We start from the raw sequence: 56,344 nt of genomic DNA, 5'->3' as shown, positions 1-56,344 counted from the left end.
CTAGATAGACTGGAACCGAAAGAATCGAACGAAGCAGAGCATCATGATCCCCTTTTCCATTCTCGACCTCTCGCCCATCGCGGAAGGGCTGCAGGTTTCCGAGGCGCTCCAGCAATCCCGGCAGCTTGCTCAAAAGGCGGAAGCGCTGGGCTATAACCGCATCTGGCTGGCGGAACATCATGGGATGCCCGGCATTGCCAGCGCCGCAACCGCTGTTGTCATCGGTCATGTTGGTGCTGGAACCGAGCGCATCCGCATTGGCTCCGGCGGCATCATGCTGCCCAATCATTCCCCGCTTGTGGTGGCAGAACAGTTCGGCACACTTGCCGCGCTCTTTCCCGGTCGTGTCGACCTCGGCCTTGGCCGCGCACCGGGAACGGATATGCGCACCGCAAGGGCGCTGCGCCGCAACCTGGAAGCGGGAGCTGAAAATTTCCCGCATGACATTATCGAGTTGCAGCAGTATCTGGGAACGCCTCGGGAGGATCAGGCCATCCTCGCCGTTCCCGGCATGGGTTCCAATGTCCCCATCTGGCTGCTCGGCTCCAGCGTTTACAGCGCACATCTGGCAGCGGCGCTTGGCCTTCCCTATGCCTTTGCATCCCACTTCGCCCCAGACATGCTGATGGATGCCCTTCAGATCTATCGCGAGCGGTTCCAGCCATCGGAAACACTGGATAAACCCTATGCCATGGTTGGCGTCATGGGGGTCGCCGCGCAAACCGACGAAGAAGCGCAGTACCACTTCACATCCGCCCAGCAGCAATTCGTCAATCTGCGCCGCAACATCCGCTCGCAATTTCCGCGCCCGGTGGCCAGCATGGATGGGATCTGGAACGACATGGAACGGATCAGTGTGGAGCACACCTTGCGCTTCGCCGCCGTTGGCTCAGAAGAGACTGTCACGAGCAAGCTGAGCGCTTTCCTGGAAGAAACTGGGGCGGACGAGCTGATTATCTCCATGCCCGTGCATGATTTTGCTGCCCGTCTGCGCTCGGCGGAAATCTTTGCCAGCCTGCCACTGATGCAGAAGATGTAAATCTCGCCATAGCGACAGAAACGAGCGACAAACGAAAACGCCGGCCCCAATGTGGAGCCGGCGTTTTTATTTGTCATGCTTTGATGCGATCAGGCGGAAAGCTTTGCCATGACTTCATCGGATACTTCAAAGTTGGAATAGACGTTCTGCACATCGTCATCGTCTTCCAGGCTGTCGATCAGCTTCATCAGCGACTGAGCCTTTTCTTCATCCACCGGCACGGTGTTCTGCGGCTTCCAGATCGCCTTGACTGTTTCTGCTTCGCCAAGCGTTGCTTCCAGGGCCTTGGACACTTCGCCAATGCTCTCGAATGCGCAGATAATGGTGTGGCTCTCCTCATCGGAGGTCACGTCATCGGCACCGGCTTCGATAGCCGCCTCCATCACCGCATCCGCACTTCCGGCAGATGCCTTGTAGACGATTTCGCCGACGTGATCGAAGGAGAAGGAAACTGATCCGGTTTCGCCCAGCGCGCCGCCAGCCTTGGTGAAGATGGAGCGAACATTCGAGGCAGTCCGGTTGCGGTTGTCGCTCAGCGCCTCAACAATGACGGCAACGCCGCCGGGGCCGTAGCCCTCGTAGCGAACTTCGTCATAGTTCTCCGCATCGCCGCCCGACGCCTTCTTGATGGCGCGGTCGATATTGTCCTTCGGCATGGACTGCGCCTTGGCGTTCTGGATGGCCAGACGCAGGCGCGGGTTCATTGCCGGGTCGGGCATGCCGGTTTTCGCGGCAACAGTAATTTCGCGTGCGAGTTTGGAGAACATCTTGGAGCGAACCGCATCCTGACGGCCCTTGCGGTGCATGATGTTCTTGAACTGTGAATGGCCAGCCATGGCACCCCTTAATCGCGTAAAATGTCTGGAATGGCGGGCTTATAGGCACGAAACGGCGCGCATTCAAGAAAAAAGCGGCAGCAAGCGCCTGCAGGCCGTCTGGCTGGAGATGCCAGCCGCAACCTCACACGAAAACGGAACAAAGCACAACTGCCTGCGTTCTTCGCCCGAACTCTCATGAAGGAAGGAATGGTAATGGCAAGTCTTACCGAAGCCCGCGACGCTCCCGCAAAGCAGCTGTGGGAAGAAATCAACTCCATTCATGCGGGCATGCTCGGCATTGAAGGTTCGCACATGCATTTCCAGCCCATGGCGCCCCATGCCGATCCCAAGACAAATACTGTGTGGTTCTTCACCAAGACTGAGACCGATCTGGTGAAAGCCATCCGCCCGGGCACGCGCGCGCATTTTTGTGTGGTTGGCAAGAACCACGATTACCACGCCTGCCTTGCCGGCGTCATCGAAGTCCGCAAGGATCAGGCCAAGATCGATGAATACTGGAGCGCCGTGACAGCCGCCTGGTACGAACACGGCAAGGACGATCCGCAACTGACCCTGCTGGCGCTGCATCTCGACGACGCGGAGATCTGGGCTTCCACCGATAGCTCGCTGAAATTCGGCTGGGAAATTGCCAAGGCCAATATGAAGGACGAGAAGATGCCGGACGTCGGCGTCAAGCAGCACATCTCCTTCGCGTAAGGTCAAAGTCCCTGCGGAACCAGGATCTGCGGCTTTCGCGGAAGGTTTCGCAGGGATACCACAATCTCCGGCTCTCGCGCATAAGCGATATCGTATTTGCCGTCGAACATGGCGAGGAAACGCTCCAGCGGCGGACCGCTGCGGTGCATCGGCAAAATGAGCGAAGATCGCAGGCGTTGCACGACACGGCTCATACTGTCGGGCCCCATGGTCAAGCCGCCATCCGTCGGCACCATCAGCACATCAAGGCGACCGATTTCCGTATAGTGGCCGTCACTGAGTTCATGATGCAAATGGCCAAGATGGCCGATGCAAAGACCGGCAACCTCGAAAATGAAGATTGAATTGCCGTTTTCCTCGAAACCGCCATAGGCGCGAATATCCGTGGAGACGTTGCGAATATAGGCGTCTCCCAAAACAACGTGATGCTCCGCCTTCCGGCCGGGCTGATCGCTCCACCCATGCAGCACATGCTTGATCCCAGCCTCCGGCGACAGGGTGTAGTGGGTGGAATGCGCCTTGTTCATCGTCACCACATCCGGAATACGTTGCGGCCTGTGATACCCGCTGTAATCGGTCGCGATGAGAACGCCTTCCGGGGTCTCTATGGAATAAGTCGAGTGGCCGATCCAGCGGATGCGCACCTCTTCCAGACTTCGTCTGGCCTCGATCGGCGTCGGGGGCTGGAAGCTTGCGAACTGCACCCTGGGAAGGGCGTTCGCAATGGCCTGGCACTGGCTGGCAGGCCGCGCCTGATCCTGTGCCAATGCAGAGGAGAAACTGAGACCTGCCGACAAACATGCGAATGCGAAAGTGCGCAGCATGATGCCACCCCCTCGTCAACCATGAGACGCAGGATGCGGCAGCCATCGCGCAGCGTCCAGCGCGATGAAGGCACTCACGCCTCACATTCGCGTCATTGACCGTGCATCGTCACCTTTATCGGCTGTCGGTATCCGTCGAAGCGCGCGGATCGAGCATCAGGCTTTCGGGTGTGGAAAGCTGGGCGGCAGCGCCCGGAACGGTCGTATAATTGTCCTTTGCCTCAGTCGGCAGCGCGGCGCGGCGTCTGCTGCGGAAGATGGCATAGAGAACCACGATGAGATGCGCCGCAGCCGTTACCGCAAACAGGGCATGGGGGCCGAAATGCGTCATCACCGGGCCGCCCAGCGTTGGACCAATGATCGTTCCCACCCCGAAAAGCAGCAGGAGACCGCCGGAAACTTTGACGAAATCCTCCGGCGCGGCATAGTCGTTCGCATGGGCAACGGCGATCGGATAAAGCGCATTGGCCGCCGCGCCATAGACGGCAACCAGAATCATGATGACGTAGACATTCATCGGTTCGAGCACCACCACCAGCAATCCCGCAACGGCTGCGAGGCCGGAGAGCGCGGACAGCACGTAGCGGCGATCCATGCGATCGGAAAGCCTGCCTGCGGGGAACTGCATGATGGCACCTGCGAAGATGGTGATACTCACCATCACGGCGATAGTGCCCTGGTGCAGACCGGTCTTGGCGCCGAAGACGGCGACCAGTGTGCCGTAGGCACCGTTGGCAATGCCGACCATCAGAATGCCGACGAAGGAAACGGGCGAATTGCGATAGAGCCCCGGAAGATCGAGGCTGACCCGTTTGAGCGGTTGCGGTGAGGCAGCGGTGGACATGGTCGTGGGCAGGATGGAAATGCAATAGAGAATACCGCAGATCATGAACAGGAGGGGCGTGGTAACATCCGCCAGCCCCACCAGGAGCTGCCCACCGACCACACCGAGCAGGGTAATCGCGATGTAAAGCGAGAAGATCGCGCCTCGGCTCTCATTCGTTGCCCGCTCATTCAGCCAGCTTTCGATGATCATCGAGGTGCCAGCGGTGCAGAAGCCGGTCACGGCGCGCAAAAGCAGCCATGCCCCGTCATGCACGATAATGCCCGTCACCAGCACGTTGAGGCAGATGATCGCACCAAATCCGGAGAAGGCGCGCACATGGCCGATACGGCGCACCAGCAGAGGGGCCGCGAAGCACCCGGCCACGAAGCCCGCCGCCCAGGTGGTGCCCAGGAGACCGAGGATCTCGTTGGAGTAACCTTCATGGGTTCCGCGTACAGGCAGAAGAAGCCCCTGCAGCCCGTTGCCGAGAAAGAGAAAAAGCGTGCCGAGAAGCAGGCTGAAGACGGGTAGGATATTGCGAGGCATCAGCGAAACCGCATGCATTCGAATTTCTGAAAACTGTTATGGCACAGAACCACAAGATTAGTTAATCGAGTAGGCCAGATTTCGCCGCCGAGATAAAAAATCACGACCCTGGATTGGCAATTCAAACCCAACCTCCCGTCACCTGAAAAACAGGTTCCCTATCTGATGCCCTTCAGCCTATCTGTGTTGCAGGCTAAAAATGTCCAGCCTGTGGCCTTTTATGCGAAGTTCGGGAAATTCATGACAAAGCTGATCGGACTTCTTCTGCTTGCCGCCATGGCCGTGCACATCATCAAGCCGTTGGGCCTGCCGGGATTGCGCCGTCGCTCGGACTTCTGGAAAATTGCCGTGATTGCCTTTGCCAGTTGGGCAATGACAATGCTGATCCGTGATCTCACCTGAAATGGCGGATGCATTGAAACAACAAAGGCCGCATCGCTTTGGACGCGGCCTTTGTTGTGAAGCATTCCAGTCGAAACGAGATCACCGGAAATGCTCTATCTGTTTGCTTTGGCGCAGACCGGACGCAAAAACGCTAACGCATTTTCACTGAACCCGTCAGGGGCCTGAAAACCTGCTGCCACGCACCGCTCCGGGCTTTCCGTGCAGCAGGCCCCTCGCCGCGTGTCAGGCGGCCTTGTTCACGCTTGCGTCGTGGATCTGATGGATCTTGTCCGCAATGCTTGCATGGAATTCCGAGTCGCTCATCGACACGTGCAGGCCTTCCGTCAGGCCGCGCGAGAAGCTGGCAATCATGCCATTGTTGCGCTTCAGCTTGTCACAGGCATCCGCCGTGCTGTAGCCACCCGAGAGGGCGACAACGCGGATGACCGACTTATGCGCAACGAGCGGTGCGTAGAAATCAGGCACAGTCGGGATCGTCAGCTTCAGCATGACCGTTTCACCGGCTGGGAGCTTGTCCAGCTGCGCAGCGATTTCATCGCGAAGAATGGCTTCCGCTTCCTGCTTGGTCGGGCTCTTGATAGAAACTTCCGGCTCGATGATCGGCATCAGACCCTGCGCAATGATCTGGCGGCCCACTTCGAACTGCTGTTTGACCACTTCGGCAATACCGGCCTTATCGGCATTGGCGATGACAGAGCGCATCTTCGTGCCAAAAATGCCCTTCTCACGGCCACGGATCAGAAGCGCATCCAGATCCGGCATGGGCTTCATGGTCTGAACGCCGTTCTCTTCCGCGTTCAGGCCCTTGTCGACCTTCAGGAACGGCACGACGCCGCGCTTTTCCCACAGATAGGAGGGAACAGCCTGACCGTCCACATCTCCATCCATGGTGCGCTCAAACAGGATGGCACCGATAACCTTGTCCCCCGTAAAGGCGGGCGCGGTCATGATGCGGACGCGCATGGCATGCATCAGGCGAAACATTTCCTCTTCGCCCTGATAGTCGGACTCCATCACGCCATACTGGCGCAAAGCACCCGGTGTTGAACCACCGCTCTGGTCCAGCGCGGCAATAAATCCGGGCGCAGAACTGATCTTGTCCAACATCTTGGGGTCTCCCATACTCACACTCCTGTTATTGAAGCCGGGCGCATTCGGCGGTCTTTCCGCTCGCTACCCAAGGCCGATAACAGAAGTTTTTTTGAAGGGAAATGCTGGCCTAAGCCATTGAAACGATTGAAATCGTTTCAATCGTTTAAAATATCTAAATATTTTTAAAACGGTGGAAAGTGAGATGCGAAGCCCTTGGTTTCAGCTCCGCATCCCCTAATTCAGTGGCTCTTGCTCAAGCGCGGGTCAGAACGGATACGCCCGGCAGTTCCTTGCCTTCCATCCATTCCAGGAAGGCGCCGCCAGCGGTCGAGACATAGGTGAATTCGTCGGCAACGCCAGCATGGTTCAGTGCTGCCACCGTATCGCCACCACCGGCGACAGAGACGAGCTTGCCAGCCTCCGTCTGCTCTGCCGCGAACTTGGCTGCAGCAACCGTTGCCGCATCGAAGGGCGCGATTTCGAAAGCACCGAGCGGGCCGTTCCAGACCAGCGTATGGGCGCGGCCAATCCATTCATTGACGGCTTCGACAGACTTTGGCCCGACATCCAGCATCATGGCATCGGCCGGGATTGCCTCGATGTCGACAACCTCATTTTCGGCATTGGCCTTGAACTCACGTGCCACCACGCCATCCACGGGCAGAACGATGGCGCACTGGGCGCTGGCGGCTTCGATCATGATCTGCTTGGCGGTTTCCGCCAGATCATGTTCGCACAGCGATTTGCCGACAGAGGTGCCGCGGGCCGCGATGAAGGTGTTGGCCATGCCGCCGCCAATGACGAGCGCATCGACCTTCTTCACGAGGTTCATCAAGAGATCGATCTTGGTGGAAACCTTCGCGCCACCGACAATCGCGACAACCGGACGTGCCGGGTTGCCGAGGCCCTTCTCCAGAGCTTCCAGTTCCGCCTGCATGGTGCGGCCTGCATAGGCTGGCATGTGATGGGCAAGACCTTCGGTGGAGGCGTGTGCGCGGTGAGCCGCCGAGAATGCATCGTTGACATAGAGATCGCCATTGGCGGCCAATGCCTTGGTGAACTCCGGATCGTTCTTTTCCTCACCTTTGTGGAAGCGGGTGTTTTCCAGGAGCAGGATATCGCCGTTCTGCATGTCGGCCACGGCGGAAGCGGCAGCTTCGCCAATGCAATCAGAGGCAAAGAGGACGGCGTGATCAAGCACTTCCTCAACCGCAGGCGCAATCAGCTTCAGCGACATATCTGCCACCGGCGCACCCTTCGGGCGGCCAAAATGCGCCAGCAAAATGACCTTTGCGCCTTTGCCCGACAATTCCATGATGGTTGGCGCGACGCGCTCGATGCGCGTGGTGTCCGTCACCTTCCCGTCGGAAACCGGGACGTTGAGATCAACGCGCACGAGAACGCGCTTTCCCGCAATATCGGTGAGGTCGTCAAGGGTCTTGAAGGCCGGCATGGTATCAATCCGTTCGTGGTTGAAATTCGCAGCGGACCATAACCAACCTGCCGCGTGGCGCAAGCGCTGCCACCGGAAAAAAGCCGGGTCACAGACTTCCGATGAGGATCCGGCCTTTGCGGCATGGAGCCAGAGAGGCGCTAGCGCGCTTCACGCTCCGGCACTGGCTTGCCGCGATAACGGCGGATGAGATCGCGGATGCGATGGGCAATTTCGCGCATATTGATGAAGATCGGCAGGCGCGTTGCAGGCTCGACCGGCTCAAGCGAAATGCCGACAGAACTGATATGCTCATGCTCATCCAGATCCCGCACGATCAGAATGATGGAGCCAAGACGCACGCGATCGGCATAATCGGCCTTGCCGCCCAGTCGATAGGTCATGAGATCGCCGACCGTCATTGCCTGCTCTGCGGTCGAGAGAATTCCCGGACCATAGGCGGCATCCAGTTCCTTTGCCGGACGCGTCGGCGAAATCGCAAAAGCACCGAAGAAATCGGCATCGTCTTCGTCAACCGGGGCCCGGCTGGCGAAAAGCCTGTCCAGAAGGCGCGAATAACCGGGCGCAATGAAGAGATAGACGTGATCGTTTTCCCGCAGCCGTCCGGCATATTGATAGCGCATGCTGCGCCCATCGCGGATCACGAGCGAGGGTGTGGCCCAACGCGGAATGCGTTCGCCACGCAGAACCGGACTATCCTTGATGACGCGGTAGGAAATCAGCTCGTGATTGGCACGTCCGGGCAGGTCCAGCTCCACCTTATCCACCTCACCCATGCGTGGCGGAATGATGAGACCCAGCCGCTCGGCAACCGGGCGAATGGTCCAGCCCTGCACGAGAAGCGAGACAAGAACGATGATGAACGCCGTGTTGAAGAAGATGTGGCCTTCATCAATGCCGCCCAGAATCGGCATGATGCCAAGCAGGATGGAAACCGCGCCGCGCAACCCGACCCAGGCCACGAAACCAATTTCCTGCTGGGTGAAATCGAAGGGAAGCAGGCTGAGCCAGGCAGCAATGGGACGCGCAACGAAGATGAGGAACAGCGCCAGCAGAATGGCAGGCAGAAGAATGCTTGGAAATTGCGACGGCGTGGCAAGAAGCCCCAGCACCAGGAACATGATGATCTGCGCCAGCCAGGTCAGTCCGTCCTGAAAGCGCTTGATTGCCTCCTTCGCATAAAGGCGCTTGTTTCCGGCATAGATGCCCGAAACATAGACCGCGAGGAAGCCGCTGCCGCCCACAGCACCGGTGAAGGAAAAGATCAGCATGGCAAGCGCCAGAACGAAAATCGGCGCAAGCCCACGATCGACCGGAAGCCGGTTCAGAACCGTGACGATCATCATGCCGCCCAGCGCGCCCATAGCGCCGCCCAGCCCCATTTGCTTGAGGAACATGGCAAAAAGATCGAGATTGAAGCCCGCAGCGCCATGGCCGGAGCTGACCAGTTCCACCAGCGCAATGGTCAGAAACACGGCCATCGGATCGTTGGTGCCGGATTCCACTTCCAGCGTGGAGCGCACCTTGTCTCTGATGTGAACACCACCGACACGCAGCAGGAAGAACACGGCTGCCGCATCGGTCGAGGCCACGATAGAGCCCAGCAGAAGCCCCTCCAGCCAGCTCAGGTTCAACAGCAGCGAGGCGGCAAAGGCAAAGATGGAGGCCGTCAGAACCACGCCGATGGAGGCCATGGTAAGGGCGGGAGCCGCCGCTATTCGGAAGGCATGAAGCGATGTGCCGAAGCCGGAATCGAACAGGATGACAGCCAGCGCCAGCGAGCCAAGCACATAAGCGAGATTATAATTGCTGAAGCTGATGCCGAGGCCATCGACCCCCGCCAGCAGGCCGATCATCAGGAAGACAAGAAGAAGAGGCGCACCGAAGCGGAAGGCAAGGAGACTGGAAAATGCGGCGGCAAGAACCAGAATCGTGCCCACCAGCACAATGAGATAGAATGCCTCCAACGTCCCTGTCCCTTCTCGCCACCGTCAGCCCAATCGAGCAAGGCAATTCCCTGAACGGGCAATACTCGGCGCTCCGTTGCCGGCACGCCGCAATCGCTCCGTTCCAAACCATGTCGATCTCATGCTGGCCCAGCATGCGCCGGAAAGAATCACCTGTGAAGCCATTAGGCAGCATGAAATCCGGCAAGAGAAGGGCAAAGAGGCAAACTATCCACTCACAACCCGGGATATGCACCGGGGGTGAGGAAATAAGTAAAGGAAGCCTGACTCTTCCGCGCGATTTCAGGCCAGCAAAAAGGCGGCCCGAGGGCCGCCTGATGCTTTGTCCTGCGATCGGATGATCGTGCCCGACTGCTCAGATGAGCTTTGCCATGGCAACAGCGGTATCGGACATGCGGTTGGAGAAGCCCCACTCGTTGTCGTACCAGCTGAGAATGCGCACGAAATTGCCTTCCAGAACCTTCGTCTGATCGAGAGCGAAGATGGAGGAATGGCTGTCATGGTTGAAGTCGCGAGAAACCAGCGGCTCGTCCGTGTAACCCAGGATACCCTTCAGGGCGCCGTTGGAGGCCGCGATGATGGCCTCGTTGATTTCCTGAGCCGTCGTGTTCTTCTTGGCAACGAACTTGAAGTCGACCACAGAGACGTTCGGCGTCGGAACGCGGATGGACGTGCCGTCGAGCTTGCCCTTCAGTTCCGGCAGCACGAGGCCAACGGCCTTGGCAGCGCCGGTCGAGGTCGGGATCATGGAAAGGGCTGCAGCGCGGGCGCGGTACAGATCCTTGTGCATGGTGTCGAGCGTCGGCTGGTCGCCGGTATAGGAGTGGATCGTAGTCATGAAACCATGATCGATGCCGATAGCGTCATTCAGAACCTTGACGACCGGAACCAGGCAGTTGGTCGTGCAGGAGGCGTTGGAGATGACCAGGTGATCCTTGGTCAGCTGGTCATGGTTGACACCATATACAACCGTCAGGTCAGCGCCGTCAGCCGGAGCCGAAACGATGACGCGCTTTGCGCCAGCCGTCAGGTGCGCAGCAGCCTTGTCACGCGCGGTGAAAATGCCCGTGCATTCCATGGCGATATCGACACCCAGTTCCTTGTGCGGCAGGGCTGCCGGATCCTTGACTGCGGTCACCTTGATCGGCTTGCCGCCGCCAACGGTGATGCTGTCGCCATCGACCTTCACCTCAGCCGGGAACTTGCCGTGGATCGAGTCGTAGCGCAAAAGATGCGCATTGGTCTCGACCGGGCCGAGATCGTTGATCGCTACCACTTCGATGTCGGTACGGCCCGACTCGACGATGGCACGCAGAACGTTGCGGCCAATACGACCGAACCCGTTGATGGCAACCTTGACAGTCATGTGCATTCACTCCCTGAACATGGGCTTATGATGAAATAATGCGGGCGCCACGAAGGCGCCCGGAAGGTTTCAAAGCTTGGCTTCGGCGGCTGCGACGACAGCTTCGACCGTGATGCCGAAGTGCTTGTAGAGGTCCTTTGCAGGACCGGATGCGCCGAAAGACTTCATGCCGACGAATGCGCCATCGCTGCCGATGATCGCATCCCAGCCTTCGCGAACCGCCGCTTCCACGGCAATCTTGACCGGAGCCTGACCAATGACCTCGGCGCGGTATTCGTCCGACTGCTCGAAGAACAGCTCGACGCAGGGCACTGACACCACGCGGGTTGCAACGCCCTTGGCATTCAAGGCCTCGGCTGCCTTCACGGCGATCTCCACTTCCGAACCGGATGCAAAGATGCTGACCTTTGCCCCATCAGCCTTGCGAAGCTCGTAGGCGCCGGCAGCGGAAAGGTTCTTCTGTGCATAGTCCAGGCGAACCGGCATCAGGTTCTGACGGGTCAGCGCCAGACCGGACGGACGGTGCTTCTCATGCAGCGCCAGCTGCCAGCACTCGGCCGTTTCCGTTTCGTCCGCCGGACGGAACAAGAGCAGGCCGGGGATGGCGCGCAGTGCAGCCAGATGCTCCACCGGCTGGTGGGTCGGGCCATCTTCGCCAACGCCGATGGAATCATGCGTCCAGACATGAACGACGCGAATACCCATCAGGGCAGCCAGACGAACGGACGGACGGCAGTAATCCGAGAAAATCAGGAAGCCGCCGGAATAGGGAATAAGACCGCCGTGCAGCGCAATGCCGTTCATGGCAGCAGCCGTTGCATGCTCACGAATACCATAATGCATGTAGCGGCCGGAGAAATCGTCAGGCGTGATCGACTTCATCTGGCTGGTCTTGGTGTTGTTGGAAGGCGTCAGGTCGGCGGAGCCGCCAAAGGTTTCCGGCAACAGGCCGTTGATGACTTCCAGAACGTCTTCCGAAGCCTTGCGGGTGGCAACGGTCGGGTTGTTCTCGGCAACCTTTTTCTTGAAAGCGTCAATGGCAGCATCGAAGCCTTCCGGCAGATCGCCGGCAAAGCGACGCACGAACTCGCCACGCTTGGCCGAGGCCGCCAGACGCTCTTCCCAGGCCTTGCGTGCGCCATCCGAACGCTGGCCAGCCTTGCGCCATGCATCCAGCACATCCGCCGGAACGCTGAAGGCTTCCGCTTCCCAGTTCAGCGCCTTGCGCGCTGCGGCAATTTCTTCCGCGCCGAGCGGCGAACCGTGAACCTTGTGGGAGCCCTGCTTGTTGGGCGCGCCGAAACCGATGATGGTTTTGCAGGCGATGAAGGTCGGGCGGTCGGATTTCTGTGCCGCCTCGATGGCAGCGGAAATCGCAGCCTGATCGTGGCCGTCGACTTCGATCGTATTCCAGTTCACCGATTTGAAGCGGGCAATCTGGTCGGTCGAATCGGAGAGCGATACGGCGCCGTCGATGGTGATCTTGTTGTCGTCCCAGAAGACGATGAGCTTGTTCAGCTTCAGGTGGCCCGCCATCGCAATGGCTTCCTGGCTGATGCCTTCCATGAGGCAGCCATCGCCCACCAGAGCATAGGTGAAGTGATCCTGCAGCTCGGAGCCGAATTCCTCGGCCAGCTTGCGTTCAGCAATGGCCATGCCAACCGCGTTTGCAATGCCCTGGCCGAGCGGACCTGTGGTCGTCTCAATGCCGGAGGCATGACCGTATTCCGGGTGGCCAGCCGTCTTGGAACCCAGCTGACGGAACTGCTTGATGTCCTCCATCGTCATATCCTCATATCCGGTGAGGAAGAGGAGAGAATAGAGAAGCATCGAGCCGTGACCGGCAGACAGCACGAAACGGTCACGATCCGGCCAGAGCGGGTTCTTGGGGTCGAACTTCAGATATTTACCGAAAAGGACGGTCGCCACATCGGCCGCGCCCATTGGCAGGCCGGGGTGACCGGAATTGGCCTTCTCGATCGCATCCATGGCGAGAAAACGGATCGCATTCGCCATCCGGTTATGTTGTTCGACAGAGGTCATGGCTAATCCGCTGGTTTGCAGTGTCAATCACAGCCCAAGTGTAGGACCAAATGAAGCGCGGGTGTTCAATATCAGGTGCAACGGCCAAGTCAATAAATGCCACCCGCCAGACAGGGCCTGGAATGAATTTGATCGCCCTCTCAATTAGGGGCAAAGAGTCCCGGTTAAAGGGGCGGCGGCAAGTTAAATCGGATGTCGTGCCATGCAGGGCGCCCCAGCCCCGGACTTGACCTTAACCGATCGATCCACAGGTAAGGCGGGCGTGGAACAGTGTCCCTTTATTGACCACTATTGCCCCGAAGCATAGTGTGCAGTGCTTATGAAACATGAAAACAGGTTCGATTCGAGGGCCTGTCCTGACGATGCGTCGCAACCTGCGGGATGCCGGTGAGTAAAACCTTGGAAGCAGCCATTTCCGAACTCTGGGCCGCGGTGAACCGCCTGGAGAACGCCGTGGACATGCGGATCGAACGACAGCGCGAAGCTGCCGATGTCGATCAGGAAGTCCGCCGCGTCCATGCGGATCGGGCAAAGCTGGCACAGGAGCTGGACCAATCCGAATTGCGCGCCAATCGGCTGGAAGAGGTCAATCGGGAGGTTTCGCGCCGTCTTGTCACGGCGATGGAAACCATCCGGGCCGTGCTTGACCGCTAAGAGAACAGGGAAAAGCACATGGCTCAGGTTACGATTACCATTGACGGCAAGACCTACCGAATGGCCTGTGAGGAAGGGCAGGAAAGTCACCTCGAAATGCTGGCCACGCGCTTTGATCGCTATGTCGGCCATCTGAAAAGCCAGTTCGGGGAAATCGGCGATCTGCGGCTCACGGTGATGGCGGGCATCATGGTCATGGACGAGCTGGCGGAAACCAATCGTCAGGTGACGGCACTCGAAAAAGAACTGGATACCCTTCGCGCTCAGGGCGACGGCACGGCGCAAGCACAGGCCCGCAGCGAGCAGGCCATGATCGGCACGCTCAGCGAGCTGGCGGGTCGCCTCGAAGGCATTGCCTCGAAACTGAATGCCCGCCCCAGCCAGCAACCGGCGCAGTAAAACTCGAGAATCTTCACAAACGCCATCGCCTCCCCTCTGGCGGCAAGGCCGAACCTGCCCTATATTGAAGTTGCGGTCTGCGCTTCCCGACAGGAACCACAATCCCTGGGGCCATACTCGATCCAAAGGGAGCTGTCCCTGACCAGGCCCGTGGGCTTGGACATATGGCGCCCACCTACTTTTGTAGGCACCCAGGATCGTAACTCTCCATCGGTCGCCGTGGATCGCACCTTTTCTCGTCAGCCCTCCTCGTCATCCCTTCATTAGCGCGTCGCCGATCTGCTTTCCGAGCAGAAGCGTGCAGTGCGGCGCTTGACTTTGCAGCCGCGTGCTCCATTTACCCCCGGCCGGGGTAGGGTTTTCAAATATAATGCCATTCTCAAATACAAAATTCGCGCGGTCGTCCTTGCTCATGCTGATGATCGGCGCTGCGGTTCTGGCCGCCATCGTCACCTCTTCATTTTATCTGGCGCGTTCGACCCAGAGCTATTTTGGCGATGTGGTGCGCCTTCGCGATCTACGCAGCGCCTCGGCAGACATGCTCTTGTTTTTGCGGGGCGCGGAAGCAGGACAGCGGGGCTATCTGCTGAGCCGGGACCGGGAGTTTCTCGATCCCTATATCGCTGCAACGGACCGCATGGCGAAACAGCGAGACCAGTTGATGAAAGCCTATGATGGCCAGGATGCCATCGTTTTCCCCATCGATCAGTTCAACAGGCTGCTTGATGCGAAACTCATGGAGATGAAGCAGACGGTTGACCTTGCGCAGTCCGGCCATTTCGAGGACGCCGTCGCCTTGGTCCGTGCAGCGACAGGCCGCGAATTGATGGACGACATCAGCGCTTTGCTTGTCGCACTGATCCGCGATCTCGATGAAAAACTGGGTTCCGGCATCGATCAATTGAACTCCCGGGCATCGACACTGCAATGGGTGACGCTGGGCGGCGGCCTGATCATCATGATCGTAGTGAGCGGCGCAATCCTCATCGTCATCCAGCATGTGCGCGAGCTTTCGCTCGCCCATCGTGAAGTGGAAACGCTCAATGCCGGGCTTGAGGAACGAGTGAACGAACGCACCAACGACCTTATTCAGGCCAATCGCGAAATCCAGCGCTATGCCTATATCGTCTCGCACGATCTGCGCGCGCCATTGGTCAATATCATGGGTTTTACCAGCGAACTGGACCAGACATTGAAATCCATTCGCGCCTATGTTCTGGCCGACGAGGCAAAACCGACAGAAGAGCAGATCCGCGCGGCGCGGATGGCCGTCGAGGAAGACCTGCCGGAAGCCATCTCCTTCATTCGCTCCTCGACCAAGAAAATGGACGGCCTTATCAATGCCATCCTGAAAATTTCGCGGGACGGCCGGCGCGAATTGAAGCCGGAGCGCGTGAATCTGCAGAATTTGCTGGAGGCCACCGCCGACAGCATCAATCACCAGGTCACCGATGCCGGCGGCAAGGTTTCCATCTCCGTGGCCGCAGCGCGCAACCTGGTGACGGACAAGTTTTCATTGGAGCAGATCTTCGGCAATCTCTTCGATAATGCCGTCAAATACAAAAGCCCGGACAGACCCCTCACCCTGGACGTGACGGCGCAAGCGCTTGGAAGAAGCATGGTGCGCATTGAGGTGAAGGATAACGGTCGCGGCATCGCGCCGGAGGATCATGAGCGCGTGTTTGAACTTTTCCGTCGTTCCGGCCGCCAGGATAGTCCCGGCGAAGGGATTGGACTCGCCCATGTTAGATCGTTAGTTAGAAATTTAGGAGGTGAAATTACGGTCACCTCCACGCTCGGTGGCGGATCGACCTTCATCATTCGCCTGCCGATCGATCTTTCCCAACATGTCAGGAGTCCCGGGATATGAAAGCTGCCGGTCGCGAAGTCACCATTGTGATGGTGGAAGATGACGAAGGTCACGCACGCCTCATCGAAAAGAATGTGCGTCGTGCGGGCGTGAACAATGAGATTGTTCCCTTTACTAACGGAAATGCCGCGCTGGACTTCATCCTTGGAGCCGATCGCACAGGCGACAACATCCAGGGTCGCTACATGCTGATCCTGCTCGATCTGAACCTGCCCGACATGTCCGGAATCGATATTCTGGAGAAGGTGAAATCCAACGCGCATGCCAAGCGGCTGCCTGTTGTCATTCTCACCACGACGGACGATGAGCGCGAAATCCAGCGCTGCTACGATCTGGGCGCCAACGTGTACATTACAAAGCCAGTGGACTATGACAGCTTTGCCAATGCCATCCGGCAGTTGGGCCTGTTCTTCTCTGTTATGCAGATTCCCTGAAACGCGTAGAAGCCATGCAGCAGACCGTTTTATATGTAGACGACGACGTTGCGCTCGGTCGCCTGGCCCAGCGCGCGCTCGGTCGTTCGGGTTACACGGTCGTGCATGTGACGGATGGCGAGGCCTGCCTCGCCGCCCTGGAAGACGCGACCTTCGACGCCATCGTGCTGGATCATTATCTGCGTGCCGAAACGGGCCTGGATATTCTGCGCAGCCTGAAGGATCGAGGACTTTCGATCCCCACCATCTATGTCACGGGTTCCAGCGAGGCGACCATTGCGGTCGATGCCCTGAAAAGCGGCGCCTCCGACTATGTCATCAAGACCGTTGGCGAAGAATTCTGGTCGCTGATGGAAAACGCGCTTCGCCAGGCCATTGCAACAGCGGAGCTGCATCGCGCCAAGGAGCTGGCGGAACAGGAAATCCGGCTTGGCAAGGAACGGGCGGAAGTGCTGCTGGCGGAGGTCAACCACCGGGTGGCCAATTCGCTCGCGCTTGTTGCCGCTCTCATTCGCCTTCAGGTGAATGCCAGCAAGGATGAGGCCGTGCGGGAGGCGCTGACAGAAACCCAGGCCCGGATCACGGCCATTGCCGGCATGCATCGCAGCCTCTACACGTCAGACGATGTGCGCCATGTGGAGATGGACAAATATCTCCAAACACTCGTTCAGGAAGTGCAGCGCTCGGTCAATCTCGGCAATGCCGGCCCCTCGATTTCGCTTGAGGCCGATCCGGTTTCGCTGACCTCCGACCGCGCCGTCTCCGTCGGCATGATCGTGACGGAACTGCTGACCAATGCGCTGAAATATGCCTATCCCTCCGGCACCAGCGGCGAGGTGCGTGTTCACCTGAAACGCGGCGAAGATGGTTTTGCCCTGCTGGCCGTGGAAGACGACGGCGTTGGGCTCGTCGAGGGATCCAGCCCGAAAGGAACGGGGCTAGGCAGCCGCATTATCCGCTCCATGGCCGCCACTCTGGGCTCCTCCATAGAATATGTTGCGGCCGTACGCGGGACACGCGCCGAACTTGCCCTCGAACTGGCGAAAAATGCGTGAGCGCATTGCATTGCCGGGGGGCGCTCTGTAAGATCGCCCTCATAACGTCAGCCGGCATCACGAAAGGGAACTTATTGGTTCATTTTGTGTTGGCGCGGCAGGGTTGGCCGGCTTTTCGAGCTGATCCGGGATAGCCGTGCTTTTTTTGAGGCGGTCGAGGTCCCTGGCGAAACACATGAGCGTCTCTTGTTAACTGAAATATCGATTGTCATTCTTCTAACCATTCTGAACGGCGTTCTCGCCATGTCGGAACTGGCTGTCGTGTCGGCTCGCCCCATGCGCCTGAAGGTCATGTCTGATCAGGGGAATCGCGGCGCTGGCCTGGCGATGAAACTGGCGGATGATCCCGGCCGCTTCCTCTCCACAGTCCAGATCGGCATCACGCTCGTCGGCGTCCTTTCCGGTGCCTTTTCCGGCGCGACACTTGGTGCGCGCCTTTCCGCATGGCTTCTTGAGCAAGGACTTCCGCAAGGCTGGGCCGATGGCCTGGGCGTTGGCTCGGTGGTCGTTGCCATCACCTACCTGTCGCTGATCGTAGGCGAACTGGTTCCGAAGCAGATCGCTCTTCGTGCGCCGGAAGCGGTCGCCGCTCGCGTGGCGCCCATGATGGTGCTTTTGTCAAAACTGGCGCTTCCGCTGGTCTGGCTTCTGGATGCATCCGGCCAGGCGGTGCTGGCACTGCTGGGCCAGAAGGGCGATGCAGAAGAAAAGATGACGGATGAAGAGATCCGCACCGTTCTCGCCGAAGCGCAAATTGCCGGTGTGATCGAGACCGAAGAGTCGGCGATGATTTCGGGCGTCATGCGTCTTGCCGACCGTACGGCACGCGGCCTGATGACGCCGCGTCGCGATGTCGAAGTCATCGATATCGAGGATGACCTTGAGGAAATTCGCACGCAGTTGCGCACAACCCAGCGCTCCCGCCTGCCGGTTCGCAATGGCTCTTCCGATGAAATTCTGGGCGTTCTGTTCGTGAAGGACGTCTATGAGACGATGATGGAGGGCAAGGATCCCGACATTCGCGCCAGAATGCGCGAGGCCCCGGTGGTATCCGACCTGACCGGCGCGCTGGATGTTATCCAGGCCCTGCGCAAGACCAATGCCCACATGGTTCTTGTCTATGACGAGTACGGCCACTTCGAGGGCATCATCACCTCGGGCGATATTCTGGAAGCCATTACCGGCGTTTTCCAGGAGGACGAGGTGGAAGAACCGGCCATCGTTCAGCGCGAGGATGGATCCTTCCTTGTTGCAGGCTGGATGCCGGTGGATGAGTTCGCACACCAGATGGGCTTCTCGATGAAGGAAGACCCGGACTACGAAACCGTGGCGGGCTTTGTGCTGGACGAGTTGAAACATCTGCCCGAACTGGGCGAGCAGTTCCATTGGAATGGCTGGTGCTTCGAGGTCATCGATCTGGATGGCCGACGCATCGACAAGCTTCTTGTTCAAAAGGTTCAGGAAGCGGCATGACCGACAGGGCGCAGCAAAAGGCCAGACTTCGTGCTGAATGCCTCGCTGCACGTGACCGTCTGCCCGCGCAGGAACGGATCGATAAAAGCCTAGCCATTGCCGATCATGGCTTGTCTGCGGTTGAAATCGAGCCGGGTGAGATCGTGTCCGGCTTCACCCCTATCCGCTCCGAGGCCGATATTCGCCCGCTGATGTCCGGCCTCAAGGCGAAGGGCACCCTGCTCTGCCTGCCGGTCATTCTCGACAAGACCACCATCGTTTTTCGCGAACTGAGAACGGATCGGGAGCTGATCCCCATGGGTTTCGGCACCTTCGGCCCCGGACCGGATTGCGCCGAGCTTGATCCGTCCGTCATGCTTGTGCCGCTTGCCGGCTTCGATGCCGAGGGCCAGCGAATAGGCTATGGTGGCGGCTATTACGACCGGGCAATCGAGCGTTTGCACAGGAAAGGCTTCTCTCCACGGTTGATCGGCATTGCCTTCGATTGTCAGGAAGTGGCATCAGTACCCGCAGAACCCCACGATATGCGTCTGCACGCTGTTCTGACTGAAAGCGGCCTGAGACGCTTCAACAGCTGAACGGATTGGCATGCGACTTCTTTTTCTGGGCGATATGGTTGGCAAGACAGGACGCACTGCCGTCTGGGACCGCCTGCCGGGCCTGATTTCCGACCTCAAGCTGGATTTCGTCATCGTGAATGGCGAGAATGCGGCCGGAGGCTTCGGGATCACCGAAGATATCTTCCTCGAAACCATCAATGCCGGGGCGGATGTCGTCACCACCGGCAATCACGTCTGGGACCAGAAGGATGCCGTGGCCTTTGCCGGTCGGCACGATCAGTTCCTGCGTCCGGCCAATTACCCTGCCGGAACCCCCGGACGCGGCTCCGGGCTGTTCTATGCACGGAACGGGGCCAGAGTGCTGGTTTCCAACATTATGGGCCGGGTTTTCATGCATCCGGAACTCGACGATCCCTTCAAAAGCGCGGAAGCCATTCTGGATGCATGCCCGCTGAAGGAGCAGGCAGATGCCATTATCTTCGACTTCCACGCGGAAGCGACGAGCGAGAAACAGTGCTTCGGGCATTTTGTCGATGGCCGCGCCAGCTTCGTTGTCGGCACCCATACGCATGTCCCGACCGCCGATCATCAGATCCTGAACGGCGGAACAGCCTATATGTCGGATGCTGGCATGTGCGGCGATTACGACTCCTCCCTCGGAATGGAAAAGGAAGAGCCCCTCAACCGCTTCATTTCCAAAATGCCGAAGGGTCGTTTCGAGGCTGCAAGCGGCCCGGCCACGATCTGCGGCGTTGGCGTGGAGATTTCCGATTCGACCGGCCTTGCTGAAAAGATTGCGCCGCTGCGGCTTGGGCCACGTCTTGCGGAAACAATTCCGGATTTCTGGCGCTGACAGGAGTTGAAGCCATGAGCCTCTTCGATGACGACCGGCCCAAAAAGGTCAGCACGCATGAGATTGGCTGCGACATTTCGCAGCTTTCCGCCGATGAACTGGATCGGCGCGTTGCCCTGCTGGAAGATGAGATAGAGCGTTTGAAACAGGAACGTGCGCGCAAGGATGCAGGCCGTGCCGCAGCCGAAAGCTTCTTCAAACGCTGATTCGCCCCAACCGGTTTGCGCCGGGCAAAGCTTGGCGCATGGACACTTTATCCCAAGCAGGAAACACGCAGGATGAAGTCAAATCTTCGTCATCCAACGTACGAATCAACTGCGGCTACACATCGGATATGCCCTCCGCGTATCAGAATAGGTTAAGATCACACGAAGAAGTTATACTTCGTGTGAACCCATTAACCATCCATTAAGCATTTTCGGTAATGATAGGGATGTCCGGGCTTCCTGGACTCAGACGGTTTCTCCTATCGGCGAATTGGTCTGATTCTCCCTGTTTTACCTTGAGAGCCGCTCCCGCGGCTCTTTTTTTTGCTCACCCTGTGTAAACTGTGGGAATTAACCTTTCTTTAAGAAACGGCTTGCGGAATTGAGCTACTGCCATCATCTTCTGGTCATGAAATCAAGACAGCGGAACCTTTGAAGGGTTTCCGTCATTGCCTGATCAAGTGGATGCGTTAGCAGGATTATCTCGATGTCAGAACAGGTATTGAATACCGTCAGTTTCGCGGGCCGCGCCGCTAGCTCTTCGCAGTTCAAGGCGCTCTACACGGAAGGCATGTCCCTCGTTGAAGAAACCGCTGCCTATCTCGATGGGCCGGGTCGCGCAGCCTCGAAGGTTCTGCCGCGCAATGCAACGGTTCTTTACGCCGCAGAATCCATGCGCCTGACCACGCGCCTCATGCAGATGGCTTCCTGGCTGCTGCTTCAGCGGGCCGTGAACAACGGCGAGATGAGCTATGACCAGGTTCTCGCCGAGAAGAACAAGGTTCGTCTTGATGGTTTCAACGTCGATCGCATGGCACCGGGCTGGGGCGATCTGCCGGAAGCATTCCGCGAACTGGTAGAGCGCTCTCTGCGCCTGCAGAACCGCGTTTCCCTGCTGGATCGCGAAATCTACCGCCCGCAGGAAGCAATCGTGCCGGACAACGAGAACAGCGTTCGCGCGCAACTGGATCTGCTGCGCACCGCCTTCACGAACTAAAACATAGTCAGCAAGACCGCCCCGGCGGTCTTGTCTGCTTACAACGTCCAAACGAATAGACAAGCAATTCGCCCTCTATTCAGATGCGCCTGTAACGCTTCAGCCGTTTATCGCGATACATATCAAAAGGCCGCCGAAACAATGTTTCGGCGGCCTTGTCTTTTGGGATGCCCCTAAGTTCAGGGCTGCGCGGCAGTGGTCGTCACAGTCGCAGCTCTGGCAACAGGCTCTGCAATCTTTGCGCCCGGCTTCTTTTCCGCAACGACTGGCGCTGCCGGAAGGTAGCGGTCAAGCAGTGCCTTCATGGTCTCATCGCGCTGTTGCGCGGTCTTGCCACCCAGCACCACGCCGACCAGGCTGCGCCCTCCCCGCTCCACAGAGGTCACGAGGTTGTAGCCGGAGGCATCCGTATAGCCTGTCTTGATGCCGCTTGCGCCCGGATAGGTGTTCAGCACGCCGTTATGGCCGCGAATCTTCATGCTGCGGAAGGTGATTGTGCGGGCGGAGAACATCTTGAACTCCTCGGGAAAATCCCGCATCAGCGCCATGCCGAGTATGGCCATGTCAGCCGCCGTCGTGACTTGCTGCGGATCCGGCAGACCGGCAGGGTTGCGGAAAACCGTATCCTTCATACCAAGCGCCCGTGCCTTGGCGGTCATCATCTGGCCGAAACCTTCCTCGCTTCCGGCGAAGTGCTCACCCATCGCAACAGCGGCGTCATTGGCGGAGATGACAATCATTCCCTCCACGGCCTCGCGAACGCTGATCGTATTTCCCGCTCCGATGGCAAACTTGAAGGGCTCCTTGTTGTTTGCATTCTCGGAAATGGTGATGCGGTCGGTCCATTTCAGCTTGCCGGAATGCAACGCCTCAAAGGTGATGTAGAGTGTCATCATCTTGGTCAGCGAGGCGGGATAATGCAGCTCGGACGCGCGCTCTGCTTCCAGAACGGCACCCGTCTTCACATCGATGACCATGCTCGCCTGATCGGCAAGCGCTGCCGCTGTAGAAAGAATGAGCGCAGCCGCCGCAGCAAGCGGCCTCAGGGAGAGACGAAGCAGAGATAGCATGGAGGAACTCGATCTTCCGGCGCACCTTGCGGAGAGCGCCACCAGTCAAAGAAAAACCGCCCGGACCTTGGGTTCGGGCGGTGCGGTATCGTCAGAATGCCGGACCGAATCCGGCATGCAATCAGAGGCCGAGGCCGCCGAAGCGCTTGTTGAACTTGGAAACGCGGCCGCCGCGGTCCATAAGCTGCTGGTTGCCGCCGGTCCATGCCGGGTGCGACTTGGAGTCGATTTCCAGGTTCATGACCGCGCCTTCCGAACCCCAGGTCGAGAAGGTTTCGTACTCGGTGCCGTCGGTCATGACGACCTTGATCTTGTGATAGTCGGGATGAATATTGGCCTTCATGACACTCTTCCTGCTGTGCGGGGTCTTTTTGTCGCAATTGCAGCGAGCGACCCTATTCCGTAATGAAGCCGTGCACCCGGAGGCCACGGCTTCCCAATTCGATGCGGAGCCTATACAGGAAGGTCTTCAAAAGCACAAGTACCCGCAAAGCAGCCCACAATGACTGTTTTACGGCAGCCAAGACGGAATTGCAGATGAAAGCTGAGAAGACGCGCCGTTCCCCACAGCCTCTGCTGCGGCTCATGCCCTATGTGCTGCGCTACAAGGCGATGGTTGCGGCGGCTGGCCTTTTCCTGACCCTGGCGGCCATTACGACGCTCATCCTGCCGCTTGCCGTCCGACGCATGATCGATCACGGTTTTGCAGCCTCGGACACGACCTTCATCAATAGCTATTTCGGCATGTTGCTAGGCCTCGCCTGCCTGCTCGCCGTATCCAGCGCCATGCGCTATTATTATGTCATCACCATCGGCGAACGCGTGGTGGCGGATCTGCGCGGTGAAGTCTTTGCCCGCGTCACCTCGCTGTCTCCCTCCTTCTTCGATGTAAACCAGTCCGGCGAGATCGTCTCCCGATTGACGGCGGATACGACACAGATCAAATCCGCCTTCGGCTCTGCAGCCTCGCAGGCCCTGCGCAATACCATTCTCTGTCTTGGCGCCATGGTGATGATGATTCTCACCAGTCCCAAGCTCTCCCTGCTGGTGCTGGGTGCCATTCCGCTCATTGTCTTCCCGCTTGTCGGCTTCGGTCGCTCAGTGCGCCGCCGCGCCCGTGCCGCACAGGATACGCTCGCGGCCACCTCGGCTTTTGCCTCGGAGACCATTTCCGCCAATCGCACCGTTCAGTCCTTCGGCGCGGAAGCGGCCGCCACAGCGCGCTATACCTCGACCGTGGAAGACGCCTATGACGCCGCCCGCGTTGCCATTCGTTCGCGCGCCTTCCTCACGGGTTTTGCTATTCTGATGGTATTTGGCAGTATTGTCGGTGTGCTGTGGTACGGCGCGCAAAGCGTGCTTGCCGGAACACTGACAGCCGGAACGCTTGGCCAGTTCGTACTCTATTCCGTCATCGCCGCCAGTTCCCTCGGCCAGCTTTCGGAAGTCTGGGGAGATCTGTCGCAGGCGGGCGGCGCCGCCGAGCGGCTGACAGAGCTTCTGCGCGAAGTGCCTGCCATCCGCGATCCCGAGAGCCCGCTTCCCCTGCCCGCCCCCGCACGCGGCGAAGTCAGCTTCGACGCGGTGGAGTTTATGTATCCGACCAGAACCAATGCGCCCGCGCTCCACGGCCTTTCCTTCCACGTTCGGGCTGGTGAAACGGTCGCTATCGTCGGACCTTCCGGCGCCGGAAAGAGCACGGTCCTTTCTCTTCTGATGCGCTTCTACGATCCTCAGGCTGGCTCCATCCGGTTGGACGGAATCGATCTGCGTCAAGCAAGGCTGGCCGATCTTCGCAGCCGTCTGGCCATCGTGCCGCAGGATGTGACGATTTTTGCCGCCTCCATCCACGACAATATTGCCTTCGGTCAGCCCGATGCCAGCCGTGAAGCCGTTCGTCAGGCTGCCATTGCCGCCCAGGCAGACGAGTTCATTTCCCGCCTCGAACGGGGTTACGATACGATGGCGGGCGAACGGGGCGTGACGCTGTCCGGCGGCCAGCGCCAGCGCATTGCCATTGCCCGCGCCATTCTCAAAAATGCGCCCGTCCTGCTTCTGGATGAGGCAACCTCGGCACTCGATGCAGAAAGCGAAACGCTGGTGCAAAAGGCACTGGATGGGCTGATGCGCGACCGCACAACCATTGTCATCGCTCATCGTCTCGCCACGATCCTCAAGGCAGACCGTATTCTCGTGATGGATAACGGAATGATTGTCGAGGAAGGAACCCACCAGCAACTGGTCAGTCAGGGCGGGCTTTATGCAAGCCTTGCCCGGCTGCAATTCGAGGCTGGCCAAACAGCCTCTATCGCAGCCCAGTAAATCCCTGCGCCGTGGGCGGATTTCCACCCATCGCACAGCCATGATTGGGTGCCTTTCCACCCATATCCGCCGACCTTCGCGGGCATCCAGACCTACGCCAGCGCAAATCGGTTGTCTTGGCGTCTGTCGCGCCAACAATCGCCTCGGTCTGGCCGGGGCGAAGGAGGAACCGCACCTGCCGGGAATCATGGTTGCGGAGGAGATGCACATGAAACTGATCAGGAAACTTTTGGCGGCCTGTGCCGTGGCGGGCTTGTTTGCCGCGTCACCTGCCCTGGCGGAATATCCGGAAAACACAATCACTCTGGTGGTTCCGTTTGCGGCTGGCGGCTCCACGGATGTCGTGGCGCGTGTCATTGCGGAACGAATGTCCGCCGATCTTGGCCAGCAGGTCATCATACAGAACGTCGCGGGCGCAGGCGGCAGCCTGGGTGCCGCCAATGTGGCGCGCTCGGAGCCGGATGGCTACACCATCCTGATGGGCACTGTTGCCACCCATGCGCTGAACCCGTTGATGCTGAAGGCAAAGCCTTACGATGCCGAAAAGGATTTCGCCCCGGTTTCGCTACTTGTCGTGGTGCCGAATGTGCTGGTGGTGAACCCTGAGCTTCCCGCCAAGAACGTAAAGGAGCTTCTGGCACTGCTGAAAGCAGAGCCGGAAAAATACAGCTATGCTTCATCCGGCAACGGCACGCCGCTCCACCTCTCGGGCGAGTTGTTCAACTCCATGGCGGGCGTGAAGATGCAGCATGTTCCCTATAAGGGGTCCGGTCCCGCCTTGAACGATCTTATCGGCAACCAGGTGCCGATCATGTTCGATAACCTGCCCTCCTCCTCCAGCCACATCAAGGCTGGCACGTTGAGAGCATTGGCCGTGACGACCGCGGAGCGGGCGCCTTCCTTCCCGGATGTACCGACCATGGCGGAAGCCGGCATTCCCGGTTACGAGACCTATACGTGGAATGCGCTGTTTGCCCCGGCTGGCACGCCCAAGCCCATAATCGACCGGCTGAATGCCGCAGCCAAGGCAGCCCTTGCCTCACCGGCAGTGGCGGAACGCATGAAGGAATTCAGCGCAACCATAGTGGCCTCCACGCCGGAAGCCCTGGGCGAACACGTGAAGGCAGAGCTTGCCAAGTGGCAGCCCGTGGTCAAAAGCGCCAATGTATCGCTCGATTGATCAGGCTTGAGAACCCGGAGACGGGGCGCTGAACCATCAGCGCTCCGTCAATTTCAGCTCGATACGGCGGTTCTGCGACCGCGCTTCCGGGCTGTCACCTTCGGCAATGGGCTGATATTCCCCAAAGCCCGCAGCCACCAGACGATTGGCTGGAACCCCCTTGGAAATCAGGTATTTGACGACAGAGGTGGCGCGTGCGGATGAAAGCTCCCAGTTATCGCGGTAACGGCCGGCACCGCTCAAGGGCGCATTGTCCGTGTGGCCATCCACCCGCAGCACCCAGTTGATTTCCGGCGGAATTTCCTGCGCAAGCTGCAGAAGTGCCGTGGCGAGCTTATCCATCTCCGCGCGCCCTGCATCGTCCAGTTCAGAACCGCCGACGGGAAAGAGCACTTCCGATTGGAAGACGAAGCGGTCACCCACGATACGGATGTTTTCGCGGTCCGACAGGATTTCGCGAAGCCGCCCGAAGAAATCGGAACGGTAGCGGTTCAGCTCCTGAACCCGCTGTGCCAGAGCCACGTTCAGCCGCCTGCCGAGATCGGCAATCTTGGCTTGCGAGTTCTGGTCCTTGGCTTCCGACGCCTGAAGTGCGGCCTCTACGGCTGCAATCTGCGCCCGCAGCGCGGCAATCTGTTGGTTCAGCAGTTCCACCTGGCTCATGGCACGGGCACTGACCTGCTGTTCCTCGTTGAGCTTCTCCGTCAGCGCACCAATGCGCGCATTGGCGCTATCGCTGGCACCTGCACCCTTGTCGAGAAGCGCCTGCAGGCGCGAGCGTTCCGTCTCGGATGCTGAAAGCGACGCCTGAAGATTGGCAAGCGTGTCTTCCACATCCTGCTTGCCGCTTTTTTCCAGAGCCAGCAATTCAGTCAGCTCGGCGATCTGGCTGTTCAGACGGTTCAGAACCTCATCTCGGCCGGTAATCTCCCGCCCGAGGATGAACTGGGCCAGAACGAAGACCGTAAGCAGGAACATGATGGCCAAAAGCAGCGTCGACAACGCGTCAACGAAACCCGGCCAGTAATCGACGCCGCGTTCACGGCGCCTGTTGCGGCCAAGCGCCATCGTCTACTTCTCCCCGATCCGGTCGGACAGGCGATCCAGCGCGCGGCGCATGGCCTTTGCTTCTTCCTGCTGGGCCTCGATCCAGTCGCGCAGCATCTGCTGCTCATTGCGCATGTTTTTCACAAGGCCCTGAATACTTTCCGCCAACTGGCTCATGGCAGCGGTGGAGCGCTCCGCCTGCCCGGCCCCATCTGCCTTGCTCTGTTGGGCCGCAAGCTTGCGCAACTGCTCCACAACGCGGCGCAGCTCGTCGGCTGTGTTTCCGGAAACCGCCTCACCTGCAGGAAGGTCGCTTTCAACTTCGGTCACGGACGACAACCAGTTTTCCAGCTCCGTATAGAACCTGTTCTGTGCGCGCCCTGCCTGCAAATCGAGGAAGCCAAGGATAAGCGAACCGGAAAGGCCGAGCAGCGACGAGGAAAAGGCCGTACCCATGCCAGAAAGAGGCGCTGTCAGTCCGCTCTTGAGCGTGCTGAGAATATCCGTGTTGCTGCCGGAATTCGGATCAAGCCCCTGGATGACATCGCTGATCGAGCCAATGGTGCCGATCAGGCCCCAGAATGTGCCAAGCAGGCCGAGAAAGACAAGCAGCCCGATGAGATAGCGCGAGGTATCGCGCGATTCATCCAGCCGCGTGCCGATCGAATCGAGAATCGAGCGCAAGACATTGGCAGACAGGGCCACCCGCTGACGGCGGCCAAGCAGCGCGCGCATGGGCGCGAGAAGCTTCGGATCGCGGCCAACCCGATCGGCACTGCCTGCGGCGCGAAAGGAATTGAACCAGCGGACCTCCGGAATGAGGCTGACGACCTGGGTGAAAATCAGCACGATCCCGATCGCGAGAACACCGAGAATAAGCCCGTTCAGGCCGGGATTTGCCATGAATGCAGTGTGCGCCTGACGGTAGAGAATGGCGGTGATGAAGCCGACAATGATGAGGAATATCACCATGGTCCAGATGACGGAGCCGGGGTTCGACAGCTTGTAGCCATGGTGGCGTGGCGCCAGTTCTGCCCCGTTCACATCTTCAAGGGTATCGTTCGCCATATGCACGCAACCTCGTTTTCGACCTGTGGCGGGACGCTAGTGCAAAAATGGGACGAATTGAAGTGATACCGCCTCGGAAATCTGCGGAAATTCAGCGCGTTCGCCGAAAGACCGGGCTGGCGGCTTCATCTCCATCAAGCAAAAGGCTGCCCTTGAGGACAGCCTTTGGGTGAGAACTTCTTCTGCACACCATGTATCAAGCCGGAAGAGGCAGCATGCGCCCCATCCCGGTTTGCGGTTCCAAGCTCAGCGGCTGGGAATCGGGCGGTTGACCACTTCCAGCAATTGCTTGTGAATCAGTTCATTGCCCGCCACGACGCTGCGGTGGTCAAAGATATCCGTGCCACCGCTCATGCTGGAGGTGAAACCGCCCGCCTCGCGGATCAGGATCAGGCCAGCGGCGATATCCCACGGCGAGAGATCCACTTCCCAGAATCCATCCAGGCGACCGGCAGCCACATAGGCAAGATCGAGTGCTGCTGCGCCGAAGCGGCGAACACCTGCCACTTCGCCCATGACATGGCGAAGCTCCACCAGGAACTTGCCATGATTGCCACGGCCCAGATGCGGAACGCCGCTGCCGATCACGCAATCGGACAGGACACGGCGGGCCGCAACGCGAATGCGGCGGTCGTTTAGGAAGGCGCCGCCGCCCTTTTCCGCAGTGAAAAGCTCATCTGTCGCAGGATTGAAGATCACACCGGCGACAATCTCGCCGTTGCGCTCAAGCGCGATGGACACGGCAAATTGCGGAATACCATGCAGGAAGTTGGTGGTGCCATCCAGCGGATCGACGATCCAGCGGTGCGAACCGTCCGTTCCCTTCTCCTCCTGGCTTTCTTCACCGAGGAAGCCATAGGTGGGGCGCGCCTTCATCAGCTCGTCATAGACGATCTTTTCCGCCTTCAGATCCGCTTGGGAAACGAAATCGCTCGGCCCCTTCACCGAGACCTGCAAGTTCTGAACTTCGCCGAAATCGCGCGAAAGCGACTTGCCTGCCTTGAGGGCAGCCTGAACCATGACATTAAGAAGAGCAGAACGGGCCATCTGGGAATCCTTGGGATAAGGGCGAGTGTCCCCAATCCATCAGGGGACCTGTGCATACGTCTTTTCGTGAATAGGCGGGTTCAGAACCACAAAATCAGGGGAAATTCAAGTCGCAAGAGCCATTGCGCCGTCAGCCACGGCGAAAACGGTTAGCGGCATCGATCGCCTTTTTCTGCTGCTCCTCGTTGATACCCAGATAGAAATCCTCAAGAAGCGGGTCAGGCAGGCCCGCGCGCCGGGACAGAACATACCATTTGGCCGCCTCGACAGGATCCGGCCTCGTACCAAGTGCATTGATGTAGAGATGGGCAAGCTTGTTCTGCGCGACGACATTGCCGCGAAGCGCTGCTATGCGCAACCACTCGAAGCCCTTCTCATAATCACGCGGTCCACCGACACCATTCACATACCAGATGCCCATATCCAGCTGCGCCGTATCGAAGCCTGCCTTCGCAGCCCGCATCAGCCATTCCCGCGCCTTTGCCTTCTTTTCCGCCGGAATATCAGGAATGGCGATATAGAGCTGTGCCACGGCATATTGCGCATCGGCAATGCCCTGTTCGGCAGATTTTTCATAGAAGGGCAGAGCAAGCTTCAGGCCCTTTTCGCCGGGATTATCGGCAATCAGGATCTGGCCCCAGTTGAACTGAGCCGATCCATTGCCTGCCTCGGCGGCGCGCCGCATATATTCATCGGCTTTCGCCTTGTCATGCGGAACATCACGCCCCTGCATGAGCATAAGCGCATACTGGAACATGCCAGCCGGATCGCCACCCTCCGCCGCCTGCTTGAACCAGAAGGCCGCGCCCTTGGCGTCATGCGCAAGGCCGCGCCCCAGCATTGTCATCATGGCTACAAGCGTTTGAGCGGCAGCATCGCCCTTTTCCGCGCGCGGCAGGGCTTTTTCAAGGGCGGTGCGATAGAGGCCGCGCTGATAGGCGCCATAGGCTTCGTCAATCGGACCTGTGTATTCCTTCTCGGGCGGCAGCGGCGGCAGGGTTGTGCCCATGCGCTGCAAAAGCGTGATGCCGCTGGAAGGATAGGCCTCCTCCGTCGGTCTTTCACCCTTCTGCGCGGCATCAGGAGCATCCTCCTGCCTTTTCAGCGTGTCAGCCCCCTGCTCCACAGGACGCGTGACCGCACGCTCCGAGCCCTGTGCCAGAGGCGAAGTCGGCAAAATCAGGCAGAGCGCTGAAAGCGCACAGACGTGACGGAATGAGATCAAGTGGGTGACAGAGCGACGCATGCCGACCTTCAAGCGTCAAACCGTGGCGCTTTTTCGTCCAAAATTGCATTGGCTTCGGCAACTGCCGCCGCAGCCCCCGCCGGATTTGAAAATACGGCTTCACGCAAGGCAACAAATTCCGCGCCTGTGGCGGCAACTTCTTCCACGCTGGCAAGCTGCGTGCCACCCATGGTGATGCAGGGGATCTCGACCATCGAGGCCCACCATTCCGCCAGAGCCAGGTTCTTGGGATGCGCCTCCGGCTTGATGTCGCCATCGATGCGGCCGAAGAAAATATAATCTGGCCGCAACTCACCCACTTCAAGCGCCGCATGCCGATCCTTGGCGGCGGCAGAACCGACGATGAGCTTCGGCGTGAACTTTTCGATGGCTTCGCCGAGTTCCTCCAGCGACCCCGTCAGGTGCAGACCATCGGCTTTCACGCGCCCGGCAATGCGGGAATCACCGCAGATCAAGGCTGCGGCACCCACAGCCTGCACAATGGGAACCAGCTTTTCAGCCCGCGCCTGGAAGGCGCTGTCGTTCAGCCCGTATTGCGGAATAATTACGGAGGCGACATCGCCGCCACGCAGGGCGTGACCGAGTTCCTCTGCCAAAGCGGCCTCATCCTCACCATCCGGCACAATCAGGACAAGTCTGCATCGATCTTCGGGAAGTGCCATGGTCTGTTCCGATCCGTCTGACTGCTGTAAGGGCGATGCCATTGGTTCAACATCTACATTGGCTGAAATGCAAGTTGATGCGACCAAGCCTCGCCTTATTTCCAAGAGTCCGATAGACCGGACAGGCCCCGCAATCAACCGTCATCCTCCCATGCTATCATTTACGCTGCCCGATCCGATCTTTTTTGCCGCTGCAATTCCGGCTGTCGCACTGGTTGGCCTGTCGAAGGGCGGCCTGGGCGGCGCCTTCGCGTTGATGGGCGTTCCGCTGCTTGCGCTGGTTGTCACCCCGGTGGACGCCGCAGCAATATTCCTTCCCATCCTGATCGCAATGGATCTGGTGGCCCTCTATGCCTGGCGACATTTCAACGACCGCAAGTTACTCTTGATGCTTTTGCCGGGCTGCCTCATCGGCATTGGCCTGGGCTGGGCCACATCGGCTTATGTGCCGGACGATGCGCTTCGCTTCGTCATCGCCATGTCGATGATCCTGTTTGCCCTGCGCTACTTTCTGGAAACCTATGGGCCACGCCGGACGCAGCCACCCGCGCCAAGCAAGCACAAGCGAGGCCCCGCCCTCTTCTGGGGAACGCTCTGCGGCTATGGAAGCTTCGTTGCCCATGCTGGCGGCCCGCCGTTCCAGATCTACGCATTGCCTCTCAGGCTGGACCCGAAACGCTACACGGGCGCAAGCGTGCGGCTGTTTGCCATCGTCAATGCCGTCAAGGTCATTCCCTATGTGGCGCTCGGCGCACTCGACAGCCGGAACCTCACCACCTCACTCACTCTGCTGCCCATCGCCTTCCTCTCCACACTGGCAGGCGCATGGATCATTCGCCGATTGAAACCGGAGGTCTTCTATCCGCTGGCCTATGGCCTCGGCCTTCTGGCGGCATTGAAGCTGCTTTACGACTCGCTGCCGATTTAGATAAATCTAATATACCGCACTGCACAAAATCGCTTGCCGGGTAACGCAACTTGGCGTAGCGTAACCGCCATGACGACCGATCCATTCGCAGCCATTGCCGACCCGAACCGGCGTCATCTGCTGGAAGAGCTGAGGCGTGCCCCGCGCACAGTCAATGAGCTCGCAGAGGGACTTCCCATCAGCCGACCCGCAGTGTCTCAACATTTGAAGGCGCTATTGGATTGCAACCTCGTGACGGTAACATCCGAAGGAACGCGGCGCATCTATTGCGTGAATGTGAAGGGCTTTCAGAAGCTCAACCTTTGGCTCGATCAGTTCTGGGCCTGAGAGCCAGACAAAGAGATACGGCCGCCTGACGCAAAAACGCCGCCCCCGGTATCGGACCTTGAGAGCGGCGCAGATCAGTCAAAACCCATAAACGATCGCGATTGCGTCAGTGCCGTGTCTTTTTGAGGCGTTCCAATTCGTCTTTCAGGCGCAGTTTGCGCCGCTTCAGATCAGCAATGTGAGTGTCATCGGAGGATGGAGACGCAAGAACCGACTGGAGCTCCTCCTCAAGAGCGCCATGTTTCTTCTCGAGCGATGCGATATGAGCCTGAATGGTCATGTGGCACGTCCTTCCTTTGTTCTCCGGCCACGAGCTCCCCTTGAGCCCATGGCTTCTGGTTTGCGAAGGAATTGTGACACGATCCGCCAGCTTTGTCGAAGGCGAAATCATGACATATCGAGGGTAAATCGATGGTCTTGTTTAAACAGAGATAAACTTATGCGGAGGCTGGCGTGAGCCTGGATCGCCTCAGAACAGCACAAGCAACAAAGCGTGTTAGACAGCACAAGGCAAGGGCAAGCCGGGTCGTTTACAGGCTGCATCCAATGCGCTGGAACGGCGCGCTTGCGGGATCCTGAGCATCTGTCGAAACTCGTTAACGGTCCGGCGCGGTGTGGGTGCATTTCCATAAGTTTTACTGTGGGCTCTACTAGTCGTTCTGTGTGTTTGGTGGTAGGAGCTTGCCTGCATTCCCCGGCGATACAAAGACCGGATTGAAAATGGGGACGAAAGACACGATGGCCGATCAAGAACAGGCGGATATCAGGCTGGCGCTGGCACGGTTGCGCCAGGAACACGAAGATTACGATGCCGCCATCAACGCCATGATCGCGACAGGCTGCGAGGCTTTGCGTATCCAGCGCATGAAGAAGAAAAAGCTCGCCATCAAGGATAAGATGACCAGCCTGGAAGATCAGATCATTCCAGATATCATCGCGTGACGGAGGAGGAGAACGTGCCGCAGGAGAGACCCCAGGTCGCCATCATCATGGGTAGCCAGTCTGACTGGGAAACCATGAAGAATGCCGCAGATACGCTGGATGCGCTGGACGTGGGGTATGAAGCGAGGATCGTCTCCGCGCATCGCACGCCAGACCGCATGTTCGCCTTTGCCAAGGGCGCGCGCGAAGAGGGCTTCCAGGTCATCATCGCAGGGGCTGGCGGCGCAGCCCACCTGCCGGGCATGGTTGCAGCCCTGACGCCTCTGCCCGTGTTCGGCGTGCCGGTTCAATCGCGCACGATGTCTGGCACTGACAGCCTTTATTCCATCGTGCAGATGCCCGCCGGAATCCCGGTCGGCACGCTGGCCATCGGTCGCGCTGGCGCGGTCAATGCAGCGCTGCTTGCAGCCGCCGTTCTGGCGCTGTCCGACCCCGATCTGGCAGACAGACTTGACGAATACCGCGCACGCCAGACCGCGTCCGTGGCTGACTATCCTATTGACGAGGCGCCATGACGCTTTCCACCATTGGCATTATCGGCGGCGGCCAGCTGGGCCGCATGCTTGCCATGGCCGCAGCCCGGCTGAATTTTCGCACCATCATTCTTGAGCCGCAGGCAGACTGTCCCGCAGCGCAGGTCGCAAATCGACAGATCGTCGCGGCCTATGATGATCAGGCCGCCCTGGCGGAACTGGCCGAATATTGCGACGTCATCACCTATGAATTTGAGAATGTGCCGGTGAGCGCCGCCCAGCTTCTGGCAAAAAGCAAGCCGGTCTATCCGCCGCCAAAGGCGCTGGAAGTGTCGCAGGACCGGCTGACCGAAAAGCAGTTCCTTAGCCAATGCGGCATTGAAACGGCGCGCTTCCACGCAATCGACAGCCAGGCGGACCTGCAGGCGGCCCTTGCGGATTTCGAAGGCAAGGGCGTGCTGAAGACGCGCCGCCTTGGCTATGACGGCAAAGGCCAGCGGGTGTTCCGCTCCAGCGCCGAGGATTGCGCTGGTGCGTTTGATGCCATGGGCGGCGTGCCGCTGATTCTCGAAAGCTTTGTACCATTCGAACGGGAAGTCTCGGTCATTGCCGCGCGCGCTACCGATGGCACGATCAAGGCCTTCGATCTGGCCGAGAATGTTCACCGCAACGGCATTCTCCACACCTCCACGCTGCCGGCGCGCATTGGCGAGCAGACGGCTGAGGCTGCTCGCACCGCAGCACAGCGCCTGCTGGCTGGCTTGGACTATGTGGGCGTGATCGGCATGGAATTCTTCGTCATGGCCGATGGCACCCTGATTGCCAATGAAATCGCGCCGCGCGTGCACAATTCCGGCCACTGGACGGAAGCGGCCTGCGTGGTTTCGCAATTCGAGCAGCATATCCGCGCCGTCACTGGCCTGCCGCTTGGGGATCCCGCACGCCATTCCAATTGCGTGATGACGAACCTGATCGGCGACGACATCCAGGACGTGCCGCGCTGGCTCTCGCAAAGCAACGTGCTGGTGCACCTTTATGGCAAGGCCGAGTCACGACCGGGCCGAAAAATGGGGCATGTAACCCAGCTTTTGCCGTGAAATCCCTTGGAGCAGAGGGCATGTGCGGTTGACAGGGACATGGTGAACCTGTATCCACCCTCCCATCCTAAAGAGCGCGCTGCATGGCGCGCTTTTGATTGTCAGAGACACGGGGCTCTTTAGCGCCCTGCAATACGCGGACCAGAACAATGAAGATCAAGAACTCGCTTAAAGCGCTTAAGGCCCGTCATCGCGATAACCGTCTGGTTCGCCGCAAGGGCCGCGTTTACATCATCAACAAGCAGAACCCACGCTTCAAGGCTCGTCAGGGCTGATATCGACGGGCCGCTTTGCGGCTCAGCATCACGTTGTCGATAGCGTGTGTTTTTTGGTTTGAAAGTCGGCGCATGCGGTTTAAACCTACCGTATGCGCCGATTTCTTTTTGCTGCCTTGCTTCTGCCGCTCTGCCTGAGCCCCCTCGCCGCTTCTGCGGAGGAAAGCCGCGTGGCCGAGCCTCAGCCCCCTGCCCTTGAACCAGGCGACCCGGGAACAACCGGCCCAGGCGCCCCCAGCGCGACGGCAGAGCCTTCTGAAAAGCCGCAGCAGGATTTGGCCCAGTCCCTCGACCCCAAAGTGCGGCAGGACCAGCTCTTCGATTCTCTTCGCCGTGAGCGTGATCCGGACAAGGCCAAGGAAATTGCCAGCCAGATCATTGCCAACTGGAACGATTCTGGCAGCGCCACCGTCAACCTGCTGATGCAATGGGCGGCCAAGGCCGTGGCGGAAAAGAAGAACGCCGCAGCGCTGGACTTTCTGGATGAAGTGACCGTGCTTGATCCCTCCTATACGGAGGGCTGGAATCGCCGCGCCACCCTGCATTACACGATGGGCGACACGCGCAAATCCATGGCTGATATCAACCAGGTTCTTCAACGGGATGCCAGGCACTTTCCGGCCATTGCGGGCATGGCCACCATTCTGATGGAAAATGGCGAAGACGAGTTGGCTTTGCGGGCTTGGGAGCGCTTTCTGGCAATCTATCCGGCAGAACGGGATGCGCAGGAAAACGTTACCAGGCTCTCCGAGAAAATCGCCGGTAGCCGCACCTGATCCTGAGGCCTCCCCTGTCATATATTCTGATCGCGATTATCCTTCTCCTCGCCCTTCTCGCTGGTCTGTTCGGCTTTACCGCATGGCAAGCGGCCGCGATTGAGCGCGCGTTTCCCAATATCGGCACTCTGACGGATGTTGGCGGCTACAAGCTGAACGCTCTGCATGTTCCGGCCGGACCAGAAGCCGACCTGCCCCCGATTGTCTTCATCCACGGCGCCAGCGGCAATCTTCGTGATCAGGAGGCTGCCTTTCTGGCACCGCTGAAGGGACGGGCCGAACTTCTCTTCGTAGACCGCCCGGGCCATGGCTATTCACAACGGGGCGGGCCGGAAAACGCCTATCCCGATGGGCAAGCTGCGGCCATTTCGAAACTGATGGAGAAGCTCGGCATCCGGAAAGCGATTATTGTCGCGCATTCCTTCGGCGGGGCCATTGCCGCAAGCTTTGCGCTGAACCATGCAGACAAGGTCATTGGCACTCTGTATCTTGCGCCTGCAACACATCCATGGCCAGGCGGCATCGATTGGCACTACCGCGTCACCTCAACGCCCGTGATTGGCTGGCTGTTCAGCCACACACTTGCCATGCCCGCCGGGTTGTTACTGATGGATGGCGCGACCAAATCTGTCTTCGCACCCAATCAGAGACGCGAAACCTATGTGGAGGAAGGCGCTCCTGCCTTGGTCCTCCGGCCCTCAGCCTTTCAGAACAATGCTGAGGATGTGGCCAATCTGCTGGGCTATGTGACGCGAGTTTCTCCTCGCTATACAGACATTGAGACACCGGCCATCATCATGACAGGCGATAGCGATCCTATCGTGCTGGCCAATATTCATTCCGTTGGCCTGAAGCGCGACATCCGAAATTCCGAGCTGATCTGGCTGCAGGGCGTCGGACACAAGCCGGATTACGTGGCGACCGATCTTGCAATTGCTGCCATGGAAAAACTGTCCGGACAACCACGCGACCTTGAGGCAATGGCGCAGGCGATCAATGCCAGAGTGGCGCGGGAAAATCGCAGCAATCGCGAAACGCCTTGACCACGCGCTCGATATGTTCTTATTTTGTTCCAACCTCAGGGAGGAGCAATCGTGGACATCGAGCATCTCAATGGCGTGATCGTGCAGGCAAAACAGGCCAGTTATGTCGGCGATGGCAGGCCCATCCTGTCCAGCCGGCCCGGGTCTCATGACCTTGCATGGCAGGCTGGTGACTGGCGTTACCTCGATAGCTATTTCGGTGGAACCGATTTCATTGGCCAGGAAGTCATATGGCATCTGGGCAAGCCGGTCTGGGCCATGAATTATTACGGCTATGTGCTGCGGCCAGACCTCATCGATGCCCAGCGGGCGGGTCAGACAATCAAATCCGCGCTTTCAAGCCTTTACACACACCATCAGCGATTTCTTGGCGGCTTTGAATGGCATGGCCCGCATGGAGCCTATATCGACACCAACAGCGGCGATGCGGCCCGTTTCTCTGGCCGCGAGACCATATCCGTTGAGGGACAAACCGCCTATGCGCTGGACTATTGCGGCGGCCTGATAAAGCCCTGAGCGTGTTTCGCCAGAGGTCTGTCTGAATGCAAAACGCCCGGACTGGCATCCGGGCGTTGTAAAGACTGCAGGCTTTCAGCGATTAGACGCCGGACTGCCCATCCGGGCCGATATAGGCAATGCGCAGCATGTTCGTTGCACCTGGTGTACCGAGCGGCACGCCAGCAGAGATGATGATGCGGTCGCCAGGCTTGCCAAAACCTTCCGAAGCCACGATCCGGCAGGCCTTGTTGACCATATCGTCCAGATCGCTCGGCTCTTCCGCCACCACACAGTGCAAGCCCCAGCAGACCGACAGACGGCGCGCCGTCTGCACCACCGGCGAGAGGGCGATGATCGGCACCTGCGGCCGCTCACGAGAAGCGCGAAGGCCCGTCGTGCCGGAGGATGTGTAGGTGACGATGGCTGCCAGATTGAGCGTTTCCGCAATCTGGCGTGCAGCCAGCGAGATGGCATCTGCGCCTGTGGCTTCCGGCGACGGGCGCTGCGCGTAGATGATGTTCGAGTAGTAAGGATCCTGCTCAACGGTGTGGGCAATGGATGCCATGGTGGAAACTGCCTCGACCGGATACTGACCGGAAGCAGATTCTGCCGAAAGCATGATGGCATCCGCACCTTCAAACACGGCGGTTGCAACATCCGATACTTCTGCACGGGTTGGAACAGGCGCGGAAATCATGCTTTCCAGCATCTGCGTGGCAACGACCACCGGCTTGCCGGCGCGGCGGCAGGCGCGCGTCAGCTGCTTCTGAATGCCGGGAACCGCTTCCAGCGGCATTTCAACGCCAAGGTCGCCACGTGCCACCATCAGCGCGTCGGAAAGATCGATGATTTCCTCAATACGCTCGATAGCCTGCGGCTTCTCGATCTTGGACATCAGACCAACGCGACCCTTGGAAATCTTGCGCACTTCCGCCAGGTCTTCCGGACGCTGAACGAAGGAGAGCGCCACCCAATCCACCTGATCGGTCGCCAGAACGGCGTCGAGATCGGCGCGGTCCTTATCCGTCAGAACGCCAACGCCCAGCAGCGTATCCGGGAGGCTGACACCCTTGCGATCGGAGATGGATGTACCAGCCACGACGGTGCAGACGATGCTCTTGCCATCGCACTTCTCAGCGCGCAGCATCAACTTGCCATCGTCGATCAGAAGGCGATGGCCGGGCTTCACGGCTTCCAGAATTTCCGGATGCGGAAGGAAAACACGGTTTTCATCGCCTGGCGCTTCATTGTTATCGAGTGTGAACGTCTGGCCCGGGGCGAGCGTCACCTTGGTGTTGGCGAATTTGCCGACGCGCAGCTTGGGACCCTGCAGGTCGGCAAGAATGCCAATGGGGCGACCGTTGCGGGCTTCGACAGCACGAATACGCTCGATCAGCGTTCGCATCAGGTCATGGCTGGCATGGCTCATATTGATGCGGAAGAGGTCGGCACCCGCCAGATGCAGTTTCTCGATCATCGCCTCATCGGAGGATGCGGGACCCAGCGTTGCGAGGATCTTTACTTTGCGATTACGCTTCATCACTTCTGGCCTTCTTGCGTACCGGGCGTATCAGACAGCTGGACCATCCAGCTTCCCTGACGGCCCGTGTCATATTCCTTGAACCCCATGCGCTGGTAGCCGCGGGCGAAGCAATCGCCCACACCGGTGATCTTGAACTCGTTTTCGGCAACGCACATGTTGACATCACCGGTCCAGCGACCACCCCGCGCGGCATCTTCCGCGTAGAGGTAATAATAGCGGGATTGCAGTTCACCTTCGATGAGAGTCGCGCAACTGGAAGCAGGTACCTGCCACCAGCCTTCCGAGATCCAGCCTTCCGCGGCACGGTAGCCAATGGCAACCCCCACCAGATTCTGCGTGCCGTTGCACACCCGGAAATCGGCATGGGCCGGTGCGGCAGCAAAAAGAACCGGTGCGCTCGCAACAACGAAGGCAAATGCCGGCATGACCTTGAGAATGGATGAGAAAAACTGTTTCGACACGGCTTCCGCTGGGACTCCATGAGAGATGATCTGCACTGTCTTCGCCCGCCGCCTCCCGAATGTCAATTAAATCTAATCGATTAAATAGCCAATGGTCGCGGTTGACTTTCTGAACCCGGTGCTTGCACCGCCAATAGTTGCCATGTCATCAAGACGCGAATGTCCATGAAGCAGGCAGACAATGACAGGTATGCAAGAATTCGAATCGTACGAGGTCATAGCAGGAGATCATGACAAAGGCATGGTTCTTCTGGCAGATCATGCCATGAACCGACTGCCCCCACGCTATGGGTCGCTGGGGCTGGACGAGGCGGCCTTCCGCCGTCACATCGCCTACGACATAGGCATTGAGGGCCTCACCCGCCAGCTCGCAGCACGCCTCGGTGTGCCGGCAGTCCTCTCCTGCTTCTCACGTCTTCTGATTGACCCGAACCGGGGGGAAGACGACCCAACCTTGATCATGAAAATTTCCGATGGCGCCATCGTGCCGGGCAATTACCCGATCTCCGAGACGGAGTGGGATTATCGGCTGAACACCTTCCATCGCCCCTATCACAAAGCTGTGGATGCCACGGTGGCGAGTGTCGCGGCGAAGACGGAAAAAGCTCCGCTGGTTCTGTCACTGCATTCCTACACCCCGGCCTGGAAGGGCGTTGCGCGCCCCTGGCATGCCGCAGTGCTGTGGGATAGCGATGACCGGGCCGTGCGCCCCCTCATTTCCCTGCTGGAAGCGGAGGGCGACCTGCTGGTCGGGGATAACGAGCCCTATGATGGCGCACTGAAAAACGACACGATGTACCGCCATTGTATGCGACGTGGCATTCCGCATGCCCTGCTTGAGGTGCGGCAGGATCTGATTGGCGACGATCAGGGAATCAGCGCCTGGGCCGATCGGCTGGAGCCCATCTTCGCAAAGATGAACGCCATGCCGGAGCTTCACGAATACAGGATATTCCCATCCCGCACCGGCCCCTATCCCGATGACATTTGAGGCAAGACGATGAGCGAACTCACCCAGCAGCAGAAAACAGAACTGGAAGCCGCCGCCTTCCGCAGGCTGGTACAGCATTTGCGCAACCGCACGGATGTTCAAAACATCGACCTGATGAACCTGGCGGGCTTTTGCCGCAACTGCCTGTCCAACTGGTATCGTGAAGCCGCCGAGGAGGCTGGACTGCCTGTCTCGAAAGATCTTTCGCGCGAGATCGTCTATGGAATGCCCTATGAGCAGTGGAAGCAGCAGTATCAGAGCGACGCGACAGAGGCCCAGAAGGCGGCTTTCGAAACGGCCAATCCGCATAAATCGTAAGCCGAGCTGCGAAGGGCCTTGACCTTGCCATGAGTTCACGGCACTTGAACGCCCACTCGCCGGGGCGCTACAGCGCTCGAGGCAAATACAACAGCAAGGGCCGACAGGCCTGCGCGGAAGATTTAATCCTCATTGTGACAGGAGGCCCCGATGTCTGATGCTCATGGCGTCGCCCGCGACCAACTCCGCGCCTTTGTTGAGCGCATCGAGAGACTGGAAGAAGAAAAGAAGACCATCGCCGACGACATCAAGGATGTCTATGGCGAAGCAAAATCCATGGGCTTCGACACCAAGATCCTGAAAAAGGTGATTGCATTGCGCAAGAAGGACGAGCAGGAGCGTATGGAAGAGGATCTGATCCTCGACACCTACCTGCAAGCCCTTGGCATGGTCATCGCGCCAGCTGACGAAGCCGCCTGATCAACGTCCCTGACGGCAAAACCACAGCATTTCCAGTAAAAGTGCGTTGCGGTTTTTCGTCCGAAAATCCGCAAAAACAAAGAGTTATATGGCTTTCGTGTTTCTGTGAGATACGAAAACGCTCCAAAGGCCTCCCGTCACACGACCGGAGGCCTTTTTCTTTTGGCGGGACGCGGTATCCGCCCGCATCATATTCAGGATGGATCAGGGCTTGACGCCATTGGCATCGCTGAAGCGGTTGGGATCGACTGCCACAGCCTGGGAAACAGGCCGGAAACCACCGCTATAGGCCGCTGAAAGCTCCGCACTGAAGGCACGCGTCATCAAACGCGGAGCCTTTACAGAAGCGCTGGCATCCGTCCGGTTGGTGTTCGTCGCCCACTTGGCCAGCACGTCTCCGGTCAGAACCTTCGTGTCAGGAGATGCTGGGCGACCGCCGAGCTTGGTAACGGCACCGCCCTTGACGGCCTTCACATTCTGCATCGGCTGCGGCTTCGGCGCATGCGTCGTTTCAGGCTGTGCCGAATGCGGTGCGGGTTTCGGCATATCGAAACCATCGTTGAAGGTCATGCCCCTCACGCCCGTATCGGCAGGCTTCGGGGAAGCCAGGGCAACCTGCTGCTCAGCCGGACGCTTTGCTGCTGCCGGAACCGGCGGATTGGCAATCTCGGTCTCCTCCGCCGTGCGGGCAAGTTCTGCCACCAGATCCGGCGTCAACATCTGCTTTTCACCTGCGGCATCGCTGGTCGCGGCAGCCACGGTTTCCGCCCGTGCCTGGGCAATGGCCGGACGCGTTGCAGGCACAGGCACCGAGGCCAGCATATATTCATCCGTTCCCGGCTGCGCGAGGGAGGCCGTCGCAATACCTGCCTGTGCATCACCCTTCATGCCACGCGCTCCAAGCAGCGTTGGAACGGGAACCGACATGCTGGCAAGATCGACGTAGCCAGGATTTTCCTGTGCCGGACGCGCCAGAGGGGTAACAGGCGTTGCCGGCATGGCAGCCTCGATCGCCTGCTGTGCGGTATCGCGCTGAGGAGAATAAAGCGCCGTGGCAAAGCTGCCTGCCGCCTGATCCTGACGGAAGGCTGGCCGCGCCTGCGGAACCGGTGCAGCAATGGCAACCTGGCTTGCCGGGGTCGGAGCAGCACTGGCCACAGCCACGGGCGCACCACCCTCTTCGCCATCGTCCGATGCAGCAGCTCGTGCCGCCGGCTGAGGCCGTTGCGCCACCATGGTTGGCGCTGCAATTTCTTCGGCATCCTCCTCTTCATCACCCCCGCCAAATAGCATGGCGATCAGGTTCTTCGGCTTGTCGCGCGAGGACGAGGAGGAATAACCGCCAGCAGTACCAGCGATCTGAATGGAATCGGCCGCGACGCGGCGCTTGTAATCGGCAACGGCCTGCTCATAGCCCGGCAATGGCTTGCCATCTGCAGGAAGGTGCATGGTGTTGCCGCTCGGGAAGAGCCGGACGAGATCCTGACGGGACATGCGCGGCCAGGCGCGAACGCCGCCAACATCCAGGTGAACGAAGGGAGAGCCGGAGCTTGGGTAAAAGCCCACGCCACCCACCTGAAGCTTCATGGCCGTCTCACGCAGGGTCGAAAGTTTGACGCCAGGAATGAAGAAGTCCATCGCCTTGCCAAGCATATGCTGGCTGTTCTTGGCCACACCCTTGGTGCGTGAACGCAGCATGCCGTTGGTGTTGGGCGAGCGGTAGGCCGAAACGACGTGAATGTAATCGCTTGCACCGACGCGGCGATAAACTTCCCAAACCAGATCGAACAGGCGCGGATCCATGCGGGTGGGTTCGTTACGCCGCCAGTCGCGCAGGAAGCGGTTCAACTCCTGAAGCCCTTTCGGGTCGAAACGGCCATTCCGCTTGTAAGTGATGACGGCACGCTCGCCGGTATGCACGAAATAGAGCTTGAGGCTGCGCGTATCACCAGCTGCAGATGCTTCGCGATTGGGCATCGCCGCGATGGAAAAACCGATCGCAAGCGCCATCACGGCTCCGGTCGCACGCTTTGCGAGGCGGCTCAGACATGAGCGGCCGAAGCGCCATCCGTTGTCACCCGAAGGCGTTGAATCTGCATTCGTATAAGGCAAATCGTTCCCCGTCCGATAGACAACAATCGGTGTTGCCTCACATGACCGTGAATTGCGGTGACACGATGGCAAATCTGCCACACAAGCACAAGCAGTTATTTCATAGTCAACAAGTGACTAATGAAAGGTTGACGAACGGTAACAAACTATCCTTACCCAAAAGTAAACAGCTATTTTGGCGGGGGCTGAGGCGGCGCGGGGTTTACGCCGCCTCCTTCAAAGGGTCGTCGGGGTCAATCCCGTAATCCTTCAGCTTGCGGTAAAGGGTGGAGCGCCCGATCCCGAGCTTGCGCGCTACCTGGCTCATCTGGCCACGATAGAACTTCAGCGCAAAGCGGATCAGTTCCTCTTCGACATCTGCCAGCTTGCGAATCTCGCCGGTCTCATCGGTGCTGACGATAACCCCATCGCCCGATGTCTGGTGAGAAGAATTGCGCGCCAGATCGGCACGGGCCGAGCGAAGCAGTTCCGACATGGCCTCCGCCTCGTCACCGTCATTCTGGTCATCCTGACCGGCAACGGCAGTCGCAAGCAGTTCCTGGCTCTGATAGGCGGGAAGCTGCGCCGCGATCTGCGGGAAGTCCTTTTCTGTAAGTTCGGTCCCTTCCGCCAGCACCACGGCGCGGAAGATTGCATTTTCGAGCTGGCGAATATTGCCTGGCCAGTCATAGGCCGTCAGCAGCGCCATGGCACCGGCTCCGACCGTCAGCGGCATGGGCAATTTCTGTTCGGCCGAGAAGCGCTCGGTGAAGGTACGCGCCAGATGCGGAATATCTTCCTTGCGGCGACGAAGTGCCGGAATGGTGATCGGGAACACGTTGAGGCGATAATAGAGATCCTCACGGAAACGTCCGGCGCGAACCTCTTCGATCAAATCCTTGTTGGTGGCGGAAATCAACCGCACATCGACCTTCTGCACCCGACCGGCACCGACGGTTTCGATCTCTCCCTGCTGCACGGCACGCAGAAGCTTCACCTGCACTTCCAGCGGCAGTTCGCCGATTTCATCCAGGAAGAGCGTGCCGCCGTCGGCCTCCAGGAATTTGCCTGTATGCCGCTCTGTCGCCCCGGTAAAGGCGCCCTTCTCATGGCCAAACAGGATGCTTTCCACCAGATTGGCAGGAATTGCGCCACAATTGACCGTGATGAACGGCTTGTTCGCACGTTCGCCGCCAGCCTGTATCGCGCGGGCTATCATTTCCTTGCCCACGCCGGATTCGCCTTCCAGCACGACCGGAATATTGGATTGAGATGCACGATGGGCCAGATCGATGACGCGCAGCATATCGGGGCTTGCGGACACGATATCGCCAAACGTGACGGCCGAATTCTTTGTCTTTCGCGTCGCCTTCACCCTGGCTTCGCGATGGTCCACCTTCAAGGCATTGGCGATGGAAGCGGCAATGCGCTCCGGCGAAACCGGCTTTACCACGAAATCGAAGGCGCCCGCCCGCATGGCCTGAACGACAGTCTCGATACCGCCCTGACCGGTCTGCACGATGACGGGCGTTTCGAGGCCCAGTTCCCCCGCTGCCTGCAGGAAGCCGAGACCATCCATCTCCGGCATCATGAGATCGAGCACGATCACGTTAAACTGATTGCGGTTGCGCTTGAGCAACTCAAGGGCAAGGCGACCGTTTTCAGCAAGATGGGCTTCGTGACCATGCCGCTCCACGGCATTTTTCAGAAGGCGACGCTGGACGGGGTCGTCATCGACAACAAGGATTTGGGCCGTCATGCTAGCTCCGAAGTCTTGAATGAAAGTCCCGGAGGACCATTGGCTTCTTTGTGTCAGAAAGGGTTAAACATCCCCTTGGGAGAAACACTTGCATTTTAACATGCACGTTGCAAAACAGAAGAAGCGCTTCGATTTGCGCCAGAAGATAGCAGGAGATCCTCTTTGATTACTCGCATTTCATCCCATCCTGTGTCGAATTGGGCAAGTCATGCCCCGGCGTCCACGGCAGATACTGCAACTTCTGCCGAAGCGGAACTGGGTAATTTGCCCACCTGGCGCCTGGAGGATCTCTACCCGTCGCGCGAGACTATGCAATTTAAGGAAGATATGGGCAAGGCGCTGAACCAGGCGCAAGCCTTCGAAAAGCGCTGGAAGGGCAAGCTGGCAGATGCGGCAGCCAGGACCGGTGACGATGGCCTTGGCGCTGCACTGGAAGAATTCGAGCAACTCGAAGATCTTCTCGGCAAGATCGGCTCCTTTGCTGGCCTCACCTATTTTTCCGATACAAGTGATCCCGCCAATGGCAAGTTCTTTGGCGACGTGCAGGCAAAGCTGACGGAGATCTCCGCGCATCTGCTCTTTTTTGCGCTGGAACTGAACCGCATCGAGGATCACCTCGTCGATGCCGCCATCGCAAAGGATTCAAAGGCGGCTCACTACGCGCCCTGGCTTCTGGATCTGCGCAAGGACAAGCCATTCCAGCTGGACGACAGGCTGGAGCAATTGTTCCTCGAAAAATCCATGACCAGCGCCGCGGCCTTCAATCGCCTGTTCGATGAGACCATGGCCGAGCTTCGCTTCGAGGTGGATGGTCAGCAACTGCCGCTGGAACGCACCCTCAACATGCTGCAGGAGCCGCAGGAGCCGGTGCGCCGCAAGGCAGCGGAAGCACTTTCGAAGACATTCAAGGAAAACCTGCGCGTCTTCACCCTCATCACCAACACGCTCGCCAAGGATAAGGAAATCTCCGATCGCTGGCGTGGGTTTGAGGATATTGCCGACAGCCGCCATCTGGCCAATCGCGTGGAGCGCGAGGTCGTGGATGCGCTGGCTGCCGCCGTGCGCGAGGCCTATCCGCGCCTTTCCCACCGCTATTATGCCATGAAGGCGAAATGGCTGGGCATGGAGCAAATGAACTTCTGGGATCGGAACGCACCTCTGCCGGAAACGCCGAATGCGCTGATCCCCTGGGAGCAGGCTCGCGAGACCGTGCTGTCCGCCTATGATCGCTTTGCACCGGAGATGGCTGATATCGCCCGCCGTTTCTTCGACGAGCAGTGGATCGATGCGCCTGCCCGTCCGGGCAAGGCACCCGGCGCCTTTGCCCATCCCACGGTTCCTTCTGCCCATCCTTACGTACTGGTCAACTATCTCGGCAAGCCGCGGGATGTGATGACGCTGGCACATGAGCTTGGCCACGGCGTGCATCAGGTGCTGGCGGGAAGCCAGGGCGCGCTCATGTGCCAGACGCCGCTGACGCTGGCGGAAACGGCGTCCGTGTTCGGCGAGATGCTGACCTTCCGTGCGCTTCTGGACAAAACCGCCGACAAGCGCGAGCGCAAGGCGATGCTGGCCCAGAAGGTGGAGGACATGATCAATACCGTCGTGCGCCAGATTGCCTTCTATGAATTCGAGCGCAAGGTGCACACCGCGCGCAAGGAAGGGGAGCTGACGGCGGAGCAGATCGGCGAACTCTGGCTATCGGTGCAAACGGATAGCCTTGGGCCATCCATTCGCATTTCGGAAGGCTATGAGAACTGGTGGACCTATATCCCCCACTTCATCCACTCACCCTTCTACGTCTATGCCTATGCCTTCGGCGATTGCCTGGTGAACTCGCTCTACGCCGTCTATCAGAACGCCGAAGACGGCTTCCAGCAGAAGTATTTCGAGCTTCTGAAGGCTGGCGGCACCAAACATCACTCCGAGCTTTTGAAGCCATTCGGCCTTGATGCGACAGACCCGAGCTTCTGGAGCAAGGGGCTTTCGATGATCGAGGGACTGATCGACGAGCTGGAAGCGCTTGACAGAGCCTAGCACCTGTTCTTTCTGACGGTGTGCTGAATTGAACGGCACACCGTCAGGAACCGTCATCACTCGTGAGCACTTCATTGCCCCAAAGGCCCTACGCGCTGTTTCGCAACGATCGAAAAGGCAGCTGCCTTGTCTTCGACCAGCCTTTGCAGATTATCCGCGTGCACGAGGCAGCAGGTATTTTGCCAGCATTGCAACAGCTTGAGGAAGCGCGTCGCGCAGGGCACTGGCTGGCGGGCTATATTTCCTATGAAGCGGGCTATGTTTTCGAGGAAAAGCTAAAGCCGCTGATCGAGGATGGACGCGAAACACCGCTGATTGCCATGGGTGTTTTCGCAGCTCCGGCTGGCATGGAGCACGAACTTGCAAGGCCGGTCGCAAAGACCGAGCTGCAAGCTGCCAGCATTGACGATGCCCGCGTGAGCTGGAGCTTCGAGGAATACCGCAGCCGGTTCGAACGACTGCATGAGCATTTGCGGCGCGGCGACTGCTATCAGGCCAACCTGACAATGCCGGTTGAGGCTCGCTACAGTGGAACCCCGCAGGCGCTTTTCCAGTCGCTTGCGGCCCGCCAGCCGGTTTCCTACAGCGCGCTCATCGAACTGGGCGGGCCGGTGATCCTGTCGCGGTCCCCGGAGCTTTTCTTCCGCGTGGATGAGCATGGCTGGCTCGAGACCCACCCGATGAAGGGAACGGCACCGCGCGGGCAGACCCCGGAGGAGGATGCCGCCATCATTGCCGCCATGCTGGCGGATGAAAAGACGCAGGCCGAAAACCGCATGATCGTGGACCTGTTGCGCAACGACGTCTCGCTGATTTCGGAGGTCGGCTCGCTCTGCGTGCCGAAGCTGTTCCACATCGAGACCTATGCCAGCCTGCACCAGATGGTGAGCCATGTGCGGGCAAAACTTTTACCGAATATTGGCCTGCCGGAAATTCTGGCCGCACTTTTCCCTTGCGGTTCCATCACAGGTGCGCCCAAAATGTGGGCCATGCAAATTCTGGAACGGTTGGAGGCCGCGCCGAGAGACGTCTATTGCGGCGCGATCGGCTATTGCGACCCCGCCGGCCCGATGAATTTTTCGGTGGCAATCCGCACGCTGTCCCTGTTCAGCGCCGGCAAAGCCATCTTCAATGTGGGTGGCGGTATCGTCTTCGATTCGAAGGCAGAAGCGGAATATGAGGAATGCCTGCTCAAAGCGCGGTTCGCAGTAAACAATCAGCCGATTTCTCGCTGATCGAAACCTTGAGATGGGAACCGGGCGCAGGCTTCCTGCGGCTGGACCAGCATTTGCGGCGCATGAAGCGATCTGCGGATGCCCTCGGCTTTCGCCAGCCGGAAAGCCCGATGAAACTGTTGCAGGAGGCCGTCAAGGATTCCGCTGAGCCGATGCGGGTACGGCTGACAGTGACCTTTCGCGGCAAGGCGGACGTAACGGCCACCACCTTTCAGCCGATTGCCTCCGATAGCATCTGGACGCTTCGCATCGCACAGCAGCGCCTTGCCTCGGACGATCCGCTTTTTCGCCACAAGACAAGCCGCCGCGACCCCTACGAGGCGGCCCGTGCAGAATTCAAACCGGAAGAGGCCGATGAGGTTCTGCTGCTCAACGAGCGCGGCGAGCTGTGCGAGGGCACGATCACCAATCTCTTCGTGGAAGCCAGTGACGGCCAATTGCTGACGCCACCCCTTTCCTGCGGGCTTCTGCCCGGTGTCTTGCGGGCCGAATTGATCCGAGAAGGCAGGGCAAAATCGGAGATTCTCAAGCCGGAAGACCTGAAAGACCGGAAGATCTTCGTGGGAAATGCCCTGCGCGGCCTCATTCCGGCTCAACTTGCAGATCTTTAGGCCAAGGACTGCTTGCGCGGCCATATCGCATTTCAGCTGCAACAAGCCACAGGGCGGCGTCTTTATTATGTCGCGGATTTGTGATCTAGAACCGTCACTATTGGTTCGGTGCGAGATGAATTCGGCCGCAAACCGTCCGCGAAGCCTGCAACGCTTCGCCTCCAAGGAGATCTAAATGAGTGAAATGACCTATCCGGTATATGGCGAAATCACCGGACCGATCGTCATGATCGGCTTCGGCTCGATTGGACGCGGCACGCTGCCGCTGATCGAGCGCCACTTCAAGTTCGACAAGAGCCGGATGGTCGTGATCGACCCGCGCGACGACGACAAGGCCATTCTGGACAAGCATGGCATAAAGTTCATCCAGTCGCATGTGACCAAGGAAAACTACAAGGACCTGCTGAAGCCGCTTCTGACCAATGGTGGCGGTCAGGGCTTCTGCGTCAACTTGTCCGTCGATACCGGCTCGCTCGATCTGATGAAGCTCTGCCGCAAGCTGGATGTTCTCTACATCGATACGGTGGTTGAGCCATGGCTCGGCTTCTATTTCGACAAGAACATGAAGAATTCCGAGCGCACCAATTATGCGCTGCGCGAAACCGTGCGCCAGGAAAAGAAGAAGAATCCGGGCGGCACGACAGCCGTTTCCACCTGCGGCGCGAATCCGGGCATGGTCTCCTGGTTCGTCAAGCAGGCACTGCTGAACATCGCCAAGGACACGGGCCTGAGCTTTGAAGAGCCTGCGGTGGATGATCGCGAAGGCTGGGCGAAGTTGATGAAGAAGGTTGGCGTGAAGGGCATTCACATTGCCGAACGCGACACCCAGCGCACCAAGAACCCGAAGCCGCTCAACGTGTTCTGGAACACGTGGTCCGTCGAAGGCTTCATCTCGGAAGGCCTGCAGCCGTCCGAACTCGGCTGGGGCACGCACGAAAAGTGGATGCCCAAGAATGCCAAGAAGCACAAGAAGGGCTGCAAGGCCGCCATCTATCTGGAACAGCCCGGCGCGAACACCCGCGTTCGTACCTGGTGCCCGACACCCGGCCCCCAATACGGCTTCCTGGTAACACACAACGAATCCATCTCGATTGCGGACTTCTTCACCGTCCGTGACAAGGATGGCGAGGTTACCTACCGCCCCACCTGCCATTACGCCTACCACCCGGCAAACGATGCCGTGCTGTCTCTGCATGAAATGTTCGGCAATGGCGGCACAGCCCAGCCGGTTCTGCACGTTCTGGACGAAAATGAACTGGTGGATGGCGTCGATGAACTGGGCGTCCTGCTCTATGGCCACGAGAAAAACGCCTACTGGTACGGCTCGCGTCTGTCGCTGGAAGAAACCCGCCGCATCGCGCCTTACCAGAACGCCACCGGCCTTCAGGTGACCTCTGCTGTTCTCGCTGGCATGGTCTGGGCATTGGAAAATCCCAAGGCTGGCATCGTTGAAGCCGATGAGGTGGACTACAAGCGCTGCCTTGAAGTGCAGACGCCCTATCTCGGCCCGGTCGAAGGCCATTACACGGATTGGACGCCTCTCGAGGGCCGTCCGGGCCTCTTCCCTGAAGATCTGGACGAGAAGGACCCCTGGCAGTTCAAGAATATTCTTGTGCGCAACTGATCCATTTCAGGACGCTTGCCTCAATTTCCACTGAAATTCAGCACAAGGCGGGTGTGAAAGCACCCGCCTTGTATTACATCTGGGTGATGCCGAAATCGCGTCCGAATCGCGGGAGACAAGAATGAAAGTCAAAGGGAGCCTTGCGCTCATTGCCGCCGCTGCCATGCTGACGGCCTGTGTTTCATCCCCTCAGACCCGGCCAACGCCTGTTGCCCAGCAACAGCCTCAGGGCGTGGAGGGCAGCTGGGTCGATCCGAACGGCATCGTGTCCACCTTCCAGGCCGGTACCTTCAACACCCACTCTACCGATAGCAACACGCTTCTAGCCAAGGGCACCTATACGCAAAGCGCGCCAAACCTCGTGGAGATCAACATGACCTCCATCGTGCGCCAGAAACAGTCGCGTGTGAATTGTGCGCTTGTCAGCATGTCGCAGCTGAACTGCACGGCCGATAGCGGTTCGCAATTCTCGTTGACCCGGAAAATCTGACGCAAACCGCCTGGATTTGCGCTTTTTAAAAACCCCGCTTCGGCGGGGTTTTTTCGTATCGGCTACCTCCCGGGCAAAGCCGTCATGCACAGGGCGGCGCCACTGTCATATTTCGCTTGAGTTCGAACCACCTAAATGAAAACATGACAGATGAAGTGTCATAAAGAACAATTAGAAAATGGCGGAACGGGCGCGAGACACGAGCGCCCTGCGAAACAGGAGAGGCATCAGAATGATGAGACGATTTGGCTTGAGCGTGCTGGCAGCGGCCGCCTTTACACTTTCTTCCGGCGTGGCCTTTGCCGACTACCAGCTCAACATTCTTCACATCAACGATCTGCATTCGCGCATTGAGCCGATCAACAAATCGGATGCCACCTGCTCCCAGAAGGAGGCCGATGCCAACGAATGCTTCGGTGGCATTGCGCGCGTCAAAAGCGCAATCGACATGTTCCGCAAGAACAATGCGAACGCCAATATCCTGGTTCTCGACGCTGGCGATCAGTTCCAGGGCTCGCTTTATTACTCCACCTTCAAGAGCGCCCCGATTGCGGATTTCATGAATGGCATCGGCTTCGATGCCATGGCGATTGGCAATCATGAGTTCGATGATGGCCCGGAGGAGTTGAACAAGTTCATCGGCGCGCTGAAGTTCCCGATGATCTCCGGCAACACCAAGGCCAAGCAGGGCTCGCTGCTGGACGGCAAGTACAAGGGCTATCTCATCAAGGAGATTGGCGGTCAGAAGGTTGGCGTGGTTTCCGTGCTTGCCACCGATACGAGCGAAACCTCGTCGCCGGGCGCGGATATCACCTTCGAAGACGAGATCACCTATCTGAAATCCGCCGTGAAGGATCTTGAAGGCCAGGGCGTCAACAAGATCATCGCGTTGACCCATGTGGGCTACAACAAGGATAAGGAAATTGCGGCAGCCGTGGATGGGATCGACGTGATCGTCGGCGGCCATAGCCACACCTACCTCTCCTCGACTGACCCCAAGTCCTCGGGCCCCTACCCGACGCTGGTGAAGAACCCGTCCGGCGTGGAAGTTCCCGTGGTCACTGCCTATGCCTATTCCAAATATCTCGGCGAGCTTCAGGTTACCTTCGACGATAGCGGCGTGGTGAAATCCACCAGTGGCGCACCGAAGTTGCTGGATGCTTCCGTTACACCGGATGAAGCCTTTGCCGCCAAGGTGAAGGAACTCGGCGCACCGCTGGAAGAGCTGAAGAAGAAGGTCGTCGGATCTTCGGAAGGCGCAATTGACGGTGACCGCAAGGTCTGCCGCGCCAAGGAATGCTCCATGGGCAATCTCGTAGCCGATGCTTCGCTTGACCGCGTCAAGGACCAGGGCATCACCATCGCCATCGTCAACGGCGGTGGCCTGCGCGCCTCCATCGATCAGGGCGATGTGACCATGGGCGAAGTGCTGACGGTTCTTCCCTTCCAGAACACCATCGCAACCTTCCAGTTGAAGGGTGAGGATATCAAGGCCGCCCTTGAAAACGGTGTGAGCCAGATCGAAGACGGCGCTGGCCGTTTCGCCCAGGTTGGCGGCATGAAATACGCCTTCGACCGCTCCAAGCCGGTGGGCAGCCGCATCAGTGACATCATGGTCAAGGAAGGCGATAAATTCGTCCCCCTCGACCCGGCCAAAACCTATGGTGTCGTCACCAACAACTATGTGCGCGGCGGCGGCGACGGCTTCAAGGTATTCGCAACCAATGCCATCAACGCCTATGACTTCGGCCCCAACCTGGAACAGGCGGTTGCCGATTACCTGACAGCCAACAACCCGTACAAGCCCTACACCGATGGCCGTATCCAGGATATCACGCCTGCTGATTACGTGGCCCCGGCCAAGGCTCCGGCTCCGGCGGCGCCTGCCGCAACCGCACAGGCACCGGCAGCAGCCCCTGCTCCGGCCACACCGGCACCTGCAGCTTCCGCTCCGGCAACTGCTGCTCCGGCTGCACCTGCTGCGGCTGCATCGCAGGGGCCGAAAACCTACAAGGTTATGAAGGGCGACTCGCTCTGGAAGATCGCCGAAGCCACCTACGGCAATGGCGAGGAATGGAAGAAGATTGCGGAGGCCAACAAGCTGCGCAATCCCAACCTGCTCGAAGTGGGCCACGAGCTGCAACTGCCCGCTCAATAAGACCAGAGACCTTTTGTCGCTTGGCAGACGGCGGTCCGGGCTTTCCCGGACCGTTTTTTCTTTCTAGATAGAACCAGACTTATCCGGCACACGTAGTAGGCTCGGGTTTCACAAACAATTTTCCGGGAATTTCTTGATGATGAACGCTTCTGCAGTCCATCTGCCCTCCGATCACCCAGAGGTTCGCTTCGGCAAGGTGGGCGTTCTGCTTGTCAACCTTGGCACGCCAGATGGCACCGATTATAAATCCATGCGCCGCTATCTGGAGGAGTTCCTCACCGACAAGCGTGTCATCGAATGGCCCCGCGCCCTCTGGTATCCGATCCTCTATGGTATTGTGCTGAACAAGCGGCCCCAGAAAGTGGGCAAGGCCTACGAGTCGATCTGGAACAAGGACCTCGACGAGAGCTACCTGCGCACTTACACGCGCAATCAGGCGGAGATCCTGGCCGAGCGCTTCAAGGACATGCCGCATGTGCATGTGGATTGGGCCATGCGTTATGGCCAGCCTGCCATTCAGGCCAAAATGCAGGAAATGCAAAAGGCGGGCTGCGAGAAGATCCTGCTCTTCCCGCTCTATCCGCAATATGCCGCAGCCACGACAGCAACCGTGAATGACGAAGCCTTCAAGGCGCTGTTGAAAATGCGCTGGCAGCCAGCCCTTCGCACCGTGCCGCGCTATCACGACGATCCGGTCTATATCGATGCCTTGGCGAACTCCATCGAGAAGCATCTAGCCACGCTGGATTGGGAGCCGGAAGTGGTGATCACCTCCTATCACGGCATCCCCATGTCTTACTTCAAGAAGGGCGATCCCTATCACTGCCAGTGTTACAAGACGACGCGCCTGCTGCGGGAACGTCTCGGCTGGTCCAAGGAAAAGCTGATGGTGACCTTCCAGTCGCGTTTCGGGCCGGAGGAATGGCTGCAGCCCTATACCGACAAGACGGTGGAAAAGCTGGCACAGGAAGGCACCAAACGGATTGCCATCCTTAATCCCGGCTTTGTCTCAGACTGTTTGGAAACGCTGGAGGAAATTGCCGAGGAAGCGGGCGAGGACTTCTTGCACAATGGCGGCGAAAAGTTCGCGCATATTCCCTGCCTCAACGACAGTGAAGACGGTATGCGGGTGCTGGAGCACATGACGCGCCGCGAACTGATGGGCTGGATCTGATATATTCAATTATTGGACCGAAAAATGGGAGCCGGCTTTCGGTCCGATGCCAGACAAAGATGCGAGGAGATCCCGGCGGACACGGGATCGCCCGAGATTTTCCAGATTTTGTTTTACGTTTTGAGACGCAAGCAAACGACGTGCTGCTTGCTGACATGGCTGTATCTGTTCTGAAAACTGCTACGTCATTTTCTTACAATTGCTCAGAAATGCTTTGCAATCTTTGAGAACGGTGCCTGACGCACCTTTTTTGCATTCCTCCTGCTTTGATATTACTATGCCTCACACACTCAGCGAGCCGACGCCTCAGTCTGTCTGTATACATTATCATAAAAATCGCTCAATTCATGCAACCAGCAAAACGATTAGGCGTAGCAATATTGCAACAACAGACGAACATATGGATTAAATTCAAGATATCAGAATATTTAGTTTCTCATATTTGAATTCCAATGTTTAAATTTTCTGACTAAGTGATTCGACCAGTTCGACACTTGGCAATAAATATTGAGGGGTAGTCATGAATTTCAAACTTGTTGCCGCGAGCTCTGTCGCTGCTTTATCTTTCACGTCAGCATCTTTCGCAGCTGATGCTATCGTAGCCGCTGAGCCGGAGCCGATGGAATATGTTCGTGTTTGCGATGCATTCGGTGCTGGCTTCTTCTACATTCCCGGTTCTGAAACCTGCCTCAAGATCGGAGGCTATGTTCGTTTCCAGGTCAATTTTGGTCGCGACGCATCCAATGGCGGCGTAGCGAGCAGAGCTTCGACCTCTGACTGGGATGTTTTTACGCGCGGTCAGCTGGATATTGATGCCCGCTCTGACTCTGAGCTCGGAACACTGCGAGGCTTCATTGGCCTTCAGGGCAATGCCGACAACAATGGCTCCCGTGGCGTCAACATTGATCAGGCTTTCATTGAGGTCGGCGGCCTTAAGGTGGGCTACTTCTTCAACTGGTGGGATGACAAGCTTTCAGGCGAAAACGATATGGTCGCAAACGGCCAAACGACGTTTAACGCCATTCGCTACACCTACACGGCGGGCGACTTCTACGCAGGCGTGGCTGTTGATGAACTTGAAGGCGCAGCCTACACCAACGGCAATGTCGTCAAAAGCTTGAACAATGTTGGTATTGAAGCCATCGTCGGCGCAGCATTCGGTCCGGTCAAGATCAACCTCCTCGGCGGTTATGATACCGATCAGGAAAATGGCGCGGTTCGCGGTATTGCCATGGCGGAACTCGGCCCCGGCACGCTCGGTCTGGCTGCGATCTACGCCTCTGGCCAGAATGCCTATTACGATGCATCTGAGTGGACAGTTGCAGCTGAATACGCTTTGAAAGTCACGGACAAGTTCACCGTGACGCCTGGCTTCCAATATTTCTGGACCATAGATCAGAACGGGCGCGGTGACTTCGCCGGCTCTCGCGATGCCTGGGGTGCTGGTGTGACACTTGATTATCAGCTCGCCACCAACCTCTCGACAAAGATTTTCGTTCAATACAGAGACGAAGATCAGCGTAATGAGAGCTGGAACGGCTTCCTTCGCCTTCAGCGCGCATTCTGATTCAATCAAACTTCGGTTTGACTGCGCTTAAAGCACGTTGCAGCTTTCCAGCCTCATGCAACGTGCTTTAACGTCTTGTTTTCCGCATGTCTTTATCGCAGAACCGCTGAACATTTTGCGCGACATTCGCTACTGCATAATTCCTTAAATGGGAATCGATTTGCTTGAAAACCCGTCGAACGCTTCGACGGGTTTTTTCTCTAGGGCGTGTGGACATTCAGGATTTCCTTTTTAGTGAGATCGTGATTCAAGGTTCCAACTGAGGAG

At 58.6% G+C, this 56,344-nt stretch carries 55 protein-coding genes, 1 other RNA gene and 2 pseudogenes; 36 read left to right on the top strand and 22 right to left on the bottom strand.

Annotation, left to right across the window (positions count from 1 at the left end; translation table 11 throughout):
• Window positions 1-43: 43 nt before the first annotated feature.
• Window positions 44-1,039 (top strand): LLM class flavin-dependent oxidoreductase, encoded by a 996-nt coding sequence (locus ACFSE1_RS07180; RefSeq protein WP_377398520.1) that lies wholly within the window; start codon window positions 44-46, stop codon window positions 1,037-1,039.
• An 89-nt stretch (window positions 1,040-1,128) separates the two neighbouring features.
• On the opposite strand, the gene ACFSE1_RS07175 is transcribed toward ACFSE1_RS07180, so the two are convergent.
• A complete protein-coding gene (locus ACFSE1_RS07175) occupies window positions 1,129-1,875 on the bottom strand; it encodes a YebC/PmpR family DNA-binding transcriptional regulator (RefSeq protein WP_377398517.1) in 747 nt (248 codons plus the stop codon).
• 195 nt (window positions 1,876-2,070) lie between these two features.
• On the opposite strand from ACFSE1_RS07175, the gene ACFSE1_RS07170 reads away from it, so the two are divergent.
• Window positions 2,071-2,574 carry a pyridoxamine 5'-phosphate oxidase family protein gene (locus ACFSE1_RS07170; RefSeq protein WP_377398514.1) on the top strand — a complete coding sequence of 168 codons (504 nt, stop codon included), beginning with the start codon at window positions 2,071-2,073 and terminating at the stop codon, window positions 2,572-2,574.
• 2 nt (window positions 2,575-2,576) lie between these two features.
• Here the strand turns inward: ACFSE1_RS07170 and ACFSE1_RS07165 are convergent, their stop codons facing one another.
• Window positions 2,577-3,398 (bottom strand): MBL fold metallo-hydrolase, encoded by an 822-nt coding sequence (locus ACFSE1_RS07165; protein WP_377398511.1) that lies wholly within the window; start codon window positions 3,396-3,398, stop codon window positions 2,577-2,579.
• Window positions 3,399-3,513: 115 nt separating this feature from the next.
• A complete protein-coding gene (locus tag ACFSE1_RS07160; RefSeq protein WP_377398508.1) occupies window positions 3,514-4,770 on the bottom strand; it encodes an MFS transporter in 1,257 nt (418 codons plus the stop codon).
• 240 nt (window positions 4,771-5,010) lie between these two features.
• Between ACFSE1_RS07160 and ACFSE1_RS07155 the strand changes: the two genes are divergently transcribed.
• On the top strand, window positions 5,011-5,172 hold the full coding sequence (locus ACFSE1_RS07155) for a hypothetical protein (protein WP_377398505.1): 162 nt from the start codon (window positions 5,011-5,013) through the stop codon (window positions 5,170-5,172).
• 225 nt (window positions 5,173-5,397) lie between these two features.
• Here the strand turns inward: ACFSE1_RS07155 and ACFSE1_RS07150 are convergent, their stop codons facing one another.
• From ACFSE1_RS07150 to tkt, 5 genes are all read right to left on the bottom strand, one after another.
• A complete protein-coding gene (locus ACFSE1_RS07150) occupies window positions 5,398-6,297 on the bottom strand; it encodes a fructose bisphosphate aldolase (protein WP_377398502.1) in 900 nt (299 codons plus the stop codon).
• A 223-nt stretch (window positions 6,298-6,520) separates the two neighbouring features.
• Window positions 6,521-7,720 carry a phosphoglycerate kinase gene (locus ACFSE1_RS07145; RefSeq protein WP_377398499.1) on the bottom strand — a complete coding sequence of 400 codons (1,200 nt, stop codon included), beginning with the start codon at window positions 7,718-7,720 and terminating at the stop codon, window positions 6,521-6,523.
• A gap of 140 nt (window positions 7,721-7,860) precedes the next feature.
• Complete coding sequence (locus tag ACFSE1_RS07140) at window positions 7,861-9,687, bottom strand: potassium/proton antiporter (protein ID WP_377398496.1); 1,827 nt, start codon at window positions 9,685-9,687, stop codon at window positions 7,861-7,863.
• A gap of 355 nt (window positions 9,688-10,042) precedes the next feature.
• On the bottom strand, window positions 10,043-11,053 hold the full coding sequence (gene gap / locus ACFSE1_RS07135) for a type I glyceraldehyde-3-phosphate dehydrogenase (protein WP_377398493.1): 1,011 nt from the start codon (window positions 11,051-11,053) through the stop codon (window positions 10,043-10,045).
• Window positions 11,054-11,122: 69 nt separating this feature from the next.
• Window positions 11,123-13,096 (bottom strand): transketolase, encoded by a 1,974-nt coding sequence (gene tkt / locus ACFSE1_RS07130; protein ID WP_377398490.1) that lies wholly within the window; start codon window positions 13,094-13,096, stop codon window positions 11,123-11,125.
• A gap of 381 nt (window positions 13,097-13,477) precedes the next feature.
• Between tkt and ACFSE1_RS07125 the strand changes: the two genes are divergently transcribed.
• The 11 genes from ACFSE1_RS07125 (at window position 13,478) to rcdA (ending at window position 21,597) form a co-directional block, all read left to right on the top strand.
• On the top strand, window positions 13,478-13,750 hold the full coding sequence (locus ACFSE1_RS07125; RefSeq protein ID WP_377398486.1) for a DUF4164 domain-containing protein: 273 nt from the start codon (window positions 13,478-13,480) through the stop codon (window positions 13,748-13,750).
• 18 nt (window positions 13,751-13,768) lie between these two features.
• On the top strand, window positions 13,769-14,149 hold the full coding sequence (locus ACFSE1_RS07120; protein WP_377398483.1) for a cell division protein ZapA: 381 nt from the start codon (window positions 13,769-13,771) through the stop codon (window positions 14,147-14,149).
• Window positions 14,150-14,220: 71 nt separating this feature from the next.
• Window positions 14,221-14,379: non-coding RNA, 6S RNA (ssrS, locus tag ACFSE1_RS07115), on the top strand.
• Window positions 14,380-14,561: 182 nt separating this feature from the next.
• Entirely contained in the window at window positions 14,562-16,019 is a 1,458-nt protein-coding gene (locus ACFSE1_RS07110) for a sensor histidine kinase (protein WP_377398480.1), read from the top strand.
• On the top strand, window positions 16,016-16,453 hold the full coding sequence (locus ACFSE1_RS07105; protein ID WP_377398477.1) for a response regulator: 438 nt from the start codon (window positions 16,016-16,018) through the stop codon (window positions 16,451-16,453). The genes ACFSE1_RS07110 and ACFSE1_RS07105 overlap by 4 nt, the downstream gene beginning before the upstream one ends.
• A 14-nt stretch (window positions 16,454-16,467) precedes the next feature.
• A complete protein-coding gene (locus ACFSE1_RS07100; RefSeq protein WP_377398474.1) occupies window positions 16,468-17,508 on the top strand; it encodes a sensor histidine kinase in 1,041 nt (346 codons plus the stop codon).
• A 186-nt stretch (window positions 17,509-17,694) separates the two neighbouring features.
• Window positions 17,695-18,981 carry a hemolysin family protein gene (locus ACFSE1_RS07095; RefSeq protein WP_377398471.1) on the top strand — a complete coding sequence of 429 codons (1,287 nt, stop codon included), beginning with the start codon at window positions 17,695-17,697 and terminating at the stop codon, window positions 18,979-18,981.
• On the top strand, window positions 18,978-19,559 hold the full coding sequence (locus tag ACFSE1_RS07090; protein ID WP_377398468.1) for a 5-formyltetrahydrofolate cyclo-ligase: 582 nt from the start codon (window positions 18,978-18,980) through the stop codon (window positions 19,557-19,559). The genes ACFSE1_RS07095 and ACFSE1_RS07090 overlap by 4 nt, the downstream gene beginning before the upstream one ends.
• 10 nt (window positions 19,560-19,569) lie before the next feature.
• Complete coding sequence (locus ACFSE1_RS07085) at window positions 19,570-20,394, top strand: TIGR00282 family metallophosphoesterase (RefSeq protein WP_377398465.1); 825 nt, start codon at window positions 19,570-19,572, stop codon at window positions 20,392-20,394.
• Window positions 20,395-20,408: 14 nt separating this feature from the next.
• Complete coding sequence (locus tag ACFSE1_RS07080) at window positions 20,409-20,600, top strand: DUF1192 domain-containing protein (RefSeq protein WP_377398462.1); 192 nt, start codon at window positions 20,409-20,411, stop codon at window positions 20,598-20,600.
• Between the two features lie 487 nt (window positions 20,601-21,087).
• The gene (gene rcdA / locus ACFSE1_RS07075; RefSeq protein WP_377398459.1) at window positions 21,088-21,597 is read left to right on the top strand and encodes a protease adaptor protein RcdA; all 510 of its coding nucleotides are present in this window, start codon (window positions 21,088-21,090) and stop codon (window positions 21,595-21,597) included.
• A 179-nt stretch (window positions 21,598-21,776) separates the two neighbouring features.
• Here the strand turns inward: rcdA and ACFSE1_RS07070 are convergent, their stop codons facing one another.
• A complete protein-coding gene (locus ACFSE1_RS07070) occupies window positions 21,777-22,658 on the bottom strand; it encodes a D-alanyl-D-alanine carboxypeptidase family protein (RefSeq protein ID WP_377398593.1) in 882 nt (293 codons plus the stop codon).
• A 130-nt stretch (window positions 22,659-22,788) separates the two neighbouring features.
• Window positions 22,789-23,010, bottom strand: a complete 222-nt coding sequence (gene rpmE, locus ACFSE1_RS07065) for a 50S ribosomal protein L31 (protein ID WP_165217843.1) — start codon at window positions 23,008-23,010, stop codon at window positions 22,789-22,791.
• A gap of 194 nt (window positions 23,011-23,204) precedes the next feature.
• Between rpmE and ACFSE1_RS07060 the strand changes: the two genes are divergently transcribed.
• Both ACFSE1_RS07060 and ACFSE1_RS07055 read left to right on the top strand, forming a co-directional pair.
• Complete coding sequence (locus ACFSE1_RS07060) at window positions 23,205-24,989, top strand: ABC transporter transmembrane domain-containing protein (RefSeq protein WP_377398456.1); 1,785 nt, start codon at window positions 23,205-23,207, stop codon at window positions 24,987-24,989.
• Between the two features lie 208 nt (window positions 24,990-25,197).
• Window positions 25,198-26,169 (top strand): Bug family tripartite tricarboxylate transporter substrate binding protein, encoded by a 972-nt coding sequence (locus ACFSE1_RS07055; protein ID WP_377398453.1) that lies wholly within the window; start codon window positions 25,198-25,200, stop codon window positions 26,167-26,169.
• Between the two features lie 36 nt (window positions 26,170-26,205).
• Here ACFSE1_RS07055 and ACFSE1_RS07050 read toward each other — a convergent pair whose 3' ends face one another.
• From ACFSE1_RS07050 to ACFSE1_RS07030, 5 genes are all read right to left on the bottom strand, one after another.
• Window positions 26,206-27,237, bottom strand: a complete 1,032-nt coding sequence (locus ACFSE1_RS07050; RefSeq protein WP_377398450.1) for a peptidoglycan -binding protein — start codon at window positions 27,235-27,237, stop codon at window positions 26,206-26,208.
• 3 nt (window positions 27,238-27,240) lie between these two features.
• The gene (locus ACFSE1_RS07045; protein WP_377398447.1) at window positions 27,241-28,284 is read right to left on the bottom strand and encodes a flagellar motor protein MotA; all 1,044 of its coding nucleotides are present in this window, start codon (window positions 28,282-28,284) and stop codon (window positions 27,241-27,243) included.
• Between the two features lie 246 nt (window positions 28,285-28,530).
• Window positions 28,531-29,331: an inositol monophosphatase family protein gene (locus ACFSE1_RS07040; protein WP_377398444.1), complete on the bottom strand. Its 801-nt coding sequence runs from the start codon at window positions 29,329-29,331 to the stop codon at window positions 28,531-28,533.
• Window positions 29,332-29,461: 130 nt separating this feature from the next.
• Window positions 29,462-30,577: a tetratricopeptide repeat protein gene (locus tag ACFSE1_RS07035; RefSeq protein ID WP_377398441.1), complete on the bottom strand. Its 1,116-nt coding sequence runs from the start codon at window positions 30,575-30,577 to the stop codon at window positions 29,462-29,464.
• An 8-nt stretch (window positions 30,578-30,585) separates the two neighbouring features.
• Window positions 30,586-31,239 (bottom strand): thiamine phosphate synthase, encoded by a 654-nt coding sequence (locus ACFSE1_RS07030; protein ID WP_377398438.1) that lies wholly within the window; start codon window positions 31,237-31,239, stop codon window positions 30,586-30,588.
• 151 nt (window positions 31,240-31,390) lie between these two features.
• Here ACFSE1_RS07030 and ACFSE1_RS07025 point away from each other — a divergent pair, with 151 nt between their 5' ends.
• Together ACFSE1_RS07025 and ACFSE1_RS07020 are read left to right on the top strand one after the other, a co-directional pair.
• Window positions 31,391-32,167, top strand: a complete 777-nt coding sequence (locus ACFSE1_RS07025; RefSeq protein WP_377398435.1) for a sulfite exporter TauE/SafE family protein — start codon at window positions 31,391-31,393, stop codon at window positions 32,165-32,167.
• 69 nt (window positions 32,168-32,236) lie between these two features.
• Window positions 32,237-32,494: an ArsR/SmtB family transcription factor gene (locus ACFSE1_RS07020; protein WP_377398432.1), complete on the top strand. Its 258-nt coding sequence runs from the start codon at window positions 32,237-32,239 to the stop codon at window positions 32,492-32,494.
• 106 nt (window positions 32,495-32,600) lie between these two features.
• Here ACFSE1_RS07020 and ACFSE1_RS07015 read toward each other — a convergent pair whose 3' ends face one another.
• Window positions 32,601-32,774 (bottom strand): YdcH family protein, encoded by a 174-nt coding sequence (locus ACFSE1_RS07015; protein WP_377398429.1) that lies wholly within the window; start codon window positions 32,772-32,774, stop codon window positions 32,601-32,603.
• A 458-nt stretch (window positions 32,775-33,232) separates the two neighbouring features.
• On the opposite strand from ACFSE1_RS07015, the gene ACFSE1_RS07010 reads away from it, so the two are divergent.
• From ACFSE1_RS07010 to ACFSE1_RS06990, 5 genes are all read left to right on the top strand, one after another.
• Entirely contained in the window at window positions 33,233-33,436 is a 204-nt protein-coding gene (locus tag ACFSE1_RS07010) for a YdcH family protein (protein ID WP_377398426.1), read from the top strand.
• A gap of 14 nt (window positions 33,437-33,450) precedes the next feature.
• Window positions 33,451-33,951: a 5-(carboxyamino)imidazole ribonucleotide mutase gene (gene purE / locus ACFSE1_RS07005; protein WP_377398423.1), complete on the top strand. Its 501-nt coding sequence runs from the start codon at window positions 33,451-33,453 to the stop codon at window positions 33,949-33,951.
• On the top strand, window positions 33,948-35,006 hold the full coding sequence (locus ACFSE1_RS07000) for a 5-(carboxyamino)imidazole ribonucleotide synthase (RefSeq protein ID WP_377398420.1): 1,059 nt from the start codon (window positions 33,948-33,950) through the stop codon (window positions 35,004-35,006). The genes purE and ACFSE1_RS07000 overlap by 4 nt, the downstream gene beginning before the upstream one ends.
• Window positions 35,007-35,155: 149 nt before the next feature.
• Entirely contained in the window at window positions 35,156-35,281 is a 126-nt protein-coding gene (ykgO, locus tag ACFSE1_RS06995; RefSeq protein ID WP_003497670.1) for a type B 50S ribosomal protein L36, read from the top strand.
• 92 nt (window positions 35,282-35,373) lie between these two features.
• Window positions 35,374-36,057 carry a tetratricopeptide repeat protein gene (locus tag ACFSE1_RS06990; protein ID WP_377398417.1) on the top strand — a complete coding sequence of 228 codons (684 nt, stop codon included), beginning with the start codon at window positions 35,374-35,376 and terminating at the stop codon, window positions 36,055-36,057.
• 17 nt (window positions 36,058-36,074) lie between these two features.
• Here ACFSE1_RS06990 and ACFSE1_RS06985 read toward each other — a convergent pair whose 3' ends face one another.
• Window positions 36,075-36,365: a hypothetical protein gene (locus ACFSE1_RS06985; protein WP_377398414.1), complete on the bottom strand. Its 291-nt coding sequence runs from the start codon at window positions 36,363-36,365 to the stop codon at window positions 36,075-36,077.
• On the opposite strand from ACFSE1_RS06985, the gene ACFSE1_RS06980 reads away from it, so the two are divergent.
• The gene (locus ACFSE1_RS06980) at window positions 36,249-37,100 is read left to right on the top strand and encodes an alpha/beta fold hydrolase (RefSeq protein WP_377398590.1); all 852 of its coding nucleotides are present in this window, start codon (window positions 36,249-36,251) and stop codon (window positions 37,098-37,100) included. The genes ACFSE1_RS06985 and ACFSE1_RS06980 overlap by 117 nt on opposite strands.
• 48 nt (window positions 37,101-37,148) lie before the next feature.
• Complete coding sequence (locus tag ACFSE1_RS06975; RefSeq protein ID WP_377398587.1) at window positions 37,149-37,616, top strand: DUF5680 domain-containing protein; 468 nt, start codon at window positions 37,149-37,151, stop codon at window positions 37,614-37,616.
• Window positions 37,617-37,698: 82 nt separating this feature from the next.
• On the opposite strand, the gene pyk is transcribed toward ACFSE1_RS06975, so the two are convergent.
• Window positions 37,699-39,138, bottom strand: coding sequence for a pyruvate kinase (gene pyk, locus ACFSE1_RS06970; protein WP_377398411.1), 1,440 nt, complete (start codon window positions 39,136-39,138; stop codon window positions 37,699-37,701).
• Entirely contained in the window at window positions 39,138-39,566 is a 429-nt protein-coding gene (locus ACFSE1_RS06965) for a DUF1036 domain-containing protein (protein WP_377398584.1), read from the bottom strand. The genes pyk and ACFSE1_RS06965 overlap by 1 nt, the downstream gene beginning before the upstream one ends.
• A gap of 226 nt (window positions 39,567-39,792) precedes the next feature.
• On the opposite strand from ACFSE1_RS06965, the gene ACFSE1_RS06960 reads away from it, so the two are divergent.
• From ACFSE1_RS06960 to ACFSE1_RS06950, 3 genes are all read left to right on the top strand, one after another.
• The gene (locus ACFSE1_RS06960; RefSeq protein ID WP_377398581.1) at window positions 39,793-40,593 is read left to right on the top strand and encodes an N-formylglutamate amidohydrolase; all 801 of its coding nucleotides are present in this window, start codon (window positions 39,793-39,795) and stop codon (window positions 40,591-40,593) included.
• 9 nt (window positions 40,594-40,602) lie between these two features.
• Window positions 40,603-40,911, top strand: coding sequence for a DUF1244 domain-containing protein (locus ACFSE1_RS06955; protein WP_377398408.1), 309 nt, complete (start codon window positions 40,603-40,605; stop codon window positions 40,909-40,911).
• Window positions 40,912-41,061: 150 nt separating this feature from the next.
• Complete coding sequence (locus ACFSE1_RS06950; protein WP_062555709.1) at window positions 41,062-41,331, top strand: DUF2312 domain-containing protein; 270 nt, start codon at window positions 41,062-41,064, stop codon at window positions 41,329-41,331.
• 204 nt (window positions 41,332-41,535) lie between these two features.
• Here ACFSE1_RS06950 and ACFSE1_RS06945 read toward each other — a convergent pair whose 3' ends face one another.
• The 3 genes and pseudogenes from ACFSE1_RS06945 to ACFSE1_RS06935 form a co-directional block, all read right to left on the bottom strand.
• Window positions 41,536-43,443 carry a peptidoglycan L,D-endopeptidase MepK gene (locus ACFSE1_RS06945; protein WP_417715440.1) on the bottom strand — a complete coding sequence of 636 codons (1,908 nt, stop codon included), beginning with the start codon at window positions 43,441-43,443 and terminating at the stop codon, window positions 41,536-41,538.
• Between the two features lie 202 nt (window positions 43,444-43,645).
• Window positions 43,646-43,816 (bottom strand): annotated as a pseudogene (locus tag ACFSE1_RS06940) (helix-turn-helix domain-containing protein); the annotation flags it as partial.
• A 173-nt stretch (window positions 43,817-43,989) separates the two neighbouring features.
• Window positions 43,990-45,181: pseudogene (locus tag ACFSE1_RS06935) on the bottom strand (sigma-54-dependent transcriptional regulator); the annotation flags it as partial.
• Between the two features lie 189 nt (window positions 45,182-45,370).
• On the opposite strand from ACFSE1_RS06935, the gene ACFSE1_RS06930 reads away from it, so the two are divergent.
• The 8 genes from ACFSE1_RS06930 (at window position 45,371) to ACFSE1_RS06895 (ending at window position 56,077) form a co-directional block, all read left to right on the top strand.
• On the top strand, window positions 45,371-47,218 hold the full coding sequence (locus tag ACFSE1_RS06930) for a M3 family oligoendopeptidase (protein WP_377398578.1): 1,848 nt from the start codon (window positions 45,371-45,373) through the stop codon (window positions 47,216-47,218).
• A gap of 62 nt (window positions 47,219-47,280) precedes the next feature.
• A complete protein-coding gene (locus ACFSE1_RS06925; RefSeq protein WP_377398402.1) occupies window positions 47,281-48,453 on the top strand; it encodes an aminodeoxychorismate synthase component I in 1,173 nt (390 codons plus the stop codon).
• Window positions 48,402-49,064, top strand: a complete 663-nt coding sequence (locus tag ACFSE1_RS06920) for an aminotransferase class IV family protein (RefSeq protein ID WP_377398399.1) — start codon at window positions 48,402-48,404, stop codon at window positions 49,062-49,064. Before ACFSE1_RS06925 ends, ACFSE1_RS06920 begins: the two co-directional genes overlap by 52 nt.
• A gap of 175 nt (window positions 49,065-49,239) precedes the next feature.
• On the top strand, window positions 49,240-50,688 hold the full coding sequence (locus tag ACFSE1_RS06915) for a homospermidine synthase (RefSeq protein ID WP_377398396.1): 1,449 nt from the start codon (window positions 49,240-49,242) through the stop codon (window positions 50,686-50,688).
• Between the two features lie 121 nt (window positions 50,689-50,809).
• Window positions 50,810-51,178, top strand: coding sequence for an outer membrane lipoprotein Omp10 (gene omp10, locus ACFSE1_RS06910; RefSeq protein ID WP_377398393.1), 369 nt, complete (start codon window positions 50,810-50,812; stop codon window positions 51,176-51,178).
• A 232-nt stretch (window positions 51,179-51,410) separates the two neighbouring features.
• Window positions 51,411-53,336 (top strand): 5'-nucleotidase C-terminal domain-containing protein, encoded by a 1,926-nt coding sequence (locus ACFSE1_RS06905; protein ID WP_377398390.1) that lies wholly within the window; start codon window positions 51,411-51,413, stop codon window positions 53,334-53,336.
• A gap of 139 nt (window positions 53,337-53,475) precedes the next feature.
• Complete coding sequence (gene hemH, locus ACFSE1_RS06900) at window positions 53,476-54,510, top strand: ferrochelatase (RefSeq protein ID WP_377398575.1); 1,035 nt, start codon at window positions 53,476-53,478, stop codon at window positions 54,508-54,510.
• 520 nt (window positions 54,511-55,030) lie between these two features.
• Window positions 55,031-56,077, top strand: coding sequence for a porin (locus tag ACFSE1_RS06895; protein WP_377398387.1), 1,047 nt, complete (start codon window positions 55,031-55,033; stop codon window positions 56,075-56,077).
• The last annotated feature ends 267 nt before the right edge of the window (window positions 56,078-56,344 follow it).

Origin of the sequence: Affinirhizobium helianthi (assembly GCF_042680945.1) — a bacterium.
Taxonomy (GTDB): domain Bacteria; phylum Pseudomonadota; class Alphaproteobacteria; order Rhizobiales; family Rhizobiaceae; genus Neorhizobium; species Neorhizobium helianthi.
Note: the sequence above shows the minus strand (reverse complement) of the source record. Positions and strands in the feature narration are given on the sequence as shown.

Coding starts and splice junctions, on each gene's coding strand:
- omp10 (WP_377398393.1), top strand. CDS start 50,810: ATGAAAGTCAAAGGGAGCCTTGCGCTCATTGCCGCCGCTGCCATGCTG.
- ACFSE1_RS07150 (WP_377398502.1), bottom strand. CDS start 6,297: ATGGGAGACCCCAAGATGTTGGACAAGATCAGTTCTGCGCCCGGATTT.
- ACFSE1_RS07030 (WP_377398438.1), bottom strand. CDS start 31,239: ATGGCACTTCCCGAAGATCGATGCAGACTTGTCCTGATTGTGCCGGAT.
- ACFSE1_RS06985 (WP_377398414.1), bottom strand. CDS start 36,365: ATGGCCCGGGCGGTCTACGAAGAGAAGTTCGGCCCGTCCCTTCAGCGG.
- ACFSE1_RS06965 (WP_377398584.1), bottom strand. CDS start 39,566: ATGCCGGCATTTGCCTTCGTTGTTGCGAGCGCACCGGTTCTTTTTGCT.
- ACFSE1_RS06905 (WP_377398390.1), top strand. CDS start 51,411: ATGATGAGACGATTTGGCTTGAGCGTGCTGGCAGCGGCCGCCTTTACA.
- ACFSE1_RS07055 (WP_377398453.1), top strand. CDS start 25,198: ATGAAACTGATCAGGAAACTTTTGGCGGCCTGTGCCGTGGCGGGCTTG.
- rpmE (WP_165217843.1), bottom strand. CDS start 23,010: ATGAAGGCCAATATTCATCCCGACTATCACAAGATCAAGGTCGTCATG.
- gap (WP_377398493.1), bottom strand. CDS start 11,053: ATGACTGTCAAGGTTGCCATCAACGGGTTCGGTCGTATTGGCCGCAAC.
- ACFSE1_RS06960 (WP_377398581.1), top strand. CDS start 39,793: ATGCAAGAATTCGAATCGTACGAGGTCATAGCAGGAGATCATGACAAA.
- ykgO (WP_003497670.1), top strand. CDS start 35,156: ATGAAGATCAAGAACTCGCTTAAAGCGCTTAAGGCCCGTCATCGCGAT.
- rcdA (WP_377398459.1), top strand. CDS start 21,088: ATGTCAGAACAGGTATTGAATACCGTCAGTTTCGCGGGCCGCGCCGCT.
- ACFSE1_RS07155 (WP_377398505.1), top strand. CDS start 5,011: ATGACAAAGCTGATCGGACTTCTTCTGCTTGCCGCCATGGCCGTGCAC.
- ACFSE1_RS07125 (WP_377398486.1), top strand. CDS start 13,478: ATGCCGGTGAGTAAAACCTTGGAAGCAGCCATTTCCGAACTCTGGGCC.
- ACFSE1_RS07145 (WP_377398499.1), bottom strand. CDS start 7,720: ATGCCGGCCTTCAAGACCCTTGACGACCTCACCGATATTGCGGGAAAG.
- ACFSE1_RS06895 (WP_377398387.1), top strand. CDS start 55,031: ATGAATTTCAAACTTGTTGCCGCGAGCTCTGTCGCTGCTTTATCTTTC.
- pyk (WP_377398411.1), bottom strand. CDS start 39,138: ATGAAGCGTAATCGCAAAGTAAAGATCCTCGCAACGCTGGGTCCCGCA.
- ACFSE1_RS07160 (WP_377398508.1), bottom strand. CDS start 4,770: ATGCCTCGCAATATCCTACCCGTCTTCAGCCTGCTTCTCGGCACGCTT.
- ACFSE1_RS07040 (WP_377398444.1), bottom strand. CDS start 29,331: ATGGCCCGTTCTGCTCTTCTTAATGTCATGGTTCAGGCTGCCCTCAAG.
- ACFSE1_RS06920 (WP_377398399.1), top strand. CDS start 48,402: ATGCCTGCTCAAAGCGCGGTTCGCAGTAAACAATCAGCCGATTTCTCG.
- ACFSE1_RS07175 (WP_377398517.1), bottom strand. CDS start 1,875: ATGGCTGGCCATTCACAGTTCAAGAACATCATGCACCGCAAGGGCCGT.
- ACFSE1_RS07035 (WP_377398441.1), bottom strand. CDS start 30,577: ATGCGTCGCTCTGTCACCCACTTGATCTCATTCCGTCACGTCTGTGCG.
- ACFSE1_RS07045 (WP_377398447.1), bottom strand. CDS start 28,284: ATGGCGAACGATACCCTTGAAGATGTGAACGGGGCAGAACTGGCGCCA.
- ACFSE1_RS06990 (WP_377398417.1), top strand. CDS start 35,374: ATGCGCCGATTTCTTTTTGCTGCCTTGCTTCTGCCGCTCTGCCTGAGC.
- ACFSE1_RS06950 (WP_062555709.1), top strand. CDS start 41,062: ATGTCTGATGCTCATGGCGTCGCCCGCGACCAACTCCGCGCCTTTGTT.
- ACFSE1_RS07085 (WP_377398465.1), top strand. CDS start 19,570: ATGCGACTTCTTTTTCTGGGCGATATGGTTGGCAAGACAGGACGCACT.
- hemH (WP_377398575.1), top strand. CDS start 53,476: ATGAACGCTTCTGCAGTCCATCTGCCCTCCGATCACCCAGAGGTTCGC.
- ACFSE1_RS07170 (WP_377398514.1), top strand. CDS start 2,071: ATGGCAAGTCTTACCGAAGCCCGCGACGCTCCCGCAAAGCAGCTGTGG.
- ACFSE1_RS07020 (WP_377398432.1), top strand. CDS start 32,237: ATGACGACCGATCCATTCGCAGCCATTGCCGACCCGAACCGGCGTCAT.
- ACFSE1_RS07060 (WP_377398456.1), top strand. CDS start 23,205: ATGAAAGCTGAGAAGACGCGCCGTTCCCCACAGCCTCTGCTGCGGCTC.
- ACFSE1_RS06915 (WP_377398396.1), top strand. CDS start 49,240: ATGAGTGAAATGACCTATCCGGTATATGGCGAAATCACCGGACCGATC.
- ACFSE1_RS07010 (WP_377398426.1), top strand. CDS start 33,233: ATGGCCGATCAAGAACAGGCGGATATCAGGCTGGCGCTGGCACGGTTG.
- ACFSE1_RS06955 (WP_377398408.1), top strand. CDS start 40,603: ATGAGCGAACTCACCCAGCAGCAGAAAACAGAACTGGAAGCCGCCGCC.
- ACFSE1_RS07105 (WP_377398477.1), top strand. CDS start 16,016: ATGAAAGCTGCCGGTCGCGAAGTCACCATTGTGATGGTGGAAGATGAC.
- ACFSE1_RS07000 (WP_377398420.1), top strand. CDS start 33,948: ATGACGCTTTCCACCATTGGCATTATCGGCGGCGGCCAGCTGGGCCGC.
- ACFSE1_RS07015 (WP_377398429.1), bottom strand. CDS start 32,774: ATGACCATTCAGGCTCATATCGCATCGCTCGAGAAGAAACATGGCGCT.
- tkt (WP_377398490.1), bottom strand. CDS start 13,096: ATGACCTCTGTCGAACAACATAACCGGATGGCGAATGCGATCCGTTTT.
- ACFSE1_RS07120 (WP_377398483.1), top strand. CDS start 13,769: ATGGCTCAGGTTACGATTACCATTGACGGCAAGACCTACCGAATGGCC.
- ACFSE1_RS07050 (WP_377398450.1), bottom strand. CDS start 27,237: ATGGCGCTTGGCCGCAACAGGCGCCGTGAACGCGGCGTCGATTACTGG.
- ACFSE1_RS07025 (WP_377398435.1), top strand. CDS start 31,391: ATGCTATCATTTACGCTGCCCGATCCGATCTTTTTTGCCGCTGCAATT.
- ACFSE1_RS07090 (WP_377398468.1), top strand. CDS start 18,978: ATGACCGACAGGGCGCAGCAAAAGGCCAGACTTCGTGCTGAATGCCTC.
- ACFSE1_RS07180 (WP_377398520.1), top strand. CDS start 44: ATGATCCCCTTTTCCATTCTCGACCTCTCGCCCATCGCGGAAGGGCTG.
- ACFSE1_RS07100 (WP_377398474.1), top strand. CDS start 16,468: ATGCAGCAGACCGTTTTATATGTAGACGACGACGTTGCGCTCGGTCGC.
- ACFSE1_RS07110 (WP_377398480.1), top strand. CDS start 14,562: ATGCTGATGATCGGCGCTGCGGTTCTGGCCGCCATCGTCACCTCTTCA.
- ACFSE1_RS07080 (WP_377398462.1), top strand. CDS start 20,409: ATGAGCCTCTTCGATGACGACCGGCCCAAAAAGGTCAGCACGCATGAG.
- ACFSE1_RS07165 (WP_377398511.1), bottom strand. CDS start 3,398: ATGCTGCGCACTTTCGCATTCGCATGTTTGTCGGCAGGTCTCAGTTTC.